At 42.9% G+C, this 48,019-nt stretch carries 58 protein-coding genes; 2 read left to right on the top strand and 56 right to left on the bottom strand.

What is annotated here, in order from left to right; translation table 11 throughout:
* A partial coding sequence (locus JV16_RS15325; RefSeq protein ID WP_042536424.1) for a transposase occupies positions 1 to 260 on the top strand: 260 nt, incomplete at its 5' end.
* Here the strand turns inward: JV16_RS15325 and JV16_RS11935 are convergent.
* The 56 genes from JV16_RS11935 to JV16_RS11655 all read right to left on the bottom strand — a co-directional run bounded on the left by JV16_RS11935 (position 237) and on the right by JV16_RS11655 (position 47,476).
* Positions 237 to 1,394, bottom strand: a complete 1,158-nt coding sequence (locus JV16_RS11935) for a glycosyltransferase family 4 protein (protein ID WP_042536000.1) — start codon at positions 1,392 to 1,394, stop codon at positions 237 to 239. The genes JV16_RS15325 and JV16_RS11935 overlap by 24 nt on opposite strands.
* Complete coding sequence (locus JV16_RS11930) at positions 1,391 to 2,758, bottom strand: lipopolysaccharide biosynthesis protein (RefSeq protein ID WP_004577791.1); 1,368 nt, start codon at positions 2,756 to 2,758, stop codon at positions 1,391 to 1,393. Before JV16_RS11930 ends, JV16_RS11935 begins: the two co-directional genes overlap by 4 nt.
* A complete protein-coding gene (locus JV16_RS11925) occupies positions 2,724 to 3,410 on the bottom strand; it encodes a CatB-related O-acetyltransferase (RefSeq protein WP_004577792.1) in 687 nt (228 codons plus the stop codon). Before JV16_RS11925 ends, JV16_RS11930 begins: the two co-directional genes overlap by 35 nt.
* 296 nt (positions 3,411 to 3,706) lie before the next feature.
* The gene (gene gmd / locus JV16_RS11920) at positions 3,707 to 4,786 is read right to left on the bottom strand and encodes a GDP-mannose 4,6-dehydratase (protein ID WP_042535997.1); all 1,080 of its coding nucleotides are present in this window, start codon (positions 4,784 to 4,786) and stop codon (positions 3,707 to 3,709) included.
* Between the two features lie 16 nt (positions 4,787 to 4,802).
* Positions 4,803 to 5,744 carry a GDP-L-fucose synthase gene (fcl, locus tag JV16_RS11915; protein WP_042535995.1) on the bottom strand — a complete coding sequence of 314 codons (942 nt, stop codon included), beginning with the start codon at positions 5,742 to 5,744 and terminating at the stop codon, positions 4,803 to 4,805.
* Positions 5,745 to 5,767: 23 nt separating this feature from the next.
* Complete coding sequence (locus JV16_RS11910; protein ID WP_042535993.1) at positions 5,768 to 6,448, bottom strand: sugar transferase; 681 nt, start codon at positions 6,446 to 6,448, stop codon at positions 5,768 to 5,770.
* Between the two features lie 24 nt (positions 6,449 to 6,472).
* Positions 6,473 to 7,354 carry a UTP--glucose-1-phosphate uridylyltransferase GalU gene (gene galU / locus JV16_RS11905; RefSeq protein WP_042535991.1) on the bottom strand — a complete coding sequence of 294 codons (882 nt, stop codon included), beginning with the start codon at positions 7,352 to 7,354 and terminating at the stop codon, positions 6,473 to 6,475.
* A 94-nt stretch (positions 7,355 to 7,448) separates the two neighbouring features.
* Positions 7,449 to 8,192: a hypothetical protein gene (locus tag JV16_RS11900; RefSeq protein ID WP_042535989.1), complete on the bottom strand. Its 744-nt coding sequence runs from the start codon at positions 8,190 to 8,192 to the stop codon at positions 7,449 to 7,451.
* A 281-nt stretch (positions 8,193 to 8,473) separates the two neighbouring features.
* Positions 8,474 to 9,238 (bottom strand): tyrosine-protein phosphatase, encoded by a 765-nt coding sequence (locus JV16_RS11895; protein ID WP_042535987.1) that lies wholly within the window; start codon positions 9,236 to 9,238, stop codon positions 8,474 to 8,476.
* Positions 9,239 to 9,369: 131 nt separating this feature from the next.
* A complete protein-coding gene (locus JV16_RS11890) occupies positions 9,370 to 10,032 on the bottom strand; it encodes a CpsD/CapB family tyrosine-protein kinase (RefSeq protein ID WP_042536006.1) in 663 nt (220 codons plus the stop codon).
* Positions 10,033 to 10,060: 28 nt separating this feature from the next.
* Positions 10,061 to 10,801: a YveK family protein gene (locus JV16_RS11885; protein ID WP_042535985.1), complete on the bottom strand. Its 741-nt coding sequence runs from the start codon at positions 10,799 to 10,801 to the stop codon at positions 10,061 to 10,063.
* A gap of 308 nt (positions 10,802 to 11,109) precedes the next feature.
* Positions 11,110 to 11,508, bottom strand: coding sequence for a hypothetical protein (locus tag JV16_RS11880; protein WP_042535983.1), 399 nt, complete (start codon positions 11,506 to 11,508; stop codon positions 11,110 to 11,112).
* A gap of 139 nt (positions 11,509 to 11,647) precedes the next feature.
* The gene (locus tag JV16_RS11875) at positions 11,648 to 11,878 is read right to left on the bottom strand and encodes a hypothetical protein (RefSeq protein ID WP_042535981.1); all 231 of its coding nucleotides are present in this window, start codon (positions 11,876 to 11,878) and stop codon (positions 11,648 to 11,650) included.
* Between the two features lie 67 nt (positions 11,879 to 11,945).
* Positions 11,946 to 12,374, bottom strand: coding sequence for a 3-hydroxyacyl-ACP dehydratase FabZ (fabZ, locus tag JV16_RS11870; RefSeq protein WP_042535979.1), 429 nt, complete (start codon positions 12,372 to 12,374; stop codon positions 11,946 to 11,948).
* An 85-nt stretch (positions 12,375 to 12,459) separates the two neighbouring features.
* Positions 12,460 to 12,672, bottom strand: coding sequence for a DNA-directed RNA polymerase subunit beta (locus JV16_RS11865; protein ID WP_042535977.1), 213 nt, complete (start codon positions 12,670 to 12,672; stop codon positions 12,460 to 12,462).
* A 14-nt stretch (positions 12,673 to 12,686) separates the two neighbouring features.
* Entirely contained in the window at positions 12,687 to 13,511 is an 825-nt protein-coding gene (locus JV16_RS11860) for a flagellar hook-basal body protein (RefSeq protein ID WP_042535975.1), read from the bottom strand.
* 10 nt (positions 13,512 to 13,521) lie between these two features.
* Entirely contained in the window at positions 13,522 to 14,310 is a 789-nt protein-coding gene (gene flgF, locus JV16_RS11855; RefSeq protein WP_042535973.1) for a flagellar basal-body rod protein FlgF, read from the bottom strand.
* A gap of 88 nt (positions 14,311 to 14,398) precedes the next feature.
* Positions 14,399 to 15,403 carry a rod shape-determining protein gene (gene mreB, locus JV16_RS11850; protein ID WP_021095074.1) on the bottom strand — a complete coding sequence of 335 codons (1,005 nt, stop codon included), beginning with the start codon at positions 15,401 to 15,403 and terminating at the stop codon, positions 14,399 to 14,401.
* 92 nt (positions 15,404 to 15,495) lie between these two features.
* Positions 15,496 to 15,759, bottom strand: a complete 264-nt coding sequence (spoIIID, locus tag JV16_RS11845; RefSeq protein ID WP_003396966.1) for a sporulation transcriptional regulator SpoIIID — start codon at positions 15,757 to 15,759, stop codon at positions 15,496 to 15,498.
* 222 nt (positions 15,760 to 15,981) lie between these two features.
* A complete protein-coding gene (locus JV16_RS11840) occupies positions 15,982 to 16,758 on the bottom strand; it encodes a stage II sporulation protein SpoIIQ (protein WP_021095073.1) in 777 nt (258 codons plus the stop codon).
* A gap of 75 nt (positions 16,759 to 16,833) precedes the next feature.
* Entirely contained in the window at positions 16,834 to 17,820 is a 987-nt protein-coding gene (spoIID, locus tag JV16_RS11835) for a stage II sporulation protein D (RefSeq protein ID WP_021095072.1), read from the bottom strand.
* Positions 17,821 to 17,918: 98 nt separating this feature from the next.
* Positions 17,919 to 19,217 carry a UDP-N-acetylglucosamine 1-carboxyvinyltransferase gene (gene murA, locus JV16_RS11830; protein WP_021095071.1) on the bottom strand — a complete coding sequence of 433 codons (1,299 nt, stop codon included), beginning with the start codon at positions 19,215 to 19,217 and terminating at the stop codon, positions 17,919 to 17,921.
* Positions 19,218 to 19,248: 31 nt separating this feature from the next.
* On the bottom strand, positions 19,249 to 19,944 hold the full coding sequence (locus JV16_RS11825; RefSeq protein ID WP_021095070.1) for a YwmB family TATA-box binding protein: 696 nt from the start codon (positions 19,942 to 19,944) through the stop codon (positions 19,249 to 19,251).
* An 82-nt stretch (positions 19,945 to 20,026) separates the two neighbouring features.
* Positions 20,027 to 20,257, bottom strand: coding sequence for a DUF1146 family protein (locus JV16_RS11820; protein ID WP_021095069.1), 231 nt, complete (start codon positions 20,255 to 20,257; stop codon positions 20,027 to 20,029).
* A 55-nt stretch (positions 20,258 to 20,312) separates the two neighbouring features.
* A complete protein-coding gene (gene nuoN / locus JV16_RS11815) occupies positions 20,313 to 21,815 on the bottom strand; it encodes an NADH-quinone oxidoreductase subunit NuoN (RefSeq protein ID WP_042535971.1) in 1,503 nt (500 codons plus the stop codon).
* Between the two features lie 4 nt (positions 21,816 to 21,819).
* Positions 21,820 to 23,331, bottom strand: a complete 1,512-nt coding sequence (locus tag JV16_RS11810; RefSeq protein WP_042535969.1) for an NADH-quinone oxidoreductase subunit M — start codon at positions 23,329 to 23,331, stop codon at positions 21,820 to 21,822.
* The gene (gene nuoL, locus JV16_RS11805) at positions 23,331 to 25,187 is read right to left on the bottom strand and encodes an NADH-quinone oxidoreductase subunit L (protein WP_021095066.1); all 1,857 of its coding nucleotides are present in this window, start codon (positions 25,185 to 25,187) and stop codon (positions 23,331 to 23,333) included. Before nuoL ends, JV16_RS11810 begins: the two co-directional genes overlap by 1 nt.
* A 58-nt stretch (positions 25,188 to 25,245) precedes the next feature.
* On the bottom strand, positions 25,246 to 25,557 hold the full coding sequence (nuoK, locus tag JV16_RS11800; RefSeq protein ID WP_009361911.1) for an NADH-quinone oxidoreductase subunit NuoK: 312 nt from the start codon (positions 25,555 to 25,557) through the stop codon (positions 25,246 to 25,248).
* Entirely contained in the window at positions 25,554 to 26,063 is a 510-nt protein-coding gene (locus JV16_RS11795; protein WP_021095065.1) for an NADH-quinone oxidoreductase subunit J, read from the bottom strand. Before JV16_RS11795 ends, nuoK begins: the two co-directional genes overlap by 4 nt.
* Positions 26,060 to 26,479, bottom strand: a complete 420-nt coding sequence (nuoI, locus tag JV16_RS11790) for an NADH-quinone oxidoreductase subunit NuoI (RefSeq protein ID WP_003396988.1) — start codon at positions 26,477 to 26,479, stop codon at positions 26,060 to 26,062. The genes JV16_RS11795 and nuoI overlap by 4 nt, the downstream gene beginning before the upstream one ends.
* A 22-nt stretch (positions 26,480 to 26,501) precedes the next feature.
* Positions 26,502 to 27,503, bottom strand: coding sequence for an NADH-quinone oxidoreductase subunit NuoH (gene nuoH, locus JV16_RS11785; RefSeq protein ID WP_035063260.1), 1,002 nt, complete (start codon positions 27,501 to 27,503; stop codon positions 26,502 to 26,504).
* Positions 27,503 to 28,603, bottom strand: a complete 1,101-nt coding sequence (locus tag JV16_RS11780; protein ID WP_009361914.1) for an NADH-quinone oxidoreductase subunit D — start codon at positions 28,601 to 28,603, stop codon at positions 27,503 to 27,505. The genes nuoH and JV16_RS11780 overlap by 1 nt, the downstream gene beginning before the upstream one ends.
* 3 nt (positions 28,604 to 28,606) lie before the next feature.
* Positions 28,607 to 29,713: an NADH-quinone oxidoreductase subunit C gene (locus JV16_RS11775; RefSeq protein WP_021095064.1), complete on the bottom strand. Its 1,107-nt coding sequence runs from the start codon at positions 29,711 to 29,713 to the stop codon at positions 28,607 to 28,609.
* Positions 29,714 to 30,226, bottom strand: coding sequence for a NuoB/complex I 20 kDa subunit family protein (locus JV16_RS11770; RefSeq protein ID WP_006319894.1), 513 nt, complete (start codon positions 30,224 to 30,226; stop codon positions 29,714 to 29,716).
* Entirely contained in the window at positions 30,217 to 30,615 is a 399-nt protein-coding gene (locus JV16_RS11765) for an NADH-quinone oxidoreductase subunit A (protein WP_019418627.1), read from the bottom strand. Before JV16_RS11765 ends, JV16_RS11770 begins: the two co-directional genes overlap by 10 nt.
* Before the next feature lie 123 nt (positions 30,616 to 30,738).
* The gene (locus JV16_RS11760) at positions 30,739 to 31,143 is read right to left on the bottom strand and encodes a F0F1 ATP synthase subunit epsilon (protein ID WP_009360958.1); all 405 of its coding nucleotides are present in this window, start codon (positions 31,141 to 31,143) and stop codon (positions 30,739 to 30,741) included.
* Between the two features lie 24 nt (positions 31,144 to 31,167).
* Positions 31,168 to 32,589 carry a F0F1 ATP synthase subunit beta gene (atpD, locus tag JV16_RS11755; protein ID WP_021095063.1) on the bottom strand — a complete coding sequence of 474 codons (1,422 nt, stop codon included), beginning with the start codon at positions 32,587 to 32,589 and terminating at the stop codon, positions 31,168 to 31,170.
* A gap of 28 nt (positions 32,590 to 32,617) precedes the next feature.
* Positions 32,618 to 33,478, bottom strand: coding sequence for a F0F1 ATP synthase subunit gamma (locus tag JV16_RS11750; RefSeq protein ID WP_042535965.1), 861 nt, complete (start codon positions 33,476 to 33,478; stop codon positions 32,618 to 32,620).
* Between the two features lie 77 nt (positions 33,479 to 33,555).
* On the bottom strand, positions 33,556 to 35,070 hold the full coding sequence (gene atpA / locus JV16_RS11745; RefSeq protein WP_009360961.1) for a F0F1 ATP synthase subunit alpha: 1,515 nt from the start codon (positions 35,068 to 35,070) through the stop codon (positions 33,556 to 33,558).
* Between the two features lie 24 nt (positions 35,071 to 35,094).
* A complete protein-coding gene (locus JV16_RS11740) occupies positions 35,095 to 35,631 on the bottom strand; it encodes a F0F1 ATP synthase subunit delta (protein ID WP_021095061.1) in 537 nt (178 codons plus the stop codon).
* Positions 35,631 to 36,137: a F0F1 ATP synthase subunit B gene (atpF, locus tag JV16_RS11735; RefSeq protein WP_042536004.1), complete on the bottom strand. Its 507-nt coding sequence runs from the start codon at positions 36,135 to 36,137 to the stop codon at positions 35,631 to 35,633. The genes JV16_RS11740 and atpF overlap by 1 nt, the downstream gene beginning before the upstream one ends.
* Positions 36,138 to 36,284: 147 nt before the next feature.
* Entirely contained in the window at positions 36,285 to 36,497 is a 213-nt protein-coding gene (gene atpE, locus JV16_RS11730) for a F0F1 ATP synthase subunit C (protein WP_021095059.1), read from the bottom strand.
* Positions 36,498 to 36,549: 52 nt separating this feature from the next.
* On the bottom strand, positions 36,550 to 37,260 hold the full coding sequence (gene atpB, locus JV16_RS11725) for a F0F1 ATP synthase subunit A (RefSeq protein ID WP_021095058.1): 711 nt from the start codon (positions 37,258 to 37,260) through the stop codon (positions 36,550 to 36,552).
* Between the two features lie 6 nt (positions 37,261 to 37,266).
* Positions 37,267 to 37,644 (bottom strand): ATP synthase subunit I, encoded by a 378-nt coding sequence (locus tag JV16_RS11720; RefSeq protein WP_021095057.1) that lies wholly within the window; start codon positions 37,642 to 37,644, stop codon positions 37,267 to 37,269.
* Positions 37,641 to 37,868 carry an AtpZ/AtpI family protein gene (locus tag JV16_RS11715; protein WP_042535963.1) on the bottom strand — a complete coding sequence of 76 codons (228 nt, stop codon included), beginning with the start codon at positions 37,866 to 37,868 and terminating at the stop codon, positions 37,641 to 37,643. The genes JV16_RS11720 and JV16_RS11715 overlap by 4 nt, the downstream gene beginning before the upstream one ends.
* Positions 37,869 to 38,019: 151 nt before the next feature.
* Positions 38,020 to 39,174, bottom strand: a complete 1,155-nt coding sequence (gene wecB / locus JV16_RS11710; protein ID WP_042535961.1) for a non-hydrolyzing UDP-N-acetylglucosamine 2-epimerase — start codon at positions 39,172 to 39,174, stop codon at positions 38,020 to 38,022.
* 7 nt (positions 39,175 to 39,181) lie between these two features.
* The gene (upp, locus tag JV16_RS11705; protein ID WP_009360966.1) at positions 39,182 to 39,811 is read right to left on the bottom strand and encodes a uracil phosphoribosyltransferase; all 630 of its coding nucleotides are present in this window, start codon (positions 39,809 to 39,811) and stop codon (positions 39,182 to 39,184) included.
* 98 nt (positions 39,812 to 39,909) lie between these two features.
* Positions 39,910 to 41,145, bottom strand: a complete 1,236-nt coding sequence (glyA, locus tag JV16_RS11700; protein ID WP_009360967.1) for a serine hydroxymethyltransferase — start codon at positions 41,143 to 41,145, stop codon at positions 39,910 to 39,912.
* A 72-nt stretch (positions 41,146 to 41,217) separates the two neighbouring features.
* Positions 41,218 to 41,787: a TIGR01440 family protein gene (locus tag JV16_RS11695; RefSeq protein WP_239639227.1), complete on the bottom strand. Its 570-nt coding sequence runs from the start codon at positions 41,785 to 41,787 to the stop codon at positions 41,218 to 41,220.
* Between the two features lie 22 nt (positions 41,788 to 41,809).
* Complete coding sequence (rpiB, locus tag JV16_RS11690; RefSeq protein ID WP_006320966.1) at positions 41,810 to 42,253, bottom strand: ribose 5-phosphate isomerase B; 444 nt, start codon at positions 42,251 to 42,253, stop codon at positions 41,810 to 41,812.
* Positions 42,254 to 42,340: 87 nt separating this feature from the next.
* Positions 42,341 to 43,633 carry a methyl-accepting chemotaxis protein gene (locus JV16_RS11685; RefSeq protein WP_035064457.1) on the bottom strand — a complete coding sequence of 431 codons (1,293 nt, stop codon included), beginning with the start codon at positions 43,631 to 43,633 and terminating at the stop codon, positions 42,341 to 42,343.
* Positions 43,634 to 43,647: 14 nt separating this feature from the next.
* Entirely contained in the window at positions 43,648 to 44,082 is a 435-nt protein-coding gene (locus JV16_RS11680) for a low molecular weight protein arginine phosphatase (RefSeq protein WP_084220363.1), read from the bottom strand.
* A 107-nt stretch (positions 44,083 to 44,189) separates the two neighbouring features.
* Positions 44,190 to 44,735 carry a manganese efflux pump MntP gene (locus JV16_RS11675; RefSeq protein ID WP_042535956.1) on the bottom strand — a complete coding sequence of 182 codons (546 nt, stop codon included), beginning with the start codon at positions 44,733 to 44,735 and terminating at the stop codon, positions 44,190 to 44,192.
* A 62-nt stretch (positions 44,736 to 44,797) separates the two neighbouring features.
* On the bottom strand, positions 44,798 to 45,841 hold the full coding sequence (locus JV16_RS11670; RefSeq protein WP_021095048.1) for an L-threonylcarbamoyladenylate synthase: 1,044 nt from the start codon (positions 45,839 to 45,841) through the stop codon (positions 44,798 to 44,800).
* A gap of 168 nt (positions 45,842 to 46,009) precedes the next feature.
* A complete protein-coding gene (spoIIR, locus tag JV16_RS11660; RefSeq protein WP_021095047.1) occupies positions 46,010 to 46,633 on the bottom strand; it encodes a stage II sporulation protein R in 624 nt (207 codons plus the stop codon).
* 132 nt (positions 46,634 to 46,765) lie between these two features.
* Positions 46,766 to 47,476 carry a metal-dependent hydrolase gene (locus JV16_RS11655; RefSeq protein ID WP_152616126.1) on the bottom strand — a complete coding sequence of 237 codons (711 nt, stop codon included), beginning with the start codon at positions 47,474 to 47,476 and terminating at the stop codon, positions 46,766 to 46,768.
* Between the two features lie 274 nt (positions 47,477 to 47,750).
* Between JV16_RS11655 and JV16_RS11650 the strand changes: the two genes are divergently transcribed.
* On the top strand, positions 47,751 to 48,019 hold a 269-nt coding region (locus tag JV16_RS11650; protein WP_042535003.1), incomplete at its 3' end, for a transposase family protein.

Genomic DNA, 48,019 nt, shown 5'->3' with positions numbered 1-48,019 from the left:
ACGAGCAACAGGCGAAACGACGTTTGGAGTCTTGGATTCATCGGTATTCGTTTTGTCCTTGTTCGGTTGTGCGCGCGATTGCAAAAGCGCTCGTCAAGCGAACAGAAGAAATCGTTTCTTGCATTTTATCCCCTTACTCGAATGGGAAAATGGAAGGAACGAATAACAAGATCAAGCTGATCAAACGTCGGGGATATGGATACAGAAATATCCAGCGTTTTGCATTACGGGTTCGGTTAGAAACGACTAACATACTTTAATGGCAGGTGCAAGTACATCTTTTGGTGATGAACCATTTTTTCTAAACTTTTTCTAGAGTTTTCAAATGTCCACTCTGATATTATCTCTTTTGACTTTTTTGAAGATTTTTCTTTATCATCTATATATATCACATTTTCTATATATTTAGATATTTCATCCACATCAAACGGATTAACTAGATATCCATTTTCCCCATGTACTACTAAATCATTCGCACACCCACAATGTTTAGACACGATTACAGGTAATCCCGCAGCTAGTGCTTCATTAATAACTAACCCCCAGGGTTCCACAATAGAAGGCAATATTACTGCATCTCCTACAAAATAATGCTTAAACACCTCATCTTGATCAGGTAAGAAGCCAGTAATTATCATATTAACATTTAATTCTTCTGCATATCGCCTCAACTCGTCTTCCAATATGCCTCCACCTATAACTAAAAATACCAGATTTTCTTTTTTTAACTTTGCTATAGCATTAATAACTATCCGGACATTTTTTATATCAATTAATCTTCCAGAATATATTAATACCTTATCATTTTGTTTTATTCCTAGTTTTTCTCTATATATCTTTCTATATTTTGCTCTATCTTTGTATAAAACTTCAATTCTTTTTGTATCCACAGTTAAATACTGGTTATATATCCTTTCAATAGGATAAGAGAATAACTCACTAAAATATCGCTTACTTACATTACCATTTCCCATTATAAAACTAGCGTTTTTTATTACAATACTCTTAATAAGTCTCTTCAAAAAACTCTCTCTCTTGTCTAACCTGTATGTACTAATGCCGTCGAAAAGGAGTATAAATGGCTTTTTTAAAATCTTACACAAAATACTAAGGACTATATATGTTGGTTTCTCATATCCACCCAAAATTAATAAGTCATGTGACTTTACTATTTCAACTAATCCCTTATTTAAATACCCGAATTTTTCAAATAATTTATAACTTTCTAAATCTACCTCTCTATATCCAATTGCTTTATTAGTATTCCAATCTCTGTTTTTATTTGGCTTGTCAGTATAATAAACAGTTAATGTCACATCTTTTATTTTACTAAACTCGTTTAATTGTAATGTTCTATATGGTGCCCTTAAATTAGTAACAAAAGCTATATTCATCTATACACCTCTTTGCTCTTGGTAGCTTTATTTATTATTAAATAAGTATTTATCGGACCTAGTATTGAAAATGGCAACAAACAAATAATCGTTCCAAGTACTACGCCAACAGAACCTAAGCCTAATGATTTTGAAAAATACAAAGATAACGGAATATTCAATATAGCTCCAAGTCCTACTGTAAATAGTTGCCCATTAATCTTGTTTACCCCATTTAAAAAATATGCAAATATATTACTCCATATATTAATTACTACATAAATCGCAACTATAATTATTAGATTAGTAGGTGCAACTACCCCATTGCCAATCCATATTTTTAATAAAGGATTTACCAATAATATAAATATAAAAACCCCACTAATTAGCGGAATAAAGAGCAAAATTATCCTTCTCATTATTTTTTTTATCCACTCTATATCTCCCTTACTGTATGCATGTGTAAAAGCCGACCAAAGTGGAACCATTATTGTCCCCGATACTGTTGTGAATATACTAAATAACTTCATAACTAGTTGATAAATTGTTACTTCTTCACTACCTACTGCATGAGTAATGACCATACTATCAGTTGTAAAAATAATTACTGCAGAAATTTCTAAAAGAAAAAATTTTACTCCGTTCCCCATTAAATCTCTTATATATTTTTTTTCAAAAAAACTTATAGCTGGTTTAATCTCTTTATATTGTCCAGAAAAAAGATATATATTTGCGATAAATAAAACTACTAATATAGAAATACTATAAACTAGTCCGAGTACGAAGAAACCCTTAATACCAAGATGTTTTAATATATACAAACTTAAAACATAAATAATATTTGATAAGAAAGTAAAAAGTGAGGGCAAAGTAGAGTGATTAAATGCAAAACAAACAGCGTTTACAGTTGATAAAGTCAATTGCATAAAATAAGAGACGACAACAACTGAAAATAATGCTGTGAATTCTATTTTAGATATATAATTAGCATTAAATAATGTTCTCCAATCAAAAAAACAAGTAAATAACATAAAAATTATTATACAAACAATAGATATTGACGTTATAACAACATAACTAGTAGATACATAAGCTTTTGCATCTTTATAATTATTGGTTGCTAGAGAATGCGATAGTTTATTTCTCAAACCATTTCCCATACCACCATTTAGTAGAGCTAGCCAACTAATTACCGATAATATGGTTAACCATAATCCATAAACTTGTTGTGATCCTGTAAAATCAAAAGCTACTTTTACACTCCAAAAACTTAACAACATTGATAGTATTTTTAAAGCCAATGAATATATTGCATTTTTTTTAACTAACGATGTAAGTGAATCATTTCTATTAATTTTGATCTTTAAAATTTCTAAATTCTTCATAGAACAAACGTACATCCTCAAAATAGTTTTTGTTTTTTATAATCCAATCTTCGTCTTTATCCCACCATTTAAACTCAAGTAGGAATTGACGCTCCTCTTCATTAAAACGATATTTTATTTTTTTTGCTGGAATTCCCACATTAATGCTAAATGGTTCCGTATCTTTCGTTACAATTGCACCAGTTCCAATCACTGAACCATCGGCTATTTTTACCCCCTCCATAATTAATACATTTTGTCCAATCCAAACGTCATTGCCGATAATCACCGATTTTTTTTCATCATTCGCATATTTATGTTCTTGAAATAAATCAATATTAGTATAAGTAAATCCAGCTTGACATTTTGTAGAATAGAATGCAGGATGAGTACTTACAAACTTATTAACTGGATGTTGTCCAAATACAACTCTACTATTTTCACCTATACTACAAAATTTGCCTATAATTGAGTTTGGAAATTTACAGTTGTGAGATAAATACGTACCGTATCCTATAGAAGAATCATTAATTTGACAACCACTATATATAATGTTATTCCCCCCGAAAAATGTTTTGCTGTTAAAGTATACATCATCATGAATAATTATTTTTTTGTTTCTATTTATCCAGTTAAATAGCTTTATTTTTAACTTCCTCTTAAGCTTTTTCATAAACTTCACCTTAAAATTACTTACTTTGTAGCTATTCAGCCCATCGCTAGTTAATTTGATAGAAAGCAACATGAAGAGGGTGTTTTCTTTCCCAGAAAACACCCTGTTTATGTGGAAGGGGAAAATAAATAAATGCGCTTTCCTTCCATAAGTTGTTGAAGAGTATCCTATGCACATTTTTTCTGTTTTTCGAGGGTGGATATTTTGATTTTAGCATTTATAATTATGGAAAATATAATTAACAGACTAAAAATAATAGAAAATACTTACCAATGTATTAGTTTATTATTAGTTTATTAGTCAAACATTCTCTTAACCTTCTCTTCTTTCTCCACCTTCCTCATATCCGCTTCCACCATAATCCGAACTAACTCTTCAAACGGAGTTTTTGTTGGGTTCCAGCCTAACAAAGTTTTTGCCTTTGTTGGATCTCCCAATAATTGGTCTACTTCTGCCGGACGGAAATATTTCGGATCTACTTCAATTAATACACGACCAGTGGCTTTATCAATACCTTTTTCGTTTATACCTTCACCTTGCCACTCAATTTCAATACCTGCATATTTAAATGCCAAAGTCGCAAATTCCCGTACAGAGTGCATCTCTCCTGTAGCTATGACGAAATCCTCAGGAATATCATGCTGCAACATTAACCACATACATTCTACATAATCTTTTGCATATCCCCAGTCACGAAGTGCGTCTAGGTTACCTAAGTATAATTTATCTTGTTTACCTTGAGCAATTCGTGCTGCAGCTAATGTAATTTTACGTGTTACAAATGTTTCACCGCGTCGTTCTGATTCATGGTTAAACAAAATGCCATTGACTGCAAACATACCATACGACTCACGGTAGTTTTTCGTAATCCAATATGCATATAATTTTGCAACACCATACGGAGAACGCGGATAAAATGGTGTTGTTTCCTTTTGAGGAACTTCTTGGACTTTTCCGTATAATTCAGATGTTGATGCTTGATAAATACGTGTTTTCTCTGTTAATCCTAAAATACGTACAGCTTCTAAAATACGTAATGTACCTAACGCATCTACATCTGCTGTGTACTCTGGCATATCAAAAGAGACACGAACGTGTGATTGTGCTGCTAAGTTATAAATTTCATCTGGACGAATTTCACTAATTAAACGGATAACATTTGATGTATCCGTAATATCTCCATAGTGTAAATGAAAATTTTTATTATTTTTTAACGCTTCCGCTTCTTCCGGTGATAAAATATCTTCTAAACGCTCCTGGTTATAGGAAGAGCTGCGACGAATAATGCCATGTACCTCATAACCTTTTTCTAATAAAAATTCAGCTAAAAAAGATCCATCTTGTCCTGTAACCCCTGTAATTAACGCTCGTTTCATTGTATCCTCCAATTGTTTAATTCGTTTTCACTGCTACGTTATCTAAGAACCATTGATATGCTTTTTGCAATCCTTCTTCTAATGAAATGCTTGCTTTCCAGCCTAATGCATTGATTTTTGATACATCCACTAGTTTACGAGGTGTACCGTCTGGTTTTGTTGTATCAAATTTAATCTCGCCTTTATAGCCAACGATGTTTTTAATTTTTTCCGCTAGTTCTTTAATAGAAATATCTTCGCCGACACCAACATTGACAATTTCATTGCCTTCGTAGTTGTTCATTAAAAAGACGCAAGCATCGGCTAAATCGTCAGAGTATAAAAATTCGCGCCTTGGCGTTCCTGTTCCCCATACTTCGACATATGGGGCATTGTTTTCTTTTGCTTCATGGAATTTGCGAATGAGCGCAGGTAGTACGTGTGAAGTATGTAAGTCAAAATTATCGTTTGGACCATATAAATTCGTCGGCATGACGGAAATATATTTCGTACCGTATTGACGGTTGTATGATTGACACATCTTAATGCCGGCAATTTTTGCAATGGCATACGGTTCATTGGTTGGTTCTAATTCGCCTGTTAACAAATATTCCTCTTTTAACGGCTGTGGAGCAAATTTCGGATAAATACATGTACTTCCTAAGAATAACAGCTTTTTTACACCATTGCGATATGCCGCATCAATGACATTTGTTTGAATCATTAAATTGTCACGGATAAAGTCTGCTGGATATTCATTGTTGGCAACAATACCGCCAACTTTCGCTGCGGCAAGAAAGACGTATTCCGGTTTTTCTTCTTCGAAAAATCGGTCTACTTGATTTCTGTCTCTTAAATCTAACTCTTGGCTTGTTTTATAGACAAGATTTGTATAGCCATCCGCCTGCAATTTTCGCAAAATCGCAGAACCGACTAAACCGCGGTGGCCTGCGACATAAATTTTTGCATCTTTGTTCATTTGCTGTTTCCCTCATCTTTCTATTAAAATGCATCTTTTGAACCAAATAAAACAAATACCGTTTTAAAAATAATTTTAACATCTAAAAGAATCGATCGGTTACGAATATATTGTAAATCTAATTCGACCATTTCTTTAAAGCCGACATTGCTTCGGCCACTTACTTGCCATAAGCCTGTACATCCTGGAGTTACAAGGAGACGTTGTTTATCATATTCCGTATATTGCTCAACCTCTCTTGGGAGAGGAGGACGCGGTCCAACGAGACTCATATCCCCTTTTAATACATTCCATAGTTGCGGTAGTTCGTCAATGCTTGTCTTACGAATAAATTTCCCTATTTTCGTGACGCGTGGGTCGTTTTTCATTTTAAACATGGCACCTGACACTTCGTTATACTTCAGTAATTCTTTCAATCTCTTTTCCGCATCGGTCACCATCGAGCGAAATTTGTACATATAAAACTGTTTTCCGTCTTTTCCAACTCGTATTTGTTTAAAAAACACTGGACCTTTTGGGTCTTCTAGCTTTATGAGAACGGCGACAATAAGAAAGAGCCAAGATAACGAAATTAATCCGATCATGGCTCCGATAATGTCCATTGTTCGTTTAGCAATTAAATAACTTTTTTTATCGTTAACAATCACTTGTTGAGTATATCTTTGTTGGGCTTGTATACTAGCAACATTGCCTGATTGCGCCAACTCCCTTCATCCCCCTTTAAACTTTTATTCCTTCACTTTCGCTTCTTGCAATATCTGCTCCATAAACGGAATGAGATGTTGTTTCAACTCTTCATCTTGCATCGCAAACTCAATCGTCGTCTGAATAAACCCAAGCTTCTCCCCTACATCGTAGCGTTTTCCTTCAAACTCATAAGCAAAGACGCGTTGGATTTCGTTTAGCTTTTGAATCGCATCGGTAAGCTGGATTTCGCCGCCGGCGCCGGTTTCTTGTTTGTCTAGGAAGAGAAAAATTTCTGGCGTAAGTATGTACCGACCCATGATGGCTAAGTTCGATGGTGCAGTGCCTGGCGCTGGCTTTTCGACGAATTGTTTCACTTGATAGCGTCGTCCTTTTTTGTCAAGTGGATCGATAATGCCGTATCGATGCGTTTCGTCATCAGCAACTTGTTTGACGCCGATGATCGAGCTATGCGTTTGTTCAAACTCGTTCATGAGCTGTTTTAAACAAGGGGTATCGGCTTGGACGATGTCGTCGCCTAACAGCACCGCAAACGGTTCGTCGCCGATAAATTTGCGGGCGCACCAGACGGCATGGCCAAGTCCTTTCGGTTCTTTTTGGCGAATGTAATGAATATCAACTTTCGATGGCTCTTTTACTTTTTCAAGCAAGTCGTGTTTGTTGTTTTTTAGTAAAGCTTGTTCGAGCTCGAACGCATGGTCGAAATGGTCTTCAATTGCGCGTTTTCCTTTTCCTGTGACGATAATGATGTCTTCAATGCCTGATTCAATCGCTTCTTCGACGATGTATTGAATCGTTGGCTTGTCGACGATCGGAAGCATTTCTTTCGGCATCGCTTTTGTCGCTGGTAAAAATCGTGTGCCGAGTCCGGCGGCTGGAATGATCGCTTTTCGTACCTTCTTCACATAGATCCCTCGCTTCCTAAACTGTACACCCACGTACATGTTATATATGCACAACACATACGTCGATGTACAAAAAAATAGCTCCCGTGGGGAGTTAGTTTGGTAGACGTGTTTTTAAATTTAAAATTTCTTTTTCATGTTCAATCATTTTATCAAATATGACATCGGATCTACGCTGCAAATAAGCAACCGTCACATCCATTGATTTTTTTATGTTTGTCAAATCATTTATGACTAGTGGCTGGTTGTTTTTTGATATGCGTAGCTCTTCGAGAATCTTTTCTTGCGTCCGTTCCATATTTCCGAGTGATTGTTTCATATCGACCATATCGTTTTCTAGCTTGTGTTGGCCTGCTTGTAATTGTGCAACATCTTGTTGTAATGCCTGCTGACCTGCTTGTAACTGTGCGACGTCTTGTTGTAATGCTTGTTGACCTGCTTGCAGTTGTGCGACGTCTTGTTGTAATGCTTGTTGGCCTGCTTGTAACTGTGCGACGTCTTGTTGCAATGCTTGTTGACCTGCTTGCAGTTGTGCGACGTCTTGTTGTAATGCTTGTTGGCCTGCTTGCAACTGTGCGACGTCTTGTTGTAATGCTTGTTGGCCTGCTTGTAACTGTGCGACGTCTTGTTGAATTTGAGCAACTGTGCTCTCTAATGCTCGCTGACCTACTTGTAGCTCTGCTACTTCTTGCTGAATTTGAGCAACACTCGCTTCTAATACTTTTTGACCACGTTGCAACTCTTGTTGTGTTTGTTCAACACGCTCTAATTGTTCATGAATCGGTTGCAGTTCTTCTTTTAACACAGAGCGAAGCAAAGCTTTTAATTCTTGGCTCATTTGTATCCCTCCTTTACCATTTCCCTCATTATAACATGGCAAAAAAGAGACATAAATAAAAAAACAAGGTTAGCATTGGGCATCTAACCCGCCCTCACACCGCACCATTGACGACAGGCGTCTAAGGTGGCAGGACCGTCATCGTCCCCACCCACAGCACGGCCGAGTGCCTCCGTTGATAATGGTAAGGAGACATCACCGAAAAGAAAAGCCGATATCGACAAACATTCGAAATCAGCAATGCACAATTATTCCATGGTATGTATAGGAAACGATGAAACTTAGAAAATACCGAAAAACTTTTTCTTCTTAATTCGCTCTGGTGCATCTTTATACAACGCGTCGTCCGCAACAAGCAGCTGTGCGTTCTCTTGAAACACATAAACAGCTTGCGAGCCGAACTGTTTTTGAATGACATCGTACGCTTCGCGTAAATGAAAGGCGCGCGTTGTTGTGTTATGCGCATCAGATGCGATGAGGTGAGCTAAATTCGCTTCAATCATTTGAAGTGAAAACTTTTTAATATTTTTCCCGAACTTTCCGGCGACGCTTGCGGCAGTGAGCTGTGTTAATGCCCCTTTTTTCACAAGGTCGTATAGCTTGTTCGGATGTTCGATCAGCTCGCTATTTCGTTCAGGATGGGCAATGATCGGAACAAGCCCTTGCAGTTGCATATCGAAAAGAAGCTGCTCCGTATAGCGTGGAACGTGGTTGCTTGGAAGCTCCACAAGCACATACTTCGTTTCCGCAAGCGACAAAATATCGCCATCGTGATAATGATCCATCAGTTCCCCATGAATGCGCACTTCCTGTCCTGGTAAGATAGAGAGGGGAATGTGATGCATTTGCAACGCCTCATTTAACGCATAAACGTGCTCAATAATCGATTGTTTCTCATTTTCAAACGTGCCGTTGCGGTGATGAGGGGTTGCGATGATTGTCGTAATCCCCTCATCAACCGCCGCTTTCGCCATCTCGATGGCGTCATCGAACGTCTTCGCTCCGTCATCGACAGATGGTAAAATGTGACTATGAATATCAATCATGCAAACCCCTCTCTCCCTTTATATCGGCCAAAAATAGGCGGATTTCATCATCTTTCGACAACTAGATTCATGTAATTTATAGTAGCATAGGAAAATAGAAGGAGACAATAGGAATTTTTGTCGAATGTTGTCTATTTGTTACCATAGTAGTAATAATAGCTACTTTCTTTTTGCTTCTTTTGGTTTAATACAACACCTAATAGCTTTCCTTTCGCCGCTAAAAGGAGTTCTTTTGCCTTTTGCGCGGCCTCAATGTCTGTCTTTCCACTATGGACAACAAGAATCGTTCCATCGCATTGGTTCGCTAAAATTTGCGCATCTGTCACCGCTAAAACGGGCGGTGTATCAAAAAGAACAACATTAAACTGATCATACGCTTCCGCTAATAGTTCTTCCATTGTGGCTGAGCCAAGCAACTCAGCTGGGTTTGGCGGAATCGGACCGCTCGTTAACACGAATAAGTTTTCCACATCCGTTTCTTTCACCGCTGTTTGAAGTGTAGCTTGTTTCGTTAATACGTTCGTTAAACCGATGTAGTTATCTTTTCGAAACGTATAATGGACTGTCGGTTTACGTAAGTCGGCATCAATAAGAAGCACTTTTTTTCCTTGTTGGGCAAAAACGACCGCTAAATTGGCAACGGTTGTTGATTTTCCTTCTGCAGGGGCAGAGGAGGTGACCATAATCGAGCGCAATGGACGATCAGCGACAGAAAATTGAATGTTCGTTCGAATCGTCCGATATTGCTCAGAAATTGGCGATTTCGGGTTTGTTTTTGTAATGAGTGAGCGCATCGTCCGCTCAAATACTTGCTTTTTCTTTTTAAGAACCAACCGTCTCACCTCTTACTTGCTTTTTCGCTTGTAACGCTTTTGCTTCTTTTCCTTCTTCATCAATTGTTGTGACAGCTCCTAGCACAGGTAGCTCAAGCAACTTCTCGACGTCCTGTTCGTTTTTAATCGTGTTATCTAAATATTCAAGTAAAAATGCTAAACCGACACCTGTCATCATACCGACAACGAAAGCGATCGCCATATTGAGTAGCGGCTTTGGTTTCACCGGAACAGGTTGCTCTTTCACTTCTGCCCTCGCTAAAATGTTGACGTTATCAACGTTCATAATTTTCACGATCTCACGCTGAAATACGCTTGCAACGGTATTGGCAATATCAGCCGCCATATACGGATCGGGATCTTCGACTGTTACGTTCACGACTTGCGAGTCTTTTTCACTTGTGACGTTAATTTTTGCATTGAGCTCTTCAATCGGCATATTTAAATCGAGTTCTTCTTTGACGATATCTAAAATGGCTGGGCTTTTCATAATGACGTTATACGTATTAATGAGCTGCAAATTCGTTTGAATTTCGCTAATATTGTAAATCGGCTGTTCGCTTTTCGCTTGATTTACGAGTAGTTGCGTCGATGCTTGATAAATTGGCGTCAACACAAAATAGCTAACGATCCCGCTTGTCATCGTTGCGATGACGGTCATTGCAATAATAAGCCAGGCACGTTTGCGCAACGTTTGAAATAGTTCTCGTAAGCTGATCGTCTCTTCCATAACGTCCTCCTATAAAACACATATTTTCGACAAAAACATTCACTAGATTCATTATAACGACAAATAGCTCCTTTCCTCCACCCTTTTTTGTCAAATTGTTTCCACGAAAAAGAAACCGGCAGTTCCACATACTGCCGATTAGTGAATGATTTCTTCGTCTTTTTCTTCTTGCATAATGATTTGTTTTGCTTGTGCAATCATATCATTCATTTCAGCAACCGTATAGTCACTCTCTGGAAGCGGACGTTCATATGCTTGATAATATAAAATTTCCGCTAGCTTTCGTTGTTTTTCGCTCGCCCGTTTCGTTAGCTTTTCTTTTTTTTTAGCTCTTGTTGTAGACGTTCGATATGGTATTTTGCTTCTAACTTACAGCCATATGGGAAATCATCGATACTAAGACGTTCAACGAGACGGTTAATTTCTGCGATTTGTTCATCGGTTGGAGGTTCGTTGACGAGTTGGTCGATAATTTCGTTAATACGTTCAGCAAGTTGTTCATGAAAGTGTGGGTTTGCTTTCATTGTATCATCTAATTCGTTAAACCATGCCGCTTCATTGTATAAATAATGGCGCCATTGTTCCATCAATGTTGCGGCATTGTATTTTGTTTCATCCCAGCCGATGCTTGCCATATATCGTTCAAACACTTTTTTAATCGATAGCGTCATGTTCATCTTCATGCGATGAGGAAGCTGTTTTAACATGTATAAAACCCTCCATATGATTATCGTCAACCGTTAATGTATCATAAAAAAGCGTGTATTGACAAAGTTTTTTTATAACTATACTAACGGTTATAGGAAGGAAGAGAATAAAAAAACGCAAGAGGAAACCTCTTACGTTTTATTCGTCCGTATTGTCAGCATCGTTCATATCCTCTGCATCTTCAACAGCATCTTCTTCATCTGGCACAGCGTCATTTTCATCGTCGCCAGCGCCTTCATTTGTGTCTTCACCTGGTTGCATTTCTTCTTGGTTATTTACCTCGTTGTCTGTATCATCGTTATTGCAGCCCGTTACGACCATAATGGCGATGAATGCGCTAAGCAATTTGAGTAGCCATTTCGTTTTCATCGTTTGTCTCCTTTCTTTCACATTATGTAATCACCTATAACATGCCCAGAAAGGAGACGGTTATGCATTATTTTTCACCGAGCGCAAACATGATTTCTGTTTCGCATACGAGCTCGCCATCAACGGTAGCGACTCCTCTTCCTTTGCCGATTGCGCCTTTAAAACGAATCATTTCGACTTCTAATCGTAATTGATCACCAGGTTTCACTTGCCTTTTAAATCGGCAGTTGTCAATGCCGGTAAAAAATGCGAGACGGCCACGGTTTTCTTCTTTCATTAACATCGCGACCGCCCCGACTTGCGCAAGCGCTTCGACAATTAATACGCCAGGCATGACGGGATAGTCAGGAAAATGACCGACAAAAAATTGTTCGTTTGCGCTCACGTTTTTCATGCCGACGGCGCGTCTTCCTTCTTCGACTTCAATGATGCGATCAACGAGTAAAAACGGATAGCGATGTGGAATAATTTGTTGAATTTGTTGCATATCAAGCATACTTTCTTCCTCCTTTATAAAAAAACGGAAGGATCTCCCTTCCGTATTTGTTTTCAATGTATCATGTTTTCAAGTGGTCTGTCCACTACTGTTTTTCGATTAAATCGATAATATGCTGCCATGTTGCTGGTTTGAGTGCGTCAAATGGCTTGCCGTCGCCGAGTACACCGTAACCGATCATCGCCCCGATCGCCCCGCTTAGCGCTACGAGAACGAGCACAATCACTAGGCGAAGCCAAATCGGAATAAGACGGCGGCGCGGACGGCGAAGCGAGCGTTTCTGTTGTTTTTCCTCCATATCATTTTCCCTCTCTATGAACGAATGCCGTTAATAATCCCCATCATTTGATCCGACAACGTAATCGCACGAGCGTTTAGCTGATATGACCGTTGCGTAATCATGAGCTCGCTCATCTCGGTCGCTAGTTCAACGTTTGATTGTTCTAGGGCGTATTGTTGTAATGAAATGGCGTTGCGATTATTGCCAGCTAAGTTGATTGTTGCGTCTTCCACATTGAGCCCATTTGGAAATGCAAAACGGTTGTCACCGAGCGCCTGCATGAGTTGCGGACGGGTGATATATGATACCCCGATGTTTACCGTCTGCATGATGTCTCCGTTTGGCGCAATGAATTGCATCGTGCCGTTTTGGGTGACTTGAATGTCTTTAAAACCGTCGCGGACAGTAATCGGTTCGTTGTTTTCATCTACAACTGCATAGCCATCTGCCGTCACAAGCATCAATTCATTCGGATTGTTCACCGACGGACTAAGGTAAAAAGCACCGTCGCGCGTATATTGAATCGCACCATCGACAAGGATGCGGAAAAATTGCCCTTCTTTCGTCAATGCAAGATCAAGCGGACGATCTGTTTTTACAATCGAGCCTTGTTTCACTTGCATATAGGTGGACGCGACTTTTGCGCCGACACCGAGGCGGACACCTGCTGGCGTCAGACGAGGCGCTTCGTCTGATTTAGGTGATTGTTGAAACTGTTGGGCGAGCAATTCGCCGAACACCGCATCGCGTTTTTTAAACCCGGTCGTATTGACGTTGGCGATATTATGGCTAATGACGTCTAGTTGTTGTTGTAGTTGGTTCATCGTATTGGCGGCAGTAATCATTGAACGAAGCATCGTCGTCCTCCTATCTTAAGCGGCCGATTTCATTTGCCGCTTTGTCCATACTTTTATCGTATGCTTGTAAAATTTTTTGGTTTGCTTCAAACGCCCGATAAGCCGAAAGCATGTCCGTCATCGCGCGAGAAAGATCGACGTTCGAGCGTTCAATGTATTGTTGGCGAATTGTATACGTTTGTGCAGGTGGGAGTTCTCCTTCTGCCCGGAATAAACCGTTTCCTTCTTTTGCAAGCGTTTGAACATTGTCAGCGTAGGCGATGCGAAGGCGGGCGATTTGTTGGCCATTTTTTGTAATCGTTCCGTCCGTTAATACAGTAAACTGCTCGTCCCCGATGAAAATACGATTACCGCTTTCATCGAGCACGTAAAGACCATCTGTCGTCGTTAAAAATCCGTCTGCATCTATGGTGAAATGACCGTTTCGCGTGTAACGAACGTCGCCTGCTTCATTTTGTACGATAAAAAACGATGTGCCTGTCCCATCAACGATTGCCATATCGGTGTTATTGCCTGTTTCGCGTATATCCCCTTGGGCAAAGTTTGGCACAAGCTCTTGCACGTACACGCCTGTCGATAGCGGACCGATATATGTACGATCACGCCACGTCGGTTTTTTTTCAGTTGGAATCGTCGTTTGTTGAATGCGATGCATCAGCATATCTGGAAAAGCTCGTAATGACGCTTGATCAGCTTTGTAGCCTGGCGTGTTGGCGTTTGCGATATTGTTCGTCATCATTTCAATGCGCCGCTGTTGAGAAAGCATGCCTGAAGCAGCTGTATATAGTCCGCGAAACATAAAACGTCCTCCCCAATCGTTTTTACACTACTTCCATTATAAAAGAAAAGGGGGAAAAAAGCGAATAGGTACCATTTCCCAATGGCACCTACACGAGTTGACGATATGGAGCTTTGTCAATGTTATCAAGCATTAATCCTGTGCCGATCGCGACGCAATCCATCGGATTTTCTGCAATAAAGACAGGCACTTTCAACTCTTGCGCAAGCAGTTGATCGATGCCGTGAAGCAATGCGCCGCCACCTGTTAAGAAAATGCCGCGGTCGATAATGTCTGCCGATAATTCCGGCGGTGTGCGCTCAAGGACGGTTTTTGCCGTTTGGACGATCGTATATACCGTTTCGCGTAGCGCTTTTTCAATCTCTCCAGAACGAATCGTAATCGTTCGTGGCAACCCTGTCACTAAATCGCGTCCGCGAATGTCCATCGCTTCATCGCGCGCGTCTGGAAAGACCGTAGCGATGTTTATTTTAATTTCTTCCGCCGTTCGCTCACCGATTAATAGTTTATATTCTCGTTTAATATAACTTAAAATTTCTTGGTCAAATTTATCGCCCGCTACTTTAATTGATGCGGATGTGACGATGTCACCCATCGATAAAACGGCAACGTCTGTCGTACCGCCACCAATGTCGATAACCATGTTTCCAGAAGGTTGGAAAATATCCATCCCTGCGCCGATCGCTGCCACTTTCGGTTCTTCTTCTAAGTACACTTTTTTGCCACCGCTTTTTTCTGCTGCTTCTTTAATCGCTTTCCGTTCTACAGATGTAATGTTTGTTGGGCAACAAATTAAAATGCGCGGTTTCGCAAACCATCCTTTTAAGTTCAGCTTGCTTAAAAAATGTTTTAACATTGCTTCTGTAATGTCGAAGTCCGCAATGACACCATCTTTTAACGGGCGGATGGCAACAATATGCCCGGGCGTACGTCCGACCATGCGTCGCGCTTCTTCTCCGACCGCTAACACCCGCTTCGTATGCTGGTCAATCGCTACAACAGAAGGTTCGTTTAATACAATGCCTTTTCCTTTGACATAAATCAACACGTTCGCCGTGCCGAGATCGATGCCGATATCTCTTGCTAAAAACATGCATGTTCCTCCTTGCCATTTCTCCTAATAAAATATTTTACCACAACGATGGCGAAAAAAAGAGAATATTTTTGACAAGGGGAACAACAAATTTACGTCGCTTGCTCCGTTTCTTTTTTATACTTTTTCTTCGTCGCTTCTCCTCCACGCAAATGGCGAATGGATTTATGGTAATCTAAAATTTCTTTTACTTCATTCGCTAATTCGGGGTTAATTTCCGGGAGCCGTTCCGTTAAGTCTTTATGCACGGTGCTTTTGGACACACCGAACTCTTTCGCGATGACGCGAACGGTTTTTCTCGTCTCCACGATATACTTGCCAATCTTGATTGTACGCTCTTTGATGTAATCGTGCACACTGCTCGCCCTCCCTAAGTTGGATGTGAGAAGTGTGAAATGAGACGTATAAGGCGTTGATCGCAGTGGCGTTTACTCGTTCATAACAAAGTCGTCAATCTCATCTATTAATCGTTCATCTCACCTCAAACACCCTCGTTGTTCAAGTTTGTAATAGTGTATTAGGGAAGAAGAAAATATATTCCATAAAAAAGCGAACAGATGAGCATTTTGCCCATCTGTTCATGTTCTTGCCATTCCGATCGAAGCATCTGGAACAGTGCTTGACGGATCGCTTTCTTGTTCATTTGTTTTGTTTTGATTTGTTTCTTGTTGTTCCGTTTGTTTTTCTTTCGCTTCTAATGCGCTAAGCGGTTGATCAAAGTAAGCGACCGGGTTAACGGCTTGCCCATCTTTCCGAATTTCAAAATGGACGTGGACGCCTGCTTCTTTATTAAACTCGTTTGTTCCTGCCTTCGCAATCACTTGTCCTTGTTTTACTGTATCACCTGTTTTCACTTGTACGTCTTTTAATGATTGATATACCGTCACGACGCCGCGATCGTGTTGAATATGAACGACGTAACCAAAGAGAGGGTCTTTTTCTGCTTTAACGACCGTCCCGCTTAACGATGCGGTCACATCAAAGCTTTCGCCGTTTTTCATCGCGATGTCGACACCTTTGTTCGGATAATATTCATCATTATAAGAGACGAGAGCAGCTTCTTGTTCTTCGGCTGATGCATTAAAGTCGTAAAACGGTTTTGCAATTTCGACAGCGTTTGGATCAAGGACAGGCATCGCGATTTGTTCAACGGCTTGTTGGACAGGAACAGATTGTTGTTCGTTTACAGCTGTGCCCGGTTTTGTTTCATCAACAGGCGGTTGCACGATATCGTTTGTTTTGCTTTGGAACCAAAGCACACCTGTTAAAATGAGCGCTGCGCTTAACAAATAAATCGAAGGAACAACCCAACGTTTACGGAACAACTTTGAAACTTTTTTGTTTTCTTCTTTCATGTTCATCACCTCAGCAACCATTGTGAACAGAAAGCAGAACATTTATACACGTGAATATAAAAAAAATTTGCCGCTTCAAAATTTTGAAGCGACAAGTGACACATCGTGAATTTGTACCCCACGATAATAATATTGAACGATCTCTTTATACGTTTTTCCTTGCTTTGCTAAAAAGTTCGCCCCGTATTGACTCATCCCAACACCGTGACCGTATCCTTTCGTTGTGATGACAATGTTGTTTCCTTGCCTTGTCCATGTAAAATCCGTTGATTTTAATTGCAGCTTTTCGCGCACTTCCCGTCCGGTCAGCTTTTTTCCGTGAATATCGACAAGGGCGACACGTTTTCCTGGCGTGCGTGCGAGTATTTTGCCGACTGATCCGTCTTTTGGCAATTTGACACCGAGCCGCTGCTCAAATTCGCGAACAGATAACGTCACTTGTTCGTAAAACTTCGGCGACTTTGTATCCCACGGGCTTTCCACGCTCGTTAAGTAAGGAAACGCGTTTTGCCAATACGCTTCTGAATTTTCCGTATAGCCGTTGCTTGTGGAGAAAAATGCCGCTTCAATCGGCTCGTTGTTGTACGTTAAAATTTGCCCGCGCGTCGCCTCGACCGCTTCTTTAATTTTTTTTATTTTCCATTCGTAACTGATTCCCCACATTTCTTTTAATTGCTCGTCGTTATAATACACTTGATGCATGACCGTATCGGTCACGTTCGCTCCTTCAGGCAGTTGGATCGGTTGGTTATGCATGAGCTGTTTCACGATATACGTTCTTGCGGTAAGTGCTTGAGCTTTTAACGCTTCCATTTCAAATTCTGCCGGCATTTCTGCCGCTACAACACCAACGACATATTGTTCAAGCGGAAGCCGTTCGACCTTTTTTTCTTTACTTCGGTATACAGCCACTTCCACCGTTGGTTCATCGCGTGCTTGAACGGGCTTCGGTTCGGCAGGAAGGGGTGTGTTTTGCTTTTCCCCGAACGCTAAAACGACTAATGCAGGAATAAGTAAAATAAGTGTAAATAACGCAACGGTTGCGATCATCCATTGTCGCAAATGCCATCCCCCCTTTATCATTACTAAACTGTATGCAGGAGGACAAGCATATATGCAAAAACGACCATTAGCTTTTCGCAAACGGTCGTTTTTTTACATTATCCCACATCTGTCACTTGCGTTTGTACGATGTCCACATGTTCGCGTACACGTTCAATATCTGCCCCTAAAGCAGCTAATTTTTCATGAAAGCGAACGTAACCGCGATCTAAATGTTTCAGCTCTGTTACGCGCGTGTATCCTTCTGCCGCTAACCCAGCTAAAATAAGCGCTGCAGCAGCACGCAAGTCCGTTGCTGCCACTTCTGCCCCTTGCAAGTTGCACGGACCGTTAATAATGACCGAACGGCCTTCAATTTTCACATCCGCGTTCATGCGACGAAATTCTTCGACGTGCATAAAGCGGTTTTCAAATACCGTTTCTGTCACCATGCTTGTGCCTTCCGCCTTCATAAGCAACGCCATCATTTGCGACTGCATATCGGTCGGAAAGCCGGGATGAGGCATTGTTTTCACGTCAACTGCTTTCAGTTTGTCCGGAGCGATGACGCGCAAGCCGTTGTCTTCTTCAATAATAGTGACACCCATTTCCTCGAGTTTGGCGATCAACGACGTTAAATGTTCTGGCACCGCCCCTTGTACGAGGACGTTTCCGCCCGTAATCGCAGCGGCAATCATAAATGTTCCTGCTTCAATGCGATCAGGAATAACGGTATGCTCTGCACCATATAATGTAGTAACACCTTCAATGCGAATCGTGCCTGTTCCTGCACCGCGCACTTTCGCGCCCATCGCATTTAAAAAGTTCGCTAAGTCAACAATTTCTGGTTCTTTTGCGCAGTTTTCAATAATGGTTGTTCCTTCTGCCAAAACGGCAGCCATCATAATGTTTTCTGTCGCGCCGACACTCGGGAAATCTAAATAAATTTTTGCCCCGCGTAATTTTCCGTTCACTTCAGCGTCAATGAAACCGTTCCCGATTTTCACCGTCGCACCCATCGCTTCAAACCCTTTTAAATGTTGGTCAATTGGTCTTGACCCGATCGCACAGCCACCTGGCAGTGCGACGCGTGCCCGACCTTTGCGGGCAAGCAATGGACCCATCACTAATACAGATGCTCTCATTTTTCGTACATATTCAAATGGAGCTTCAATACTTAGCTCTCCAGATGCATCGACGACAATGTTGTTTTTGCCAACCGTCACGTCTGCTTGTAAGTGACGTAACACTTCACTAATCGTATATACATCGGAGAGTTCAGGTACATCGTAAATGACGCTTTTTCCTTCACTCGCTAACAATGTTGCGGCGATGACAGGCAACACAGCGTTTTTCGCACCTTCCACTTTCACTGTGCCGCTCAACCGCTTCCCGCCGCGGACGATGATTTTTTCCAAGGCATTCCCCTCCGCGTCCAAAGTCTCTATATTAATATTCAGCTGTTATGATTGGGGTGCCAATGACAACGGTCGTTCGCGCGCCCAATCCGTTTTGTCGTAATGCCAGTTGAAGATTCATTTGTTGTTGTCCGACAGAAAGTGACGTCTTCCACTGCTCAGTATATGCTGAGACGGAGACAAATGTCTCTTCACGTAATGATTCAATCGGTTCCGCTTGAAAGGAAGAAAGCAAGCGAACCGCCTTGTCAAACAAAACACCTTTCATCTTACCATCGAATTCCCCTGTAATACAAGTGAAAAATGTAGGTTTTGCGAATAATTTTGTCGTTTGTCGGACGAGCGTGCGTTCGAGTTGTTTATTCCACGTTGAACCGGTTGCTTCATATAAAATAATGACTGCGGGATGATGAGCGACCGTGATGAGTTGAATCGTTTCAACGTAAGCGGAGGTTTCACGTTTGCCGATCATCTTGTGCGGTTCAACTGTCCAATGGAAAGAGGACCATGTTCTCACGTGTTGTTGGATCCAGTTGTGAGGGTCTTTTGTAAGCACTTGCTCTTTGGCGTAGACGTTCCATCGTTTGAGGTGAATATGATGGGCTTCAAATACGCCGAGCATGTCGTTTATTTTCGTTATTTCTCTTTCGACACGTTCATCATCATACATCCGATAACCACTTAATAACAAACAAAAAATAACGAGTGCCAACCATCTTTTTCTCATCTCTTTTCCCTTCCTCTCCTTAGCTTTTATTGTTGCCAGATCGGAAGGGAACATACGTGAAAAAAATCGACAACGCTCGCGCTTAAAGTAAAAATGGCAATTGGCGTGACCAGCGTAAATAATCTAAAAAGAAATTGCTCACTAACGAGCCGATCGCAATCGTAATGAGAATGTAAAAGACGCGCGCTTGAACGATGCGATTCGGTTTAAAAATTACTTCAAGTCGAACAGCTTGTAACGTCCACCACGTCACCGTAATGAAAAATAAATGCGACAATAAACTAATTAACGCTTCTTGTCCGAATGTTTCCATCTTTATCTCTCCTTACATAAAAAAATGGAAGGGTACACCCCTTCCATTATACGTCTTACTGAAGAAAATCGCTAAAATGTTCAAATGGTGCAATCCAATCGTAAGCAAAGTTTGGAAACACCCCTAACAACAACGTACCGATGATACAAATGACAACGACAGCAATGACACCTGGTGGCCATTGTAATCGATCCGCATGTTCGACAGGTCGGAAAAACATTTGGACGAAAATGCCAAAGTAATATACGTACGATATGACGGTCGTGACTACCATAATGGACGCGAGCACATAATGAGCAGGCTCAACGACAAATGCGCCGAGGAAAATGTTCATTTTTCCGATAAATCCCGCTGTCCCCGGAATGCCTGCAAGCGATAGTAAAAAGATCGTCATCGCCACCGCCATAAGCGGCGAGCGTCGATATAAGCCAGCAAATATGCTAATGTCTTCGTCATCGTGATGTTGAGAAACGACTTGCAAAATCGCAAACGCCCCGATCGTCATAAATACGTACGCGAACAAGTAAAACCAAATCGCTTCAAACATAAACATCGATAAGCTTGCGAAAGCAACGAGCACGTATCCTGCGTGTGCGATGCTCGAATACGCTAGCATGCGCTTGACGTTTCGTTGACGAAGGGCAATTGTATTGCCGATGATCATCGTTACCCCTGCTAAAAAGGCGATGTACGGCGCAAGCGTCATAAGCATCGAAGCCGAACTTCCCGTCGGTATTTGAGCAAAGACGGAAACGACGACGCGCAAGACGATAACAAACCCAGCTGTTTTCGAGACGACGCTTAAAAAAGAAACAACAGGGGTCGTCGCTCCTTGATATACGTCAGGTGCCCACATATGAAACGGAGCCGATGCTAATTTAAACGATAACCCGACGAACGTCAGCAAAAAGGCGAGCGATAAAATGTATTGATGGTTTTCATCGTACGTGCTCGCAAGCTGCACGGCAATTTCTTTTATATTCGTCGATCCGGTAAAGCCAAATATGTAGCTCATCCCGAACAACGTAATCGCCGTTGCAATGCCTCCAGTAATGACGTATTTTAACGCTGCTTCATTTGCGAGTGTATGTTTTTTCCGAATGGCGACGAGAATATAAGAAGAAATGGACAATAGCTCAAGCCCGACAAACAATGTAATGAGATCGCCGCTTGATGCCATCATCATTGCGCCGAGAAGCGCTGTTAAAAATAAGTAATAAAATTCGCCACGATAGGCGATGCGCTCTTTTGGTTCATAATGAATCGAAAGCAATAACACGAGCGCACTACCAATCAGCAATAACGCTTTAAATGATTTGGCGAACGAATCTAGGCGGAACGTATCGCCCAAAATGGATGTGACATCACTCGTCCATAAACCGAGTAGCGAGACGAATGAAACGGCGACGCCAACAAAAGCGAATAAGCCAAGCAGTTGCCGATTTCGGTTTTCTGGCATAAATAGGTCGATGAGCGAGAGCGCAACGGCGACGCCGAGAATAATAAATTCCGGCATCATCACGCCCCATTCATAGCTAAGTAATGTTTCAAAATCCATCTCATCAACCCCCTAACCCATTCATCATCGTTTCAATCGTCGTTTGTAGCGGCATCGCCAACACGTTCGGATATACCCCGATGATGATAATAAGCAACAGTAAACTAATCGCTGGAACCCATTCCATCCCACGTAAATCGGGAACGTTTGTCACCGTCGTTTGCCCGAATGTCATGCCGAGGACAGCGCGCAATAAATACACAGCTGTCATAATAATGCCGAGCGTACCGATCGCAGCGAGCAAAGGTTCCGCTTGAAATGCCCCAACGAACGCCATAAACTCGCTAATAAATCCAGACGTCCCTGGCAAACCGAGAGAAGCCATCGCCCCAGCAAGAATAAATCCTGATACGTACGGCATTGTCTTCGCTAACCCACCTAAACGAGCAAGCGTCGTCGTGCGCGTTCTTTCGTACATGACACCGACGAGGAAGAATAAAAACGCAGCGATAAATCCGTGTGACACCGCTTGGAAAATTGCTCCTTGTATTCCTGCCTCAGTGAGCGAACCGAGACCGATTAATACAATGCCCATGTGCGATACGCTCGAATAAGCAAGCACCATTTTAAAATCGGTTTGTCTTAGTGCTAAAAACGCACCGTACAACAAGTTAACAACGCCTAAAACGATGAGCCATGTCGAAAATTGTTGAAATTGCCCGGGAAATAATCCGAACGCAAAACGGACAAGACCGAAAGAACCAATTTTTAACAAAACCCCTGCATGTAGCATAACGACAGATGGTGGCGCTTGTACGTGCACGTGCAACATCCAGCGATGAAGCGGCACGATCGGTAGCTTAACCCCAAATGCAATGAGCAACGCAAGAAACAATCCGTAGCGAAGCTCGTCGGAAATTGGCGAAATCGTTTGTGCCATCGGATCCGTTAATATGTGGCGCAGCTCATCGATATTCGATGTACCCGTGCGCGCAAACAAGACGGCAATGACGATCAATAAAACGGCTGAACCGAGCCCGTTATAAATTAAATAGCTGTATGCCGCTTTTTCTTTTTCGAAATATCCCCATTTTCCGATTAAGAAAAACATCGGAATGAGCGTTAGCTCGAAAAAGATGAAAAAGAGCACAAGGTTGCTTGCGGCAAACACGCCGAGCATACCGATTTCAAGCAATAAAAACAGTTGAAAATATCCTTTCCATTCTTTTTGAATGGACATGGAAGCGATCGCAGCAAGCGTCGCGAGGACGGTCGTTAAAACGATCATAACGAGCGCAAAACCGTCCACATGAAGTTCATATGCGACAGTAAAATCTGTCTCCTTTAAAAACGGAAACTCGCCAAATTGAATCCATGACCGTTTTTCCGCTAATTTGCTTATATCGTAGCCGTTTTGATATTGCCAAAACGCAAATAACGATAAACATAACGATGGCAACGTCGCTAAAACGCCAAGCCATTTCATCGCTTTTTCTTGTTCTTTCGAAAGGAGCGAAAGAACGAGTATGCCTAAAAGCGGGGAGAAAATTAAGAGCGATAAAAAGTATGGCTGCATTATAAATACCCCCCTGTCACCGCAAAAATGACGACGAGAATCGCTAAAGCAACAATCGTCACCGTACCGTACATTTGTACTTGACCGTTTTGTAAACGTGAACCGATTCGTCCGATGCCGCGCGCGGTTGCTGCAAATAGCTGAGCCACTCCTTCGATGAGGAAACGGTCAATATACTCAAACAATAAGCTAACAAATGACGTCGCACGGATGACTGTCAATCCGTAAAACTCATCAATGTAATATTTGTTCATGAGCACATTGTACGTCATTGGAAAACGTGACGATAGCCAGTCGCGAGCAATGGCTCGTTTGCCATATATGAGCCACGCGAGAGCAATTCCGCATAGCGACACAACGGTCGCTACAATCATAATCCAACTCGGACCTTCCATATGTGCATGCCAGTTCGTTCCTTCTGTCAACCACTCGCCTAAAAACGCTCCCCACGGTGTTTGAACGTAACCAGAAACGACGGCCAACGCACCGAGGACGATCATCGGAAATACCATGACCATCGGTGATTCGTGCACATCGTCATTTGCTGTCCGCGCTTCTCCCGCAAACACGAGGAAAAATAAGCGGAACATATAAAACGCTGTGAAAAAGGCAGCGATAACAGCGACAACAAATAAACCGACATGCCCGTGCGTCCACGCTGCAATTAAAATTTCATCTTTGCTGAAAAAGCCTGAGAAAAACGGAAATCCGCTAATGGCTAACGTTCCGATAAGAAAGAGCGGAGCGGTCCATTTCATTTTTTTCCATAACCCGCCCATTTGCTCAATGTTTTGCGTATGCACCGCATGAATGACACTACCTGCCGCTAAGAAAAGAAGCGCTTTAAAAAAGGCGTGTGTCATTAAGTGAAAGACGCCTGCCACGTACCCAGCAGAGCCGAGCGCTAACATCATGTAACCGAGCTGGCTAACAGTCGAATAGGCAAGCACGCGTTTAATGTCCGTTTGCACTAAGCCGATTGACGCTGCAAAAATGGCGGTAAACCCTCCGACGTAAGCAACGGTCGTCATCGCCACTTCACTTGCTTCATAAAGCGGAAACAGCGTCGCAACTAAATATACCCCAGCAGCGACCATCGTTGCCGCATGAATTAATGCCGATACAGGCGTCGGACCTTCCATCGCATCTGGAAGCCACGTATGAAGCGGAAATTGACCTGATTTTCCGATCGCACCGATAAAAATGAGAATGGCGCTTAACGTCATGATTGTCGTTGAAACATCCCCTTGTTGTAACGCAGCAAAAATAGTCTCGTATTCGAAACTTTTTACTTCAAGGAACAATAAAATCATGCCGATCAATAAGCCAACGTCCCCGATGCGCGTCATAATAAACGCTTTTTTCGCCGCAGCTTTCGCTTCTTCTTTGTAAAAATAAAATCCAATGAGTAAAAACGAACCGAGACCGACAAGTTCCCAAAAAATATACGTTTGCAGTAAATTTGGTGATACGACGAGCCCGAGCATCGCAAATGTAAACAAACCTAAGTAGGCGTAAAATACCGGGAAGCGCTCATCACCGTGCATATATCCTTTCGCATACGTATGTACGAGAAAACTAACAAGCGATACAACGACGAGCATGAGGGCATTTAATGCGTTTACTTCAAAGCCGACAGTCAAATGTACATCCCCAATTGTCAACCATGTGTATGCTTGTTTATATGTTGGCTCCGTCCAGCGCTCGTACAACGTCCCGAGGGCGAAGACGAGCGAAAGAAGCGTCAACAACATTCCGACATACGCGCTTCGTTCTTTTAACTGCTTGCCAACAACAAGCAGCACAATAAACGAGACGAACGGAAAAAGCGGTATGAGCCATGCGTTTTCCATCATCGTTCAATCATCCCCTTTTTCAGGTGCATTTATATGTAACCCCTTTGTTTCCCATCCTTTATCGTTTCATCGAATCGACTTCATCAATATGAATCGTTTTGCGATTGCGGTATAACGCAATTAAAATAGCTAAACCGACTGCTGCTTCCGCTGCGGCAACAGTAATGGTAAAGAGCGAAAATACTTGACCTGTAATGCCTGGATTTACCCCGTATTTGCTAAATGCAACTAAGTTGACGTTTACGGCATTTAACATGAGTTCGATACAAATAAGCACAATGACTGTATTGCGTTTCGTTAACGCTCCGTACAATCCGATGCAAAACAATAAAAGCGCAAATACGAGATAGGCGGATAACGGCACATTCATTCTCCCGCCTCCTTATCATCTTTTTTCGCTAAAATGACAGCGCCAATGAGTGCAACGAGCAATAAAACGGATGCAAGTTCAAACGGAATGACGTACTTCGAATAGAGGGCGATTCCGATTTGTTCCGTATTTTTATCATGAAGCCCAACCGCTTCGCTGCCAAAGTCAAGCGTGCGAATGCCGATGTACATGACCGCCCCAAAAGCAACCGTACCGAGCAATGCTAATGCTTTTCGAAGCGGGCTGCCTGTCGATTGGCCGTCATCTTGATGGCGCGTAAGCATAATGCCGAACAACATAATAATTGTAATCGCACCAGAGTAAATAAGTACTTGGACGGCCGCTACAAATTCAGCCGATAAAAGAACGTAAATGCCGGCGATGCTGACGAACGTGAAAACGAGGGCGACGACCATATGAACAACTTTGTTTAAATTTAACATAAACACGCCGCCGCCAAGCGCAATGAGCGCAAGAACGAAAAATGCGAGATATTGTCCGCTCATGGCTTATTCACCTTCCGCACGTTCGTATCGTTTTCATCAAGCCACGTTAAATCTTTAAATAATTCATCGCGGCTATATTCCGCTAATTCAAAGTTGTTCGTCATCACAATCGCCTCGGTCGGACATACTTCCGTACATAAATCGCATAAAATGCAAATTTCAAAGTTAATGTCATACGTATCAATAATTTTTCCTTTTTTCGTCGGATCCGGATGTTTTTTGCCCGTCAGCTGAATACAGTCGGTCGGGCAAATGTTTGCGCACTGATTGCAAACGATACATTTTTCCGGATAAAACTTTTGAATGCCGCGAAAGCGATCCGGAAGCGGAAGCGGTTCATTCGGATAATCGTACGTCACTTTTTCTTTTGTTAAGTTTTTCAGCGTATACGCTAATCCTTTCATTAAACCGAGCATTTCTGCCCACCCACCTTTTTATTTAAAAAAATAGTTGTTTCACAAGAGCTGTGACAAAAATATTGACGAGCGCCACAGGCAATAACACTTTCCAACCAAACTCCATCAATTGATCGGCACGCACACGCGGAAACGTAATGCGAAACCAAATAAATAAGAAGACGACAAGACTAAACTTTAACGCAAACCAAACGGCCCCTGGAATAAAGTCGAGAAACGGAAGCGGATGCCATCCTCCTAAAAAGAGCACCGTCGTTAATGCTGCCATCGCAAAAAAGTACACGTACTCTGCGAGCATAAAAAACGCCCATCGGAATCCAGAATATTCAACATGGAATCCTGCAACAAGTTCCGATTCTGCTTCCGGCAAGTCAAACGGCGTCCGGTTTAACTCCGCCACAGCGGCGACAAGAAAAACGAGAAAGCCGATCGGTTGGACAACGATAAACCATACATCTTTTTGCGCTTCGACAATGTCGTTTAAGTTTAAGCTTCCCGACAACAAAATAACGCCAATGACAGACATGACAAGCGGCACTTCGTATGAAATCATTTGCGCAGCTGCGCGCATGCCTCCAAGCAGGGCATATTTGTTGTTCGACGCCCATGCGCCTGTCACCACTCCGATTGTCGTTAATCCGGACACAGCGATGTAATACAATAGCCCGACGCCAATATCAGCAAATTGCAACGCATCGGTAAACGGCAGTGCGGCAAGCACCATAAACGCAGGGGCAAACGCGATGACCGGTGCTAAAATAAACAACGGGCGATCGGCGGCTTTTGGAATCGTATCTTCTTTTAATAGTAGCTTTAACACGTCAGCCACCGTTTGCAGCAACCCCCAACGTCCTCCAACTTGGTTCGGACCGATGCGGCCTTGCATAAATCCCATCACTTTTCGTTCCGCTAAAATGCCGTACGTGACAAATCCTAATACAACGAGCAATAGCCCAACGCCAATCGCAAAGAAAATGGCAACATTCGTCCAGCTTGGCGTCGACTGCAAAAGTTGTTCCATCATCATCCATCGACCTCCCCAAGCACGATATCAATCGCGCCAAGTATCGCAATTAAATTCGCGATATTTTCCCCTTTTAATAGTTTCGGAAGGATTTGTAAATTGTAAAATGACGGTCGACGGAATTTTAAGCGGTACGGCTCTTTTTTCCCGTCGCTCGCAATATAACAACCGATTTCCCCACGCGGCGACTCGATGCGCACATACGCTTCCCCCGGTGGCGCTTTAATAATTTTCGGCACTTTCGCCATAATCTCACCGTCATCTGGGAACTGCTCACACGCCTGCTCGATAATGCGAAGCGATTGCTCAATTTCAGCAAGGCGGCATTCATAGCGCGCAAAACAATCCCCTTCTGTACGTACAGGAACATCGAAATCAAATCGATCATAAATGGAATATGGTTCGTCTTTTCGTAAATCCCATTTCACACCGGTACAACGCAAATTGACGCCGCTTAGCGAATATGCTAACGCCTCTTCTTTCGTGTACTTGCCAACTCCGATGACGCGGTTGCGGAAAATTTCATTTCCCGTGACAAGTTCATGATAACCTTCTAGCTGTTTGCGCATATATGGAACGAACTGTTTCACTTTGTCGATCCATCCGTCTGGCGCATCCCATTTCACGCCACCCACACGCATGTAGTTAAACGTTAAGCGCGCACCTGATAGTTCATTTAATAGATTAATAATCATTTCCCGCTCACGAAACGCATATAAAAACGGACTGACTGCACCAATATCAAGCAAATACGTCCCCCACCAAACGAGGTGGCTCGCAATGCGACCGAGCTCCATCGCAAGCACGCGTAAATACTCGGCACGCTCCGGCACTTCAATGCCCATCATCGTTTCTACTGCGTGACAAATGACGTAGTTGTTCGTCATCGCTGATAAATAGTCCATGCGATCAGTGTATGGGATGATTTGTGTATACTGCAAATTTTCTGCGATTTTTTCTGTCCCGCGATGAAGATAACCGATGACAGGAGTCGCTTCCTTAATGATTTCCCCATCGATTTTTAACACGAGACGAAACACGCCGTGTGTGCTCGGATGTTGCGGTCCGACGTTTAAAAGCATCTCCTCTGTTCTCAGCACGCCTTAACCCTCCATATCGTACGGCTCGTAATCTTTCCGAAGCGGATAGCCGACCCAGTTTTCCCCTAAGAAAATGCGAATGAGTTGTGGATGACCTTCAAAACGAATGCCAAGCAAATCATACGCCTCACACTCCGGCCAATTTGCCCCTGGCCAAAGCGGAACGAGCGAGTCAATGACCGGTTGATCGCGATCAATTTTTACTTTCAACGCAACTGATTGGCGATTTTTATACGAATATAAGTGCACATACACTTCCATATGCGTTTGAAAGTCCGTTCCGTGCAATTCTGATAAATAATCAAAACTTAGCTGCTCATTATATTTTAAAAACTCAGCCACTTTAAAATATGTATCTTTCTTCACAACAAGCGTCGGCACATCTTTCGACAAACGATTAATGTAAGCGTTTTCTAATACGTCTTTTCCGAGATGTTCTTCAATGACTTTGACGTATTTGTCGAGATATGGCTGATTTGGTGACGGTTTTTCCTCTTTTTCTTCAGCGACATCTGCACTTTTTGCTTTTGCTGCCGCTGCAGCTTTCGCTTTCGCCGCTGCTGCCGCTTTTTTCTTTGCCAATTCTTCTTCGCTTAATTCTCCTGACTCCGCTGCTTTTTGTTTCGCTAGCGCTGCGGCTTTTGCTTTCGCTGCTGCTGCCGCTTTTTTCTTCGCTAATTCTTCTTCGCTTAATTCTCCCGACTCCGCCGCTTTTTGTTTCGCTAACGCTGCGGCTTTCGCTTTTGCCGCTGCTGCTGCTTTTTTCTTCGCTAATTCTTCTTCGCTTAATTCTCCTGACTCCGCTGCTTTTTGTTTCGCTAACGCCGCAGCTTTCGCTTTCGCTGCCGCTGCCGCTTTTTTCTTCGCTAGCGCAAGGTCTTCTTCGCTTAATTCTCCCGACTCCGCTGCTTTTTGTTTCGCTAACGCTGCAGCTTTCGCTTTTGCCGCTGCTGCCGCTTTTTTCTTCGCTAGCGCAAGGTCTTCTTCACTTTCGAGCGGAGGCTCAGTTTGTTCCGCTGCTTGCTTCGCCGCAAGTCGCTCTTTCGCTAATTGTTTCGCCCGTTCCGCCGCCTCTTTTTTTAGTTGCTGTAAATCTTTTTCATCACTCATTTACAGCACCTTCTTTCCTGTTTTCGCTTCGTAGCGAATTTTTTCTTTTAGTTTGTTAATGCCATAAATTAATGCAGCTGGATTTGGCGGACAGCCTGGAATATATACGTCAACCGGTACAATTTGATCGACACCTTTTACGACGCAATACGATTTCACATACGGACCGCCTGCTGTCGCACAAGATCCCATCGCAATCACCCATTTCGGTTCAGGCATTTGATCGTATAAACGACGAACAATTGGCGCCATTTTTTTCGTCACCGTTCCAGAGACGATCATGACGTCTGATTGACGAGGGGATGTACGGAAAAAAGAACCAAAACGATCTAAATCGTAATGCGAAGAGCCAACCCCCATCATTTCAATCGCACAACAGGCAAGACCGAACGTGAGCGGCCATAACGAGTTGCTGCGCGCCCATGCTTTAAGCTGTTCTAACGTCGTTAAAAAAACGTTGCGACGCATTTCTTCCATTTCTTGATCTGATACGTTCAACAATTTTACATCCATTTTAACACCTTCTTCTTCCAAGCATACACAAGTCCAATCAACAACATGACGACGAAAATGAGCATTTCAATGAGCGCAAATGCACCGAGCTTTTCAAACGCCACCGCCCACGGATATAAAAATACAGTCTCTACGTCAAAAATGACGAACAATAACGCAAAAATGTAATACCGTATGTTAAACTGCACGCGTGAATCGTGGAACGGATCTAATCCGCTTTCGTACGTTGTTTGTTTCGCTGCATTTGGCGCATGTGGACGTAGAAAACGACCCGCCGTAAGCGCAACGATTGGAAGTAAAATGCCTAAACAAAGAAACACAAAGACGACTACATAACTGTTTACATAAACGTTCAACGATGTCCCACCCCTTTGTGACTTTATACACATTTTTCAAAAACGTCACACTATTAAGACTGTAACCGATAACATTATATCACTTCTTCACATATGTGTCGATAAAACTTGTTCCAAAAATAAACAAAAAAACCCTAAGAGACGATGCTCCTAGGGTTAAAAATTGCGATTCGCAACATTTAAACGGTTAATCGCACGGCGTAAAGCTAATTCCGCCCGTTTATGATCAATGTCATCTTGCTTCGCTTGCAAGCGGCGTTCAGCCCGCTCTTTCGCCGCTTTTGCGCGCGCAACGTCAATATTTTCTGCGCGTTCTGCTGCTTGCGCTAAAATCGTCACACGATCAGGGCGAACTTCTAAAAAGCCACCGCTCACCGCCACAAGTTCAGTCGCGTTTCCTTTTTTCAAACGAACCGCGCCAATTTCTAGCGGTGCGACCATCGGAATGTGCCCTGGCAACACGCCGAGTTCGCCGCTTTGCGCTTTAGCGCTTACCATTTCCACATCCGCTTCATACACTGGGCCGTCCGGAGTTACGACACTGACTTTAATCGTCTTCATGAAAAAATCCTCCTCGGTCCCTTATTAAACTTCTACGCCCATTTTTCTCGCTTTTTCAATTACTTCTTCAATGCGACCAACTAAGCGGAACGCATCTTCTGGAAGATGGTCATATTTTCCTTCCAAAATTTCTTTAAAGCCACGAACTGTCTCTTTTACAGGTACGTATGAACCTGGTTGCCCTGTAAACTGTTCAGCGACGTGGAAGTTTTGTGATAAGAAGAACTGAATGCGACGAGCGCGATGAACGACAAGTTTATCTTCTTCTGAAAGCTCATCCATACCAAGAATGGCGATAATGTCTTGTAATTCTTTATAGCGTTGCAACGTTTGTTGCACTTTGCGCGCCACTTGGTAATGCTCTTCTCCAACAATTTCTGGTGAAAGCGCACGAGATGTCGATGCAAGCGGGTCTACCGCTGGGTAAATACCCATCTCTGATAATTTACGCTCTAAGTTTGTTGTCGCATCTAAGTGCGCGAACGTTGTCGCTGGCGCTGGGTCAGTGTAGTCGTCCGCTGGAACGTAAATCGCTTGGATCGACGTAACCGAACCGACAGCTGTTGATGTAATACGCTCTTGTAATTGACCCATTTCTGTCGCAAGTGTTGGTTGGTAACCTACCGCTGAAGGCATGCGTCCTAATAGGGCAGAAACTTCTGAACCTGCTTGCGTGAAACGGAAAATGTTGTCGATGAAAAACAATACGTCTTGTCCTTGCTCATCACGGAAATATTCCGCCATTGTTAATCCTGTTAGCGCAACGCGCATACGTGCTCCAGGTGGCTCGTTCATCTGACCGAATACCATCGCTGTTTTGTTAATAACGCCAGAGTCTTTCATTTCATGGTACAAGTCGTTTCCTTCGCGCGTACGCTCACCAACGCCGGCGAATACGGAAATACCACCGTGCTCTTGCGCGATGTTGTTAATTAACTCTTGGATTAAAACCGTTTTTCCTACCCCTGCACCACCGAACAAACCGATTTTTCCACCTTTAATATAAGGGGCAAGAAGGTCTACAACTTTAATTCCTGTTTCAAGAATTTCAACTTGTGTTGAAAGTTGTTCGAATTTTGGTGCTGGACGGTGAATTGCATCGCGACGAGCGTCTGCTGGAATTTCTTCTCCTAAGTCAATCGGCTCTCCTAATACGTTAAATACGCGTCCGAGCGTGACTTCACCGACAGGAACAGAAATCGGTGCTCCCGTATCGATGACTTCCATTCCACGCACTAATCCGTCAGTCGTTGACATCGCAATTGTGCGCACTGTGTCATCCCCAAGGTGAAGGGCTACTTCTAACGTTAAGTCGATATCGACTTCTTTTTCGCTACGCGCTTTATGTTTAATTTTTAGGGCGTTGTAAATCGCAGGTAAGTGTCCGTCTTCGAACTTGACGTCTACAACAGGACCCATAACTTGAATAACGCGTCCTTTTGCCATCGTTTTCCCTCCTAACTGCTAATCAACCTTATTGCAATGCGTTCGCTCCGGCCACAATCTCTGTAATTTCTTGCGTAATCGCTGCTTGACGGGCACGGTTGTAAGAAAGTGTAAGCGTCCGAATCAATTCTTTTGCGTTGTCTGTTGCGTTTTTCATCGCTGTCATCCGCGCAGCATGCTCGCTCGCTTTTGCATCTAGCAAAGCACCGTAAATTAAACTTTCAGCGTATTGCGGCAACAACACTTCTAAAATTTCTTCTTGCGACGGCTCGAATTCGTAAGCTGTCAACTTTTTATCGGATGCTAAGTCCGTTAACGGCAATAGCTTTTTCTCCGTTACATCTTGTTGAATAGGGCTCACGAAATGGTTGTAAAACATATACAGTTCATCAAACGTGCCATCCGCAAACATATTGACAGTTTTGTTCGCAATTTCTTTAATATCCGCAAACGTCGGTTGATCTGGCAAACCGGTAATATGTAAAGCTACCGGGATGTTGCGTCGTTTAAAGAAATTTAAACCGACGCGGCCGATTGCGATGATCGCATATTCCTCTGTTGAACGGTGACGCTCTTGAATCGTTTGGTATACCGTACGGAGCACGTTGCTGTTGTAAGCACCTGCTAAACCGCGGTCAGACGTAATGACTAAATATCCCGTCTTTTTGACTGGGCGCTTCACAAGCATCGGATGAGAAGCGTCATTGCTGCCAAGTGCAACGCTCGCGACGACTTCTTCAATTTTTTCCATGTACGGCGTGAACGATCTCGCATTATGTTCAGCACGGTTTAATTTTGAGGCCGAGACCATTTCCATCGCTTTCGTAATTTGGCTCGTCTTTTTTGTCGTATTAATGCGCGCTTTAATATCGCGTAACGATGCTCCCAAAGGTTTCACCACCTTTTTCGCTCAATTGTTGAAAGGGACGGAACAGCCATGCTGTTCCGCTCTCCACTTTACTTTTGTTACTCGGATACAACAAACGTCTTTTTGAACGCTTCAATTGCTTTATTGAAGTCTTCTTCGTTTGGAAGATCGCCTGTTGTGCGAATATGCTCCATTAGCTTTTGACCGTTCTCGTCCTTATCTAACCATGCATGGAACTCTTTTTCAAAGCGGCGAATATCTTCGACTGGAATATCGTCTAAGAAACCGCGCGTTAATGCATAAATGATCGCTACTTGCTTTTCAACTGGCAGCGGCTCATGTAAACCTTGTTTTAACACTTCAACTGTGCGCGCACCGCGAGCAAGTTTTGCTTGTGTCGCTTTATCAAGGTCGGAACCGAACTGCGCGAACGCCTCTAGCTCACGATATGCCGCTAAGTCAAGACGCAACGTACCTGATACTTTTTTCATCGCTTTAATTTGTGCTGCCCCACCGACGCGCGATACGGAAAGACCGGCGTTAATCGCTGGACGCACACCAGAGAAGAACAAATCAGACTGCAAGAAAATTTGTCCGTCTGTAATAGAAATGACGTTCGTCGGAATGTATGCCGAAATGTCGCCCGCTTGCGTTTCAACGAAAGGTAACGCTGTTAATGAGCCTGCACCTTTTGCATCGCTTAATTTTGCTGCGCGCTCAAGCAAGCGAGAATGCAAGTAGAATACGTCACCCGGATACGCTTCACGACCTGGCGGACGGCGTAATAATAACGAAAGCTCACGGTAAGCTGCCGCTTGTTTCGATAAGTCATCATATACAACAAGCACGTGTTGTCCTTTGTACATGAAGTATTCGCCCATCGTTACGCCCGCATATGGCGCTAAGAATAAAAGTGGAGCTGGCTGTGATGCAGAAGCCGTCACGACGATTGTGTAATCTAATGCACCGTATTTGCGCAACGTTTCAACGACGTTACGAACCGTTGATTCTTTTTGCCCAATGGCAACGTAAATACAAATCATGTTTTTTCCTTTTTGGTTAATGATTGTATCTACTGCAACGGACGTTTTTCCTGTTTGACGGTCTCCGATAATTAACTCACGTTGGCCGCGACCGATTGGCACAAGCGCGTCAATCGCCTTAATTCCCGTTTGTAATGGCTCATGAACGGATTTACGATCCATAACGCCAGGTGCTGGGCTTTCAATCGGACGTGTTTCAGTCGTTTCAATTGGACCTAATCCGTCTACTGGTTGTCCTAATGGATTTACGACGCGACCGATTAACGCCTCTCCAACTGGCACTTCCATAATACGACCTGTACGACGTACTTCGTCGCCTTCTTTAATGCCTGTGTACGGTCCTAAAATAACGATACCGACGTTGTTTTCCTCTAAGTTTAGCGCCAGTCCCATGACGCCGTTGGCAAACTCAACAAGCTCTCCTGACATGACGTTGTCGAGGCCATGAGCACGAGCGATTCCGTCACCGACTTGAATGACTGTACCGACATCGCTCACTTCGATTTCAGACTGATAGTTTTCGATTTGCTTTTTTATCAGCGCGCTAATTTCTTCCGCTTTGATGCTCATGCATTTCACCCCTATCTATAAATGTTAGCGAGTTAACTGTCGCTGTAATCTTGCTAATTTTCCGCTGACGCTTCCGTCGAAAATGCGGTTGCCGATGCGCACTTTTACCCCACCGATCACATCTTTATCGATGATGTTTGTGATGCGAAGCGTGTCGACGCCGACTTTTTTCGCAAACACTTCTGCAAGCGCCTTCGTTTCGTCTTCCGTTAATGGACGAGCCGAATAAACGATCGCTTCAGCTACACCGCGCGCCTCATTCGCTAGCGTAATGAAAGCATCTACTAAGTCTTCTACAATGTCGATGCGATGACGATCTAAAAGCAACATAAACGTATGCTGCAGTACATTTGAAACGCTTGCAAACGCTTCTTGGATGAGCGCTTTCTTTTTCGCTAGCGCAACTTTCGGATGGTTCAATACAGAAAGAAGCGCTTCATTTTGTGCAAATACTTGTTTAACGACGCGAAGTTCCTGTTCGAGCTGATCAAGAAGCTGTTGTTCTTTCGCAATTTCAAAAAGTGCCGACGCATATCGTTTCGCTACGACTTGTTTGTTCATCAGCGTTCTCCTACCTCTTGAATATATTCGCTAATCAGCTTTGCTTGATCTTGTTCGCTCAATTCTTTTTCAATTACTTTCGATGCAATAAGTACGGATAAGGAAGCAACTTGTTGGCGTAACGCTGCCATCGCTTGTTCTTTCTCTTGCGCGATTTCTTGTTTCGCGACTTCTTTTAAGCGCTCCGCTTCGGCGCGCGCCGCTTGAATGATTTGCTCTTTTTGCTCTTCACCAAGCTTACGTGCTTCCTCGATAAGCGCTTGCGCTTCTTGGCGCGATTTTTTCATTAATTCACGTTGCTCTTCTGCAAGCTTTTTCGCTTCTTGATGATGTTTTTCTGCTTGCTCGATTTCGTTCGCAATATGCTCTTCGCGTTGCTTCATGACGCCCATTAACGGCCCAAATGCATATTTACGTAGCAAAAACATGAGCAAGAGGAACATGAGTAATTGGAATGCAATATCACCACCGTTGAACCCATGTCCACCAGCACCTAATACAAACATGTTTACCACCGCGCGTTTCACTCCCTTCAAAAATCGCCCGAATATCGCTCGGAGCGTGTGCGTACGAACATAAAGGAATGGCGAAGGTTCTCGTATGAGACGGACTTCGCCATTATTGAACCGTTTCGTATAAGTTCACTTTGACAATTACATACCCATAACCATGAACGCTACGACAACCGCGATAATCGGAATCGCTTCGACTAGTGCTACCCCGATGAACATCGTCGTTTGAAGTGCTCCACGAGCCTCAGGTTGACGAGCAATTCCCTCTACTGTACGACTGACAATCATACCGTTACCAAATCCTGCACCAAGTGCTGCTAAACCGATTGCAATTGCAGCTGCTAAAGCTCCCATATTTAACTCCTCCTTAAATGCTGTTTTTTGAGAACAAAGTTGTTAATATATTCTAATGGTCATGGCTCACTTTGTGAGACATATAAACCATTGTTAACATAGTAAAAATAAATGCTTGAATCGCACCAACGAAAATACTAAACGCTTGCCATACAATTGTAGGAATGATCGCTACAACCGTGCCAGCAAATCCAGTCGCTAGACTACCAGCCAACAATCCTAACAAAATTTCACCCGCGAAAATGTTTCCGTATAAACGGAGACCGAGCGTCAGGGTATTCGCAAACTCCTCAATAATCTTCAATGGGAACAAAAACGGCATCGGGCTGACAAAACCTTCGGCATATCCTTTTAACCCTTTCATTTTAATGCCGTAATAGTGAGACAATCCAACTACCATTGTAGCTAGTGTAAGTGTGATCACAGGATCAGCAGTCGGGGACTTCCACCATAGTTCGTCGTTAATGACGACCGCAAAAGGTAGACCAAGCATATTGGCTACAAAAATATACATAATTAGTGTAACACCTAAAACTTGGAATCTCCCGCCTGTTTGCCAATCCATGTTGCTTTTAATAATTCCTTTAACAAAATCCATAACCCACTCAAGAAAATTTTGCATGCCAGTTGGTTTCATCGACAAGTTGCGGGTAGCCAATAAAGCGATCACAAAAACGATGGCGGATGTAACCGTAATCATCATTACGTTTGACAAATTAAAGGTTAATCCAAACAATTCATACAGAGGAGCTTCATGATGCACCTTTACTCACCTCTCTTCCCCTTTGTTTTTTTGAAAAAAGAAATCTATCATAATGACAACATAAGATGTCATTAATCCTACCACTATCCAAACGATCGACAAGTGTTCTGGATAACGCAACGCAAAAATGGCACCCAATGTAGCGGCCGCCATACGTGAGAGCATGCCAAGTGAAACTACTCGTCTCCCTAGAATAACAGCTCGTCCTAGTCGCTCAACCCTTCTAATGAGCGTCCACGTATTAAATAAGCCGACAATCGTTCCTATAATTAAACTTAAAAATATTTTTTCGTATGACGAAAAACCCCATCCTAATACATAAAGTGCCAACAAATATAGTATGTATGATTTGTGACGTCGCCAATGCTGCTGCAGTTCGTTCATTTTTCCTCTCCTGAAAAAAATGAGCGAATGAGGCGAATCATTGCGTAAACACCAGCCGCTAAGCCGAGCAACAAGCCGACAATTAAAAAGAGCGGTTCAGTACCAAAGTGTTCGTCGACAAAACGTCCTCCAAAAATCCCAACTAAGACGGACCCGACAAGCTGGGAAGATATCCCCGTCATCAAGCCGATTGCCCGAAACGGATGGCGCTCACGTTGCCGCATACGAAAGCCTCACTTTTCATTTTCAGAATTTACTGTATTTTTCAAGAAGGTTATCCTTACCCCTTTGTAAGCATACAATAGTGAAAACGTGATGTCAATGCGTTCGATCACAAAAGTAGGGAAATTTTTGGTAGAAAAAAGGGATGCGTCATCACATCCCTTTTTCGTGTTGAAATGGCGTCGGCAAAACATCGCTTTGCCCGAAATAATAACGAATCGCTTCGACAATCCGCTTTGATGCCCATCCGTCACCGTACGGATTTGACGCTTTCGCCATTTGGTCATATGCTTTTTCGTCCGTCAGTAGCTCGCTAGCTAACTTGTAAATCGTTTGTTCGTCCGTTCCAGCTAATTTTAGCGTTCCCGCCTCGATCCCTTCCGGACGCTCTGTCGTATCGCGCAACACGAGGACAGGAACACCGAGAGAAGGCGCTTCTTCTTGAACGCCGCCTGAATCGGTTAAAATCATATATGCACGGGCTGCGAAGTTATGGAAATCTACGACATCTAACGGTTCGATTAAATGAATGCGTTCATCGTCTCCTAATATATCATTCGCCAATTCGCGAACGACCGGATTTAAATGAACGGGATAAACAACTTGAACGTCGCGGTAATCGTCTACGAGCCGTTTAATCGCCCGGAACATATTACGCATCGGTTCACCGAGGTTTTCGCGGCGATGCGCCGTCAGTAAAATCATACGGCTTCCCGCTACCTTTTCTAAAATCGGGTGGGTATACGTGTCGCGCACCGTCGTTTTTAACGCGTCAATCGCGGTGTTGCCGGTAATAAAAATGGCGTCGTCCCGCTTGTTTTCCGCTCGTAAATTTTCCGCGGCTTTCGCGGTTGGAGCAAAATGCAAGTCAGCTAATACCCCCGTCAATTGCCGATTCATTTCTTCCGGAAATGGCGAGTACTTATTCCACGTTCTAAGCCCTGCTTCCACGTGTCCGACTGCAATTTGGTTGTAAAACGCCGCCAGACTCGCGACAAATGTCGTTGTCGTGTCGCCATGAACGAGCACGATGTCAGGCTGTACTTTTTTCATAACATCGTCCAAGCCAGCAAGCGCCCTTGTCGTAATATCGACAAGCGTTTGGCGCTCTTTCATAATGTTTAAATCATAATCTGGTTGAATGCCAAAAATATCGAGCACTTGATCAAGCATTTGGCGATGTTGTGCTGTCACAGTCACAATCGATTCAATGTCTTCGTACTTTTGCAACTCTAAAACGAGCGGAGCCATTTTGATCGCTTCCGGTCTCGTCCCGAAAATGGTCATCACTTTTCGTTTATTCATCATACCCACCTTACTTCGTTCCAAATAGACGGTCTCCAGCATCGCCAAGACCTGGCACAATATAGCCGTGATCGTTTAACTTTTCATCTAACGCAGCGATATAAATATCGACGTCCGGATGCGCTTGTTGCACCGCTTCGACTCCTTCTGGCGCAGCAATTAAACACATAAATTTAATGTTTTTTGCGCCACGTTTTTTCAACGCATGAATGGCTTCCACAGCGGATCCACCTGTCGCAAGCATCGGATCGACGACAATGAAGTCGCGTTCTTCAACATCCGTTGGAAGTTTCACGTAATATTCGACCGGTTTTAACGTTTCCGGATCGCGATATAGACCGATATGTCCAACTTTTGCGGCTGGAATAAGCTTTAAAATCCCGTCAACCATTCCGATTCCTGCACGTAAAATCGGGATGATGCCTAATTTTTTTCCTGCGATCACTTTCGCTTTTGCTTTGCTGACAGGCGTTTCGATTTCAACTTCTTGAAGCGGCAAATCGCGTGTAATTTCAAATGCCATGAGCGTCGCTACTTCTTCGACAAGCTCACGGAACTCTTTTGTTCCTGTATGTTTGTCGCGAATGTATGTAAGCTTATGTTGAATTAACGGATGATCAAATACGTACACTTTACTCATGTCAATCGCTCCTTTTTCATATGCATTCTTGTAAATTTTACATAAAAACAGACGATGATTCAACCGAAGAAAAGGTGCCCCAGTCGGGACACCTGTCGTTATACGTACAATGGGAATTTTTCTGTCAATGCTGCAACGCGGCGGCGCGCTTCGTCTAATTTTTGTTCATCGTCTTTATGTTTGAGCGCAATGGAAATGATGCGCGCAATTTCATCCATTTCCTCAAGACCAAAGCCGCGGCTTGTTACGGCCGCTGTACCGATGCGAATACCGCTTGTGACAAACGGGCTTTCTGGATCGTATGGAATCGTATTTTTATTCACGGTGATGCCGATTTCATCGAGCACTTTCTCAGCAACTTTTCCTGTTAATCCGATCGAACGCAAGTCAATTAACAATAGATGGTTGTCCGTTCCGCCAGAAACGAGTGTAAACCCTTCTGCCGTTAACGCTTCTGCTAACCGTTTGGCGTTGTTCACGATGTTTTGCGCATATGTTTTGAAATCATCTTGCAACGCCTCTCCGAGCGCAACAGCTTTGGCAGCGATGACATGCATGAGCGGACCGCCTTGAATGCCTGGGAAAATCGCTTTATCAATTTGTTTTGCAAATTGCTCTTGGCATAAAATCATTCCCCCGCGTGGACCGCGCAACGTTTTATGTGTTGTTGTCGTCACAAAATGAGCATAAGGAACAGGATTTGGATGCAACCCTGCCGCAACAAGCCCAGCGATATGTGCCATATCGACCATGAAATAAGCGCCTACTTCATCGGCAATTTCACGAAACTTCGCAAAGTCAATCGTGCGAGGATACGCGCTTGCCCCAGCAACGATTAATTTCGGTTTATGTTTTAATGCTTTTTCACGAACGTCATCGTAGTTAATACGGTGCGTTTCTGGATCGACGCCATACTCAATAAAATTGTATTGTATGCCGCTAAAGTTAACCGGGCTACCGTGCGTCAAATGCCCTCCGTGTGATAAGTTCATGCCAAGTACCGTATCACCGTGCTCTAAAATGGTAAAATATACAGCCATGTTCGCTTGCGCTCCTGAGTGCGGCTGAACATTTGCATGCTCGGCTCCGAACAATTGTTTTGCACGCTCACGCGCAAGCTCTTCAACGACGTCAACATGTTCACAACCACCGTAATAGCGACGTCCCGGATATCCTTCTGCATACTTGTTCGTTAATACCGACCCTTGCGCTTCCATGACCGCTTCGCTAACGAAGTTTTCTGATGCAATTAATTCAATTTTCGTTTGTTGTCGTTTTAATTCATCTTGAATAGCTTGAAATACTTGCGGATCTTGCTGTGACAAGCGACTCATTGACAATCCTCCCCTAAAGTGTGAATATTCTTTTTTATCTTAACACATTTTCAAATGAAAAAGTGAACAAATTTAACCGATTGAACATGATTTGTTCGCCTTTTCTTGCGAATATACGGCGCGCTCGCCCCCGATCAGTTTCGGTCGTGTTTTCGCAAATGTGAGCGTCGCATGTCCAATTTGTTTGATCGATGTTCGCACAGGAACAGCGACGTGCTTTAAATGCATGCCAATTAATGTAGCGCCGATGTCGATGCCCGCATCTGCCCGAATATGTTCAACAACGACAGGATCGCGAAATTGCGTATATGCATATGCCGCCATCGCTCCACCAGCGTGGCGAACCGGAATGACCGTCACGATTTCAAGCTGCTTTGTCACAGCTGTTTGTCGTTCCACAACTAATGCGCGGTTTAAATGTTCACAACATTGAAACGCAAGCTGTACCCCCGTTTCGTCGTGCCACCGTTTTAGTTCTTGAAATAACATGGCCGCCACGTCCATCGTTCCTGCCGTCCCAATTTTTTCCCCAATGACTTCACTTGTGCTACATCCAATGACGACAACATCTTTGTCCGTTAGCGGCACTTGTGCACGAAACTCAGCTAGCGCCGTTTGCCATTCATTGCGCCATCGTTCCATGTCCGTCACGCTACTCCCACCTTTATTGCTCGTTTTCATAAGCAGAAATTTTTTGAATGCGTTTTTCGTGACGGCCTCCTTCAAACGGAGTCGTCAACCATACTTTTGCAATTTCTCGTGCCAATCCTGGTCCGATGACGCGCTCTCCCATCGCTAATATATTGCTGTCGTTATGCTCGCGCGTCGCTTTTGCACTAAATACGTCATGAACGAGGGCGCAACGAATTCCTTTCACTTTGTTTGCTGCGATGCTCATGCCGATTCCTGTTCCGCAAATTAAAATCCCGCGGTCAAATTCACCGCTCGCCACTTTTTGCGCAACTGGCAGAGCATAATCTGGATAATCGACCGATGTTTCACACTCACACCCAAAGTCTGTATATTCGATACCCATTTCATCCATTAGTTTTTTGATTTCCTCACGAATTCGAATGCCACCATGGTCTGATGCAATGGCTACTTTCACGTTTGAACCCCTCCTTATCGTTATAAAGAAAAAGCCGTCTCTTTTCATTTTAACGGGTTGAGACGGTCTTTTCATCATTTATTATGCTTACAAACGAAAACGGGCAATCGTTTGTTTTAATTTTTCTGCTTGTTCTCCAAGTTCTGTCGCTAGCTCGCGCATGCTTTCAATGACCGCTGTTTGTTCTTGTGTCGCTGCTGTCACTTCTTCAGCACCGGCCGACGTTTGTTCGGCAATCGCCGCAACCTCTTGTGATTGAACAGATGTTTGTTGAATGTATTTCATTTGTTCATCGACAAGTTGGGCGATTTGTTTCACCGCATCTGCCACTTCATGAATCGATGCGCTCATATGCGAAATCGCTTCGTTTGTTTCATTTCCTTTTTTCGCCTCATCATTCGCTTTTTTCACTTGCTCTGTAATTTGATTGACGACGTTTCCTACTTCATGTTGGATGTTTTGCACAAGCTCAGAAATACCTTGTACTGCTTTGGCGCTTTCATCTGCCAACTTTCTTACTTCTTCCGCAACGACAGCAAAACCTTTCCCGTGTTCACCAGCACGCGCCGCCTCAATCGAAGCATTGAGCGCGAGTAAATTCGTCTGCCCTGCAATATCTCCAACGAGCGAAATAATTTGCCCGACTTCTTTCGCATGATCTTCTAAACGCCGCACAACATGTAATGATGCTTCGTTGTTTTTCGCTAATTGTTGAATGCCTGCAATGAGTGAACCGATGACGCGACGGCTTTGTTCAAGCGTTTCGACCATATCGGTCGATAGCTTTTCAGACTGCATCGCTTTTTGTTGTACATTCCCTGCGATCGCTAACACATCTTCCACCGCTTCTGCCGTCGTCTGCATCGCAACGGCTGAATTGTCCGCCCCTTTTGAAATTTCATCAATCGTGCGCGCAATGTTTTCCGCTTGTTCCGCAGCAACGCGAGACACGTTTGTCATCTCTACTACTTTTTCATTCGTATGCGCAAAATTTTGTTGAATGTTGCGCACCATGTCACGCAAGCTTCGCAACATATCGTTAAACGCGAGCGCAAGCGCACGAATTTCATCATCGGATTTTGGCACAGGCACATCTTGTCCGATTTCACCTTCCGCCGCTTTTAACGCTGCTTGCTCTAGTTGAGAAAGCGGTTTCGTAATGACACGCGCCGCAAAATATGCTAAGACACCAGACCAAAAAATACCGAGAAGCAACGTCAAAATTGTAAACGTATTTTTACTAAACGGAAGCCATTGTTTTACATAGTCGTAAAGCACATAAATGTAAAAAGCGCTCGTTGAATACGTAATGATTGCTAATACAGTTGTAAAAATGGCTAGCTTTTTTTGTAAGCTAAATGTGTATTTTCCCCCCATCATACATCCCCCTTGCTTTATAGCTTTTCATGTAGCTTTTCGATTGCTTGTTCGAGCTCATCGCGCGTTTGACGATACACGTCAATGGAGCCACCAAACGGATCGATGACATCTTTATCGCCCCCAAGAAATTCGTGTAACGTAAACGTTTTTCCTTCTGCCTCTGGGAAACGCGCTAACACATGTTGTTTATGACTTTCGGTCATCGTCAACACGTACGTCGCCCAATCAATATGTTCTTTCGATAATAACGTCGCACGATGGTCGATATGGATTCCTTTTTCAGCGAGCGCAGCTTTCGTATGTTGTGAAGCGTCACTTCCATCAAACGCAAATATGCCGGCTGATCTCACTTGCACATGCGGCAATTGTTTATGCTTTAGCAACGCTTCTGCCATCGGACTGCGACACGTATTTCCTGTGCATACAAACAAAACGTTCGTTTGATTCACTTATTCACACCTCGCATCATTTCCCACATGTTTACTATTATTATAAAGCAAACAGTTGGACAAAATATAGAGCGAAAAAAAGAAAAAAGAACTGGAAACGCTCCAGCTCATAGCGGAAATAAAAGTTTGCATGCAAACAAAAGCAAAATGGCGCCACCGAGCGCCTCGCTATATGTACCTAAACAACGTTGAAAACGCCGCCCAAGAAGCAGCCCAATCCATGTCAACACCATGCTCGTAACCCCAAACGCCATGACCGCTAATACGATCTCTACTCCGTAAATCCCTAAACTGAGTCCGACAGAAAAGCTGTCGAGGCTGACGCTAAATGCAAATAAAAACAAACCGATGCCAACAGGCCTCAGCCAACGTTCTTGTTCATGACGAAACGAAGCGATGACCATTTGCACACCAAGAATAAACAACAATCCCCCACCGATATACATCGCCATATGACCGAGTTGGACAGATAATAGCTGCCCAATCATCATGCCTGCTAAAGGCATGACGATATGAAAAAAACCGACCGTTAACCCAATATAGGCGATTTGTTTCAAACGAAGCCGAAGCAACCCCATGCCGAGGCTGACTGAAAATGCATCCATCCCTAACGCAAATGCCATCATCGCTAATGTGATCATTTCCCCAATCATACGAATGCCCCCTTAGGACGTGCCTTCACGTTAACATATGCACATCCTAAGGCGTTTAGACGTCATTTTTCCATAACTTGTTCATGACCTGCTGCTTTTAATAAACGGTTCATAATGGCTACACCCATTCCTTCATTCGGGAAAGACTCGCTATAAATGATATCGACATTCGTTTCATCAAACGCTCGCAGCACATCATATAAATGTTGAGCAACCGTTCGCAAATCGTTCCGTCGTCCACAAGGAATGACAACGTCAGCTTCATATGTGTGACGACGTTCTTCCGTCGTCAACACTCCTACTCTTAAGCCGTTGGCGCGCTTTTCATTCACAAGTTGTTGCAAAAATGTCGAAGAACCGTTCACGACAATTAACGGCGCTTTCGGAGCATAATGTGTATATTTCATTCCCGGAGATTTCGGCACCGCCCCTTTTTCCACAAGCGCACGATCGATATCCACAACACCGATCACTTGTTCAATGTCCTCTTTTGTTACGCCACCCGGTCGTAAAATCGTCGGAATCGCTGTCGTGCAGTCAATAACCGTCGATTCAACCCCGACTCCTGTTGCCCCTCCATCGACAATAGCCGCAATGCGCCCATCTAAATCATCAAGCACATGTTTGGCTGTCGTCGGACTCGGTCTTCCGGAACGATTCGCACTTGGCGCAGCAATAGGCAGACCGCTTGCCTGAATGAGCGCAAGGGCAATCGGATGATTCGGCATGCGAACGGCTACCGTGTTCAACCCTGCAGTCACACGTGGAGAAACGGCTTCTTTTTTTGGAAGAATAAGCGTTAGTGGACCAGGCCAAAAATGCTCCATCAATGTGTGTGCGACAGGAGGAATGTCGCAGGCAATATCGTGCAGTTGCTCCTTTGTCGCAATGTGGACAATCAGTGGATTATCGCTCGGTCTTCCTTTCGCAACAAAAATGTTTTCCACAGCAGTTGTGGACATCGCGTTCGCCCCAAGACCATATACCGTTTCTGTCGGAAAGGCGACAAGTTCCCCTCGCTGTAAATACGAAGCAGCTTGCAAAATGTGTGGATAAGTATTTAAATCATCCACATTTTTATCCACAAAAAACACATGTGTCTTCAACGTTTTCACCTCAATAAATATTCAAATCGCTTGTTTTTTTATCAACATTCCACACGCATTTTACAACTTTTTTCTTCAATGAGTATAAAAGATTCGCCCAAAATACACAACAATTGTCCACAAATTGTGAATAAGTCGCTTGTTTTTGTTGATAAATTTGTGGATATGTTATTGAATAAGCTTTTTCCATACTTCCGCAACGAAAAATTTCACTTCGATTTGCTGTTCGTCTTCCACAACAAGCGGTTGTTCATCGATTCGTTCTTGTTGCTCTATTTGTTTTTCCACAGGACGAACGGCTTCACCTGTGGAAAAATCGAGAAAACAGAGCGGAGGAAACAAGACGCACCACCAATTTGCTCCTTCCCCTTTGCCAAGCGTAATTAATACAGCATCATACTCACCTGCTGGATATATATATGATCCGTATATTTTCGTCGGAAATGACACGCGTCCAAACGTCACGTTGTACGTCTGATCACTCTTCTTCTCACGAAGAACGCGAGCGACCGTTTGTTCAATGTCTGGCACATGTTGGGCAATGACTTGTTTCGCTTCTTCAAATGATGTTAAGTCGCTAACCCATGTTGTTATTTGTTCATTTACTGCGTCACGAACCGCGCGTTTTAACGCTTGATCCTCTGGTGAATCGCTATTTGCTAAAATGCGCAACCGTACCGCTTCGTTTGGGATCACGACATCGCTTTGCGCCTCTGTTTGTTGCCCATATATCGTGACAATGCCCCCAATCATCACGATCGTCATATATAAAATGATAACGTATTTGTTCATCGTTTACCTCCCCTTTCTTGTTATGCAGTGTAACCAGAAAGAGAAGTTGATAAACTATGAATTTCTATTCTTATTAAACAAAAAATGAGATAGAAGAAAAGGAAGGATCTAACAAAGTTACTTACTCCCTAGTCAAAATTCTGTTTTACTTTCAATAATGATATCTGTTTTGTATATAGGGGATCTACCAACCACAATTGATCTATTTGTTCTTACTTGAAATTCCCAATTAAAATCATGGTCAGGATATGTAATCAATAGAACAATATCTTGATCTTTAAACTCTTTTCTTAAATTGTATTCCAGGTACTCTTTAGAAACTATTAATATACCTAGGTACAAAGCAATTATTGAAAATGACGTTATGACAAAAATAATTTTTTTCTTATAAAAGAACAGAAGAATAAATGAAGTCATAAGAATCGCAATAAAAATTAAATCTATTTTATTAATCAAAGTATAATCAATAGAATCTCTGACAAAGGGATAAAATAATTCTGCTCCATTATCAATGAAGTCAAGCAAAAGATGTCCGAATAAGATAATTAAAGAAAAAATGAGCCAAAGTGTCTTGAATTTATTTTCATTATTTAGCCGAGAATAGATAAACGAAAAAATAAAAGCTAGTATTGGAACCATCAACAAAGAGTGACCTGAAAGTATTCCTATTATTTTCAATATATCAGGGGAAATGACCACTAAACTATTAAATAATAAGATGATTATTTTTTTCCTGAAAGTATAATTATCTTTCAATAAAGTCAAAGCTGTTATTATACTACTTACAAATATATGTGGCAAAGTTGCTAGAACAACATTGAATCCTATTGCCAAATATTCCACCTCGAATCACTCCTGTATTTCGTTCTTTATGACTTTTTGAAATTTCATTAATGAATCCTCTGGCGAGATATTTCCCCTGATACTATCGTACATTAATGTTATACCTGAGAACACTATTTTATTTCCATAATTAGTATGTGAGAATTTAATTTTATCTGGATAAAAAATATGGTTCATCACCAAATTTTGTGATTTATTGACAAAAAAGAGAAAGCACTGACGAGATCCTGGCAATAATGTTAGCGGTGAAATAAACATCAAGGAGGTCTCGTAAGTGCTTTCTATACCGCTAGGATTGCCAGAATTTAAAGTGATTAAACAAGAACTTCTTTCCTATGGTTATGCGATTCATGTAGAGAAAACAGAGACACAGGAACGTTGCCCTCATTGTGGGGTTGCCACTTCCTGTGTCCACGACAGACGGACAAGAAAAGTACGAGATTTGGCGATTTTCCATCAACCCGTGTACTTGTTCGTGAAGGTAAAGCGCTATCGGTGCTGGAATTGTTCCCAAGTGTTTTCCGCCTCTTTGGAATCGATTCA

This window comes from Anoxybacillus ayderensis, assembly GCF_000833605.1.
In the GTDB taxonomy this organism is placed as follows: Bacteria; Bacillota; Bacilli; order Bacillales; family Anoxybacillaceae; genus Anoxybacillus; species Anoxybacillus ayderensis.
The sequence above is the reverse complement of the archived record's forward strand: the minus strand, read 5'-3'. Positions and strand labels throughout refer to the sequence as shown.

Coding starts and splice junctions, on each gene's coding strand:
- atpE (WP_021095059.1), bottom strand. CDS start 36,497: ATGGGAGCTTTAGCAGCTGCAATTGCAATCGGTTTAGCAGCACTTGGT.
- JV16_RS11740 (WP_021095061.1), bottom strand. CDS start 35,631: ATGAACAAACAAGTCGTAGCGAAACGATATGCGTCGGCACTTTTTGAA.
- JV16_RS11895 (WP_042535987.1), bottom strand. CDS start 9,238: ATGATTGATATTCATAGTCACATTTTACCATCTGTCGATGACGGAGCG.
- nuoK (WP_009361911.1), bottom strand. CDS start 25,557: ATGAATGTGCCGTTATCCGCCTATCTCGTATTTGCGCTTTTATTGTTT.
- JV16_RS11685 (WP_035064457.1), bottom strand. CDS start 43,633: ATGATGGGGGGAAAATACACATTTAGCTTACAAAAAAAGCTAGCCATT.
- atpF (WP_042536004.1), bottom strand. CDS start 36,137: ATGTTTGTATTAGGTGCTGGTGGACATGGGTTCAACGGTGGTGATATT.
- JV16_RS11865 (WP_042535977.1), bottom strand. CDS start 12,672: ATGGAGGAAAAACAACAGAAACGCTCGCTTCGCCGTCCGCGCCGCCGT.
- JV16_RS11695 (WP_239639227.1), bottom strand. CDS start 41,787: ATGGAACGATGGCGCAATGAATGGCAAACGGCGCTAGCTGAGTTTCGT.
- JV16_RS11840 (WP_021095073.1), bottom strand. CDS start 16,758: ATGAAAGAAGAAAACAAAAAAGTTTCAAAGTTGTTCCGTAAACGTTGG.
- fabZ (WP_042535979.1), bottom strand. CDS start 12,374: ATGCTTGATATGCAACAAATTCAACAAATTATTCCACATCGCTATCCG.
- atpA (WP_009360961.1), bottom strand. CDS start 35,070: ATGAGCATCAAAGCGGAAGAAATTAGCGCGCTGATAAAAAAGCAAATC.
- gmd (WP_042535997.1), bottom strand. CDS start 4,786: ATGAAACGAGCGTTAATTACAGGGGTTACAGGACAAGATGGATCTTTT.
- JV16_RS11825 (WP_021095070.1), bottom strand. CDS start 19,944: ATGAGAAAAAGATGGTTGGCACTCGTTATTTTTTGTTTGTTATTAAGT.
- JV16_RS11795 (WP_021095065.1), bottom strand. CDS start 26,063: ATGAGCGGACAATATCTCGCATTTTTCGTTCTTGCGCTCATTGCGCTT.
- JV16_RS11890 (WP_042536006.1), bottom strand. CDS start 10,032: ATGCGCTCACTCATTACAAAAACAAACCCGAAATCGCCAATTTCTGAG.
- JV16_RS11935 (WP_042536000.1), bottom strand. CDS start 1,394: ATGAATATAGCTTTTGTTACTAATTTAAGGGCACCATATAGAACATTA.
- nuoN (WP_042535971.1), bottom strand. CDS start 21,815: ATGGATTTTGAAACATTACTTAGCTATGAATGGGGCGTGATGATGCCG.
- JV16_RS11720 (WP_021095057.1), bottom strand. CDS start 37,644: ATGAACGAACTGCAGCAGCATTGGCGACGTCACAAATCATACATACTA.
- spoIIR (WP_021095047.1), bottom strand. CDS start 46,633: ATGAACAAATACGTTATCATTTTATATATGACGATCGTGATGATTGGG.
- JV16_RS11860 (WP_042535975.1), bottom strand. CDS start 13,511: ATGCTTCGTTCAATGATTACTGCCGCCAATACGATGAACCAACTACAA.
- JV16_RS11675 (WP_042535956.1), bottom strand. CDS start 44,735: ATGATTGGGGAAATGATCACATTAGCGATGATGGCATTTGCGTTAGGG.
- JV16_RS11900 (WP_042535989.1), bottom strand. CDS start 8,192: ATGAGCCAAGAATTAAAAGCTTTGCTTCGCTCTGTGTTAAAAGAAGAA.
- JV16_RS11820 (WP_021095069.1), bottom strand. CDS start 20,257: ATGGAAACATTCGGACAAGAAGCGTTAATTAGTTTATTGTCGCATTTA.
- JV16_RS11880 (WP_042535983.1), bottom strand. CDS start 11,508: ATGTTAAAACAGCTTCCTCATCGCATGAAGATGAACATGACGCTATCG.
- JV16_RS11775 (WP_021095064.1), bottom strand. CDS start 29,713: ATGAGTGATGAAAAAGATTTACAGCAACTAAAAAAAGAGGCGGCGGAA.
- glyA (WP_009360967.1), bottom strand. CDS start 41,145: ATGAGTCGCTTGTCACAGCAAGATCCGCAAGTATTTCAAGCTATTCAA.
- JV16_RS11875 (WP_042535981.1), bottom strand. CDS start 11,878: ATGAAAACGAAATGGCTACTCAAATTGCTTAGCGCATTCATCGCCATT.
- mreB (WP_021095074.1), bottom strand. CDS start 15,403: ATGTTTTTAGCAAGAGATATCGGCATCGATCTCGGCACGGCGAACGTG.
- JV16_RS11770 (WP_006319894.1), bottom strand. CDS start 30,226: ATGGATGTAAAATTGTTGAACGTATCAGATCAAGAAATGGAAGAAATG.
- JV16_RS11885 (WP_042535985.1), bottom strand. CDS start 10,801: ATGGAAGAGACGATCAGCTTACGAGAACTATTTCAAACGTTGCGCAAA.
- JV16_RS11925 (WP_004577792.1), bottom strand. CDS start 3,410: ATGAAAAAGCTTAAGAGGAAGTTAAAAATAAAGCTATTTAACTGGATA.
- JV16_RS11765 (WP_019418627.1), bottom strand. CDS start 30,615: ATGTGTATAAAGTCACAAAGGGGTGGGACATCGTTGAACGTTTATGTA.
- nuoL (WP_021095066.1), bottom strand. CDS start 25,187: ATGATGGAAAACGCATGGCTCATACCGCTTTTTCCGTTCGTCTCGTTT.
- nuoH (WP_035063260.1), bottom strand. CDS start 27,503: ATGATGGAACAACTTTTGCAGTCGACGCCAAGCTGGACGAATGTTGCC.
- fcl (WP_042535995.1), bottom strand. CDS start 5,744: ATGAACAAAGATGCAAAAATTTATGTCGCAGGCCACCGCGGTTTAGTC.
- JV16_RS11930 (WP_004577791.1), bottom strand. CDS start 2,758: ATGAAGAATTTAGAAATTTTAAAGATCAAAATTAATAGAAATGATTCA.
- JV16_RS11810 (WP_042535969.1), bottom strand. CDS start 23,331: ATGCAGCCATACTTTTTATCGCTCTTAATTTTCTCCCCGCTTTTAGGC.
- atpD (WP_021095063.1), bottom strand. CDS start 32,589: ATGGCAAAAGGACGCGTTATTCAAGTTATGGGTCCTGTTGTAGACGTC.
- JV16_RS11715 (WP_042535963.1), bottom strand. CDS start 37,868: ATGCGGCAACGTGAGCGCCATCCGTTTCGGGCAATCGGCTTGATGACG.
- upp (WP_009360966.1), bottom strand. CDS start 39,811: ATGAGTAAAGTGTACGTATTTGATCATCCGTTAATTCAACATAAGCTT.
- nuoI (WP_003396988.1), bottom strand. CDS start 26,479: ATGCTCGGTTTAATGAAAGGATTAGCGTATACGCTGAAAAACTTAACA.
- wecB (WP_042535961.1), bottom strand. CDS start 39,174: ATGATGAATAAACGAAAAGTGATGACCATTTTCGGGACGAGACCGGAA.
- flgF (WP_042535973.1), bottom strand. CDS start 14,310: ATGTTTCGCGGACTATATACAGCTGCTTCAGGCATGCTTTCTCAACAG.
- JV16_RS11760 (WP_009360958.1), bottom strand. CDS start 31,143: ATGAAGACGATTAAAGTCAGTGTCGTAACTCCGGACGGCCCAGTGTAT.